The sequence below is a fragment of the Burkholderia sp. KL41 genome (assembly GCF_057005415.2).
In genome coordinates this window covers 964347-1022017 of the sequence record NZ_CM174446.1, presented here as the reverse complement: position 1 = coordinate 1022017, position 57671 = coordinate 964347, and the positions used below count along the sequence as shown (strand labels likewise).

Genomic DNA, 57671 nt, shown 5'->3' with positions numbered 1-57671 from the left:
GAGGAAACGCAAGCGCCGTTCCAGCCGGAAGCCGGCGCGTACGGCGGCGGACACAAGCACGGGCACGATGCGACGTTCGCCGAGGATTACGCGCTTGCGCAACAGGTGTTCGGCGAGCATCACGGCCATTCACACTCGCACTCGCACTCGCACTCGCACGATCACGATCACGATCACGATCACGATCATCAGCATGGTCCCGGATGCACGCACGGCCACGGCCATGACCACCACTGAACTCGTCGCGCTGCTGCATCTCGCGTCGCCGGCGCTGCCGATCGGCGCGTACAGCTATTCGCAGGGCCTCGAAGCCGCGCTCGACGCGAACCTGATCCACGACGCCGATTCCGCGCGCGACTGGATCGCCAGCGGCCTGACCGACGTGCTCGCGCACGGCGAGTTGCCGTTCCTCGCGCACCAGCTCGCGCGCTGGCACGCGCACGACACGCACGCGCTCGTCGCCGAAAATGCATGGTTCGTCGCGAGCCGCGAATCGGCGGAACTGCGCCGCGAGACCGAACAGATGGGCTGGTCGCTCGCGCAACTGTGCGCGTCGCTCGAATGGGGCGATGCCGCGCGCCGCGCGACGCTCGCGGCGATGTCGCCGATCGCGCTGCCGACCGCATTCGCCTACGCGGCCGCCGCGCACGACGCGAGCGCCGACGCCGTGCTCGCCGCGTACGCATTCGGCTGGGTCGAGAACCAGACGTCCGCCGCGCTGAAGGCCGTGCCGCTCGGCCAGCTCGCCGGGCAACGCATCATCGTCGCGCTGCGCGGCGCGATCGACGCGGCCGTACGCCGCGCGCTCGCGACGCCGCCCGACGCCGTCAACACGTTCGCGCCGCAGCTCGGCATCCTGTCCGCACGGCACGAAACCCAGTATTCGCGGTTGTTCCGCTCCTGAACACGACACACGCCATGAACGCACCCGCACCCTCCCCCGCCCGTCGCACGAAGAAACTGCCGCCGCTGCGCGTCGGCATCGGCGGCCCCGTCGGCTCCGGCAAGACCACGCTGCTCGAAATGCTGTGCAAGGCGATGCGCGAGCGCTACGACCTCGTCGCGATCACCAACGACATCTATACGAAGGAAGACCAGCGGCTGCTGACGGTTGCCGGCGCGCTGCCCGAGGAGCGCATCATGGGCGTCGAGACGGGCGGCTGCCCGCACACGGCGATCCGCGAGGATGCGTCGATCAACCTCGAGGCCGTCGACCGGATGCTGTCGCGCTTTCCCGACGCCGACATCGTGTTCATCGAATCGGGCGGCGACAATCTCGCGGCGACCTTCAGCCCCGAGCTGTCGGACCTGACGATCTACGTGATCGACGTCGCGGGCGGCGAGAAGATTCCGCGCAAGGGCGGCCCCGGCATCACGAAGTCCGACCTGCTTGTGATCAACAAGACGGACCTCGCGCCGCTGGTCGGCGCGAACCTCGACGTGATGGCGTCCGACACGAAGAAGATGCGCGGCGAGCGGCCCTACGTGATGACGAACCTGAAGGCGCTCGAAGGCGTCGCGGACGTGATCGCGTTCATCGAGAAGAAGGGTTTGCTGACGGTGTGAGGTGAGCGGCGTAGCGGCGCGCTGCGACGCCGCCACGCGTGCCGGGGCGGCATCGCGCCGCCCGCCGTCTATGCGTCGCCGGCGGCGTCCTGCACGCCCGGCTGCACATGCGCGCCGGCTTCGGCGGGCGGCAGCAGTGCTGCGAGCACGTCGACCGTGCGCGCGGTCGCGCCGCGGTGACGCGCAGCGAACGCCGCGCCGGCCGCGCCCATCGCGATGCGCCGCGCGTTGTCGGCAAACAGCGCGTCGAGCACGTGCGCGAGATCGAGCGGATCCTCGACCTGCAGTGCCGCGCCGGCCGCGACCGCGTCGGCGGTCGCCTGCGTGAAGTTGAACACGTGCTTCCCGATCAGTACCGGCACGCCGACCGCGCACGCTTCGATCAGGTTCTGTCCGCCGAGCGGCAGCAGGCTGCCGCCGATGAACGCGATGTCGGCGGCCGCGTAATACGCGCCGAGCTCGCCCATCGAATCGCCGAGCAGCACCGTCACGTCGTCCGGCAGCGGCTCGGCGGCCGGCCGGCCGGCCGCGAGTGCCGCCGCGTCGGCCGCCCATGCGGAGCGTCGCACGCACTTGAGCCCGTTGCGCCCGACGAGCGCCTCGACCTCGGCGAAACGCTGCGGATGACGCGGCACGAGCACCAGCAGCGCGCCGGGCGTACGCATCGCGGCGAACGCCTGCAGCACCAGCGCCTCCTCGTTCTCGCGCGTGCTCGCGGCGACCCACACGGGCCGCGCGCCGATCGCGTCGCGCCACGCATGGCCGCGCGCCGCCAGTTCCGGCGGCGTCGTCATGTCGAACTTCAGGTTGCCGAGCACGGTGACGTTGCGCGCGCCGAGCGACGTCAGCCGCTCCGCATCGGCCGGGCTCTGCGCGAGCACGCGCGAGAAGCCGCCGAACACGTCGCGCGTCGCCGCGCCGAACTTCGCCGCGCGCCGGAACGAACGCGCGGACATCCGCGCATTGGTCAGCACCAGCGGCACGTCCGCGCGGCGGCACTCGTCGATCAGCGTGGGCCACACCTCGGTTTCCATCACGAGGCCGAGCGTCGGCCGCCACGCGCGCAGGAAGCGCCGCACCGCGCCGGGCATGTCGTACGGCAGGTAACAGCGCAGCACGCGATCGCCGAAGATCTGTTCGCCGGTCGCGCGGCCGCTCGGCGTCATGTGCGTGAGCAGGATGCGCGCATCGGGACGCGCGCGCATCAGCGCGTCGATCAGCGGCTGCGCGGCGCGCGTCTCGCCGACCGACACCGCATGCACCCAGATCAGCGGCGCGCGGTCGTCGCGCGAGCGGCCCGCCACGTGGCCGAAACGTTCGGCGACGTGCTCGCGATAGCCGCGCTCCTTGCGCGAGCGCACGTAGAGCCGGATGACCGCGGCCGGCGCGACGAGCCACCACAGCGCGCGATAGATCACCCGCAGCATGCGGCGGCCCTCGTGTTGCGTCGAAGCAGGTGCGCGCTCAAACCAGCGCCCTGCCCTTCAGGCGTTCGAGAATGCCGAGCGGCGCGCATTCGCGGCGAACCATCGCGTCGACCGGCAGGAAGAACGTCTGTTCGAGCATGAACTGGCCGGACATCACAGCGTGCGAAGTCTGATCCGAGAAACATATCCACACGCAGCCCGGCGGAAACGGCATCGTCTCCTGCGGGCTGGTCTTCTGGTAGTCGAGATCGGCCTTCATGCTGTCGTGCAGGTTCAGCATCAGGTGGTCGTACGCGCTGCGCGGCGACTTCGTCACGTGCAGCAGGTTCAGCAGCCACGCGGCACCCGGCAGCTGCGGCTTGATGCGCGGCAGGAAGCGCTTCGCGACATCCTCGAACGGCTCGCCGACGCGCCACACGCGCGGCACGCCGGCCGGGTTCACGTTCGTGAACACGCGCAGGATGCGCTCGCCGTAGTTGGGCCGCGACGGGAACGCGTCGACGTGCAGCCGGCTGTCGTCCTTGCGCCAGGATGTCTGGCGCGTCTCGACCTGCATCAGCCGCAGGCTCGTCGGCGCGACGCGCAGCTTGCCGCGGTATTCGGGAAACAGGCCGTCGACGAGCGTGCCGGCCTGCTGCTGGAAACGCGCGACGAGCGCGCGCACCGCCGACTGCGTGACGCTGTCGCCGAGCACGCCGACGAGCGCGCCGCCGTTCGGCGCGAGGCTGATGTTCTTGCGTTTCGGGTCGGCGAGCGCCGGATCGAGCAGCGCTTCCTCGCCGCCTTCGATCGCGAAGCGCAGGTGCGGGAAATACAGCACCTTGCCTTCCTCGACGGCGGCCAGCAGCTGCTCGCGCGGCGCCGACAGGTTGTGTCCGCTCCAGTCGGCGGACGGGACTTCGATGATCTGGGATTCGCTCATGATCGGTTCGCTTGGGTTCGCGCGGATTCGTGCGGGTGCGTGCGGGTGCGTGCCGGTTCGTGCCTATGGCGGGCGTTACAGGAGACCGAAGCCCGCGAGCGCCGACTTCACCTGCGCGATCGACGGGGGTTGCCCCGCCGTGCCGAGATTGACGACGTTCGGCGACCAGTAGCCGCCGGTCCGCCAGGCCGTCGCGAAATTGTACAGTTCGACCGTCGGACGCTTCAGCGCCGCCGCGATGTGAACCAGACCTGTGTCAACCCCGACGGTGGCGGCCGCGCCGTCGATCAGGCCGACCACCGCCGGCAGCGACAGCTTCGGCGGCACGATCGCCGCCGCGCCGAATTCCTTCGCGAGCCGTTCGCTGGTCGCGCGCTCCGCGTCGTTGCCCCACGGCAGCACGAGCGACGCGCCGCGCCGCACGAGCGCCTGGCCGAGCTCGATCCATGCGGCGTCCGGCCACTGCTTGTCGGCACGCGACGTCGCGTGGACGAACACCACGTACGGCACCGGCAGGTTCAGGCCGAGCGCGGCCACCGCGAGCGCCGCCGCGCGCGTATCGAGGCCGAAGTCGACCGGATCGGCCGGCGTCGGCGCCGGATCGCCCAGCGCGGCCGCGACAAGTTGCCGCGAGCGCTCGACGACGTGCGTGCGCGGCGCGATCGGCACCCGCTTGCGATAGAAGAAACGCACGGGCCACTCGTAGCCGGCGCCGTCGGTGCGGTTGCCGAGCCCGACGAGCGGGCCGCGCGCCCAGCTCGCGACCCAGGCCGTCTTGATGAGGCCCTGGCAATCGATCACGAGGTCGTACTGCTCGGCCGCGAGGCGCTGGCGGAACGCGCGGATCTCGCGCCACGTGGCGCCCGAGAACGGCTTCTTGCGCCAGCGCCGCAACGAAAACGGCAGCACGTTGCGCACGCCGTCGACGAGCTTCACGAGGTCGACGAAGCTTTCCTCGACGAGCCAGTCGATCTGCGCATCGGGGTGGCGGCGCCGGATATCGGCGATCACCGGCATGTTGTGCACGACGTCGCCCAGCGACGACACGCGCACGATCAGGATCTTTTGCACGCTGAAAAAACGCCGGCTGGCCGCCGGCGACAGGCATAAAGACGCGATTTTATCGCGCCCGGGGGGGCGGACAGACAAAAAGCGGCCGCACGCCTTGGGCATGCGCCGCTTTTCGGAGCCGGCGCGACGATTGGACCCACCCTCGCGCCGTGGGCGGCCTGCCGGCCGCCGATGCTCAGAACGGCAGCTTGACGTCCGGCTTCGCGGCCGTCAGCACGCGGCGGAAGTCTTCCTGGATACGCTCGAGCCCTTCCTGCGTCTCGGCCTCGAAACGCATCACGACGACCGGCGTCGTATTCGACGAACGCGCGAGGCCGAAGCCGTCCGGGTACTCGACACGCAGGCCGTCGATCGTCACGACTTCCTCGGCGCCGTCGAACTTCGCCTCTTTCTGCAGCTTGTCGATCAGGCGGAAGTTCTCGCCTTCGTCGAGCCAGAGCTGCAGTTCAGGCGTGCTCATCGCGTCCGGCAGGCTGTTGAGCAGCGCGCTCGGGTCGGCCGTCTTCGCGAGGATCTCGAGCAGGCGCGCGCCCGTGTAGAGGCCGTCGTCGAAGCCGTACCAGCGATCCTTGAAGAACACGTGGCCGCTCATTTCACCGGCGAGCGGCGCACCCGTCTCGCGCAGCTTCGCCTTCACGAGCGAGTGGCCCGTCTTCCACATCAGCGGCTCGCCGCCCTTCGCTTTCACCCATTGCGCGAGATGGCGCGTGCACTTCACGTCATAGATGATCTGCGCGCCCGGATTGCGCGACAGCACTTCTTCCGCGAACAGCATCAGCTGGCGGTCCGGATAGATGATCTGGCCGTCCTTCGTGACGACGCCCAGGCGATCGCCGTCGCCGTCGAACGCGAAACCGATCTCGGCGTCGGTGTCCTTGAGCGCCTGGATCACGTCCTGCAGGTTTTCCGGGTGGGCGGGATCGGGGTGGTGGTTCGGGAACGTGCCGTCGATGTCGGTGAAGCGCTCGACGAGCTCGCAGCCGAGCGCCTTGAACAGGCGCGTCGCGAGCGGGCCAGCCACGCCGTTGCCGGCGTCGACGACGAGCTTCATCGGGCGGGCCGGCTTGATGTCGCCGACGATGCGCGCGATGTACTGGTCGGCCACGTCGAACTGTTCGTACGAGCCGCTGCCCGTTTCAAAGCGCTCGTCGACGATGCGGCGGTACAGCGCCTGGATCTGCTCGCCGTAGATCGCGGCGCCGCGCAGCACCATCTTGAAGCCGTTGTAGTCGGGCGGGTTGTGGCTGCCCGTGACGACGATGCACGAATCGACGCGGCGCTCGCCGTCCTTCAGCGCGAGCGGCACGTTCGCCGCGAAATAGCCGACCGGCGTGGGCACCATGCCGACGTCGACGACGTCGACGCCCGCCGCACGCAGGCCGTCGGCAAGCGCGCCGACGAGCTCCGGCCCGGACAGACGGCCGTCGCGCGCGACGACGACCGCATCGCCGCCCTGCGCGCGCACTTCGCTGCCGAATGCCCGGCCGATCCCGCGCGCCGTGTCGGTGTCGAGCGTCTTGCCGACCACGCCACGAATGTCATATGCCTTGAAGATGGATTGGGAGATCATCGATTCACTTCTCTCAGTTGCATGCATGGAAAATTGTCTGGCTTGCCTGGCCGCCGCTCGCCGGTGCCGCGCATGATACATGCCCGCCCGGCAAGGAGCGCACCCGCTGGCGCAGAACGGCGGAAGCCACCCCGATCCCACTTATAATCGCGGGTTTTGATGACGCGCATGCCGCCCATTTTAATGCCTAGCCGTCCCGTCGCCGCCGACCTGCAGCCCCCGGGCGCCCTGCCGGCCCCCTTGCGCGCACGCCGCCACAGCGCATGCTGAAGCGCTTCGGCAACCCGGACGTCGCGAAGGCCGTCGCGAATCTCGTCTGGCTGGGGCTCGAACGGCTCACGCAGATCGGCGTCGCGATCGCGATCAGCGGCCTGCTGGCCCGTTATTTCGGGCCGGATGTGTTCGGCAAATGGCAGTATGCGAATACGCTCCTCCTGGTACTGGCGCCGCTCACCTGGGTGTGCGGCGCGGAAATCCTTGTCCCGACCATCGTCCAGCGCCCGCCCGCCCAGCTCGGCGCGGTACTCGGCAGCGCATTCGCGCTGCGCATCGCCGTCTCCGCCGCCGCGCTCGTCGCGACCTGGATCGCGATCGCAGCGGGTGCCTTCGATCCGCTGGTCGGCGCGATGCTCGCCGGCCTGGCGGTCACGATGGTGTTCCGCGAACCGTTCGTCGGCGTCATCAACGCGTGGCTGCAGAGCATGACCTACAGCAAGCCGCAGCTCGTCACCAGCATGGTCACCGCGCTGGCGAAGGCGCTGCTCGTCTGGCTGCTCGTCCGTGCGGCCGCGGGCCCCGCCCGCTTCGCGTGGCTGTGGGCGCTCGAGGCCGCCGCCATCGGTATCGCGCTGATGCTGTACTACCGGCATCGTAACGGCGGATCGCTCGGCTGGACGTTCGACAAGCCGCTGTTCAGGCACTTTGCGACCGCCGGCACCGTGTTCTGGCTCGGCCTCATCTGCATGTACCTGTTCCTGAAGCTCGACCGCCTGATGCTCGAGCGTCACGTGTCGTTCGCCGATCTCGGCCGCTACTCGGCCGCGCAGCAGCTCAACGAGAACTGGATCACGCTCGCGCTGATGCTCGCGCAGACGATCGCGCCCGCCTTCGTCTATCGCGTGCAGGACGTCGCGCGGCTGCGCCGCAACATCGTCCGGCTGATCGCGATGACGGCCTGCCTGATGACGGCCGGCGCGCTCGTGCTCGACGCCGCCGCCCCGCTGATCGTCGGCAAGGTGTTCGGCCACGGCTACGAGGCGTCGGTCGACATCTTCCGCTGGGCGGTCTGGCTGTCGGTGCCGGCCGGCATCGAGGCGATAGGCAATCTTATCGTTCTCAAATATCAAGCAAAATTCGTGTTGCTGTCGAAATGGCTGCTCGCGCTCGCGATCGCCGCGCTCGTCAACCTGTTTGCGATCCCGCGGCTCGGCCTGTACGGCGCGCTCGTCGGGCTGGCGGCCGGCTATCTGGCCGCCGCCGCCGTCAACTTTTATTACATCCGTTTCAAGCTGCGACCATGACGTCCCCTGATTGCCCGACCCCGCTCGACGACGTGGCCGTGCTGATGCCGGCCTACAACGGGCACGACGACGTCGTTCGGACCCTCGCATCGTTTCGCGAGGACACACCCGTGCACGTGCTGATCGTCGATGACGGCAGCACGCCGCCGATCGTCGCGCCCGACCTGCCCGGCCTCACGATCGACGTGCTGCGCATGCCGGAGAATGGCGGCATCGAGCGCGCGCTCGCGGCCGGCATCGACGCGCTCGCCGCGCGCGGCTTTCGCTTCGCGGCCCGCATCGACGCGGGCGATCTCGCCGCGCCACAGCGCCTCGCAAAGGAGCGCGCATATCTCGGCGCCCATCCGCGCGTGGCCTGCGTCGGCATGTGGACGCAGGTCGTGTCGCGCGCCGGCGAACCGCGCTTCATGCTGACGCCGCCCGCCGATCCGCGCACGCTGCGCCGCACGCGCTTTCTGCGCTCGCCGCTCGTGCATCCGTCGGTCATGCTGCGCATCGACGCCGTGCGCGAAGTGGGGAACTATCGTGCGAAATACCGTGCGGCCGAGGATCTCGATCTTTTCTTGCGGTTAATGCAACGCTACGATTGCGCGAACCTGCCGGAACTCGGCCTCTATTACGAACTGAACGAGGGCGGGATCAGTGCGACCAAGCGCCGGCGCCAGCTGGTGTCGACGCTCACGCTGCTGTTGAGCCACTTCAACGCGCTGAACCCGTACGACTGGGCCGGCCTCGCCAAGAACCTGCTGCATTTCGTGACGCCGTACCGTACGTTGCAGCGGATCAAGCAGACGCTGTTCGCCGCCCGGCCGTCCGCCTGACGCGTAGCCGGCGTTTTCGGCCATTTCGACGCTTTATTTTTTCTTTTTTTCATGTCCGCCACCTCCCCGCTGCGCATCGCGCTCGTCTGCAACACGGCCTGGGCGATCTACACGTATCGCCACGGGCTGATCCGCGCGCTCGTCGCGCGCGGCGCCGACGTCCTCGTGATCGCACCGCACGACCGCACGGTGCCCTTGCTCGAGCAGATGGGCTGCCGCCACGTGGCGCTCGCGGTCGCGTCGAAAGGCACGAGCCCGCGCGAGGATCTCGGCACGCTTGCCGCACTGTTCCGTCATTACCGCGCGCTGCAGCCCGATCTCGTGTTTCACTACACGATCAAGCCGAACATCTACGGCTCGGTCGCCGCGTGGCTCGCGCGCGTGCCGTCGATCGCGGTGACGACCGGGCTCGGTTACGTCTTCATCCAGAAGAGCCGCGCGGCGAGCGTCGCGAAGCGCCTGTACCGGTTCGCGTTCCGCTTCCCGCGCGAAGTGTGGTTCCTGAACCGCGACGATCTCGCCACCTTCACCGACGAGCAGTTGCTCGCGCATCCCGATCGCGCGCGGCTGCTGCACGGCGAAGGCGTCGATCTCGAACAGTTCGCGCCGGTGCCGCTGCCGGCCGGCAGCGCCCCCGTCTTCATCCTGATCGGCCGCCTGCTGTGGGACAAGGGCGTGCGCGAATACGTGGAGGCTGCGCGCGTCGTGCGCGAATGCTTCCCGAACGCGCGCTTCCAGCTGCTCGGGCCGCTCGGCGTCGACAATCCGAGCGCGATCGGCCGCGCGGATGTCGATGCGTGGGTCGGCGAAGGCGTCGTCGAGTATCTCGGCGAAGCGCACGACGTGCGCCCCCATATCGCGGCGGCCGACTGCGTCGTGCTGCCGTCGTACCGCGAAGGCGTGCCGCGCACGCTGATGGAGGCATCGGCGATGGGGCGCCCGATCGTCGCGACCGACGTGCCGGGCTGCCGCGACGTCGTCGCCGACGGCGAAACGGGCTTCCTGTGCCGCGCACGCGACAGCGCGAGCCTCGCGGAGCAGCTGCTCCGCATGATCGAACTCGGAACGGCCGGACGCGACGCGATGGGCGCGCGCGGCCGGCAGAAGGTCGCGGCGGAATTCGACGAACAGCAGGTCGTCGAACGCTACCGGCGCACCATCCATTCGTTAACCGGCATCACCCTCTGAAGGAGCGCATCTGCAATGACCGCTAAAGGCACCATCCTCGTTACCGGCGGTGCGGGCTACATCGGCTCGCACACGGCCGTCGAGTTGCTCGACAACGGCTACGATGTCGTGATCGTCGACAACCTCGTCAACAGCAAGGCCGAATCCGTGCGCCGCATCGAGCGGATCACCGGCAAGACGCCCGCGTTCCATCAGGTCGACGTGTGCGACGAAGCCGCGCTCGCCAAGGTGTTCGACGCGCATCCGATCACCGGCACGATCCATTTCGCGGCGCTCAAGGCCGTCGGCGAATCGGTCGAGAAGCCGCTCGAGTACTACCAGAACAACCTCGGCGGCCTGCTCGCCGTGCTCAAGGTAATGCGCGAGCGCAACGTGAAGCAGTTCGTGTTCAGCTCGTCCGCGACCGTGTACGGCGTGCCCGAGCGCTCACCGATCGACGAGTCGTTCCCGCTGTCCGCGACGAATCCTTACGGCCAGTCGAAGCTGATCGCCGAGCAGATCCTGCGCGATCTCGAGGTGTCGGACCCGACGTGGCGCATCGCGACGCTGCGCTACTTCAACCCGGTCGGCGCGCATGCGAGCGGGCTGATCGGCGAGGATCCGGCCGGCATCCCGAACAACCTGATGCCGTATGTCGCGCAGGTTGCCGTCGGCAAGCTGGAAAAACTGCGCGTGTTCGGCTCCGACTACCCGACGCCGGACGGCACGGGCGTGCGCGACTACATCCACGTCGTCGATCTCGCGAAGGGGCACATCGCCGCGCTCGACGCGCTGGCGAAACGCGACGCGAGCTTCGTCGTGAACCTCGGCACGGGCCAGGGCTACAGCGTGCTGGAAGTCGTGCGCGCGTTCGAGAAGGCATCGGGCCGCCCGGTGCCGTACGAACTCGTCGCGCGCCGCCCGGGCGACATCGCCGAGTGCTACGCGAACCCGCAGGCCGCGGCCGACATCATCGGCTGGCGCGCGACGCTCGGCATCGAGGAAATGTGTGTCGACCACTGGCGATGGCAGGAGGGGAACCCGCGCGGTTTTGTATAATCCGCTGTCCATTTTTCGAGCGATCCCATGCTCAGCTTCGCGTCCGGCTTCATCGTCTCCCTGCTCGTCACGCTGTTCATCGTGCGCTACGCGCACCTTCACGAGAAATTCTCGGTCGACAGCGACCTGGCCGGCGTGCAGAAATTCCACGTGCGGCCCGTGCCGCGCGTGGGGGGCATCGGGATCCTCGCCGGGGTCGTCGTTGCCGCGCTGATTCTGTCCCGGCACTATCCGACGATCGCGGGCAGTATTCTCGGCATCGCGGCCTGCGGGCTGCCGGCGTTTCTGTCCGGCCTCGTCGAGGACCTGACCAAACGCGTGTCGCCGCGCGCGCGGCTGCTCTGCACGATGGGCGCAGCCGCGCTCGCGTTCTGGCTGATGGGTATCGCGGTCACGCGCATCAGCGTGCCGCCGCTCGATTTCCTGCTCCACTACGCGGCCATTTCGGCGTTCATCACCGTGCTCGCGGTCGCGGCGCTCGCGAACGCGGTCAACATCATCGACGGCTTCAACGGGCTCGCGTCGATGGTCAGCTTCATGATGTTCGCATCGCTCGCTTACGTGGCGTTCCAGGTCCGCGACCCGGTCGTCATGTCCGCGTCGATCATCATGATGGGTGCCGTGCTCGGCTTCTTCCTGTGGAATTTCCCCGCCGGGCTGATCTTCCTCGGCGACGGCGGCGCCTATTTCATCGGCTTCATGCTCGCGGAGCTCGCGATCCTGCTCGTGATGCGCAACCGCGAGGTATCCGCGTGGTACCCGGTGCTGCTGTTCATGTACCCGATCTTCGAGACCTGCTTCTCGATCTACCGGAAGAAATTCATCCGCGGCATGTCACCCGGCATCCCGGACGGCGTGCACCTGCACATGCTCGTGTACAAGCGGCTGATGCGCTGGGCCGTCGGCACGAAACACGCGCACGACCTCACGCGCCGCAATTCGCTGACGTCGCCGTACCTGTGGCTGCTGTGCCTCGTCGCGGTGATACCCGCGACGCTGTTCTGGCGGCACACGGTGCACCTGTTCGTGTTCGTCGTGCTGTTCGCGCTGACCTACGTGTGGCTGTATCTCAGCATCGTGCGGTTCCGCGTGCCGCGGTGGATGGTGGTGAGGAAGGAGCGGCGCAGCCACTGAACCGCTCATAACCCGGCATGAAAAAAGCGCCCCGCGGGGCGCTTTTCTTTTGCTCGGAGCGACTGCCGCGCCGCCGCGGCAAAGGCCGTCAACGGTTCGACGCGACCCGCACGCTCTTCAGGGCCGGCACGGCGGCCGTCTGATACTCGGGCACCCAGCGGCGCAGATCCCGCCGCACTTCGTCGTCGGGCAGCACGCGATGCTGCATCAGCCACGGCAGGAGTTCGTCGAGGAAATTGTCCGGCACCTCGCGGGCACGTGCGATCCGCAGTTTCGGATGCGGTGTGCGCGTCGTCGCTTCGTCGTCCGCGAGCAGTTCCTCGTAGAGCTTCTCGCCCGGCCGCAACCCGGTGAACTCGATCCGGATCTGCTCTTCCGAGAAACCGTACAGGCGGATCAGGTCGCACGCGAGATCGACGATCTTCACCGGCTCGCCCATGTCGAGAATGAAGATTTCGCCGCCATGCCCCATGCTCGATGCCTGCAGCACGAGCTGCGACGCTTCTGGGATCGTCATGAAGAAGCGCGTGATCTCCGGGTGTGTGACCGTGACCGGGCCACCCTTCGCGATCTGCTGCTGGAATTTCGGGATCACGCTGCCGGCGCTGCCGAGCACGTTGCCGAAGCGCACGGTCTCGAACTGCGTGCGCCCGCTCGTCTGCTGCAGTGCCTGGCAGGCCATTTCGGCGAGGCGCTTGCTCGCGCCCATCACGTTGGTCGGATTGACGGCCTTGTCGGTCGAGATCAGCACGAAGTGGCGCACGTCGTGGCGGATCGCCGCACGGGCCACGCGGTACGTGCCGAGCACGTTGTTGCGCAGCGCCTGCCATGCGTTGTGCTCTTCCATCAGCGGCACGTGCTTGTACGCGGCTGCGTGGAACACGATGTGCGGCGCGTGGCGCGACATCACCTGGTCGAGCAGCAGCGAATCCTTCGCATCGCCGATGATCGGCAGGACAGGCAGGTCGGGGAAGCGCTCGCGCAACTCCTCGATCAGCCGGTACATCGCATATTCGGACAGATCGAACGCGACGAGCTGCGCAGGCGCGAAGCGCAGGATCTGCCGGCACAGCTCCGAGCCGATCGAGCCGCCTGCGCCCGTCACCATCACGACGCGGCCGCGCAGCAGCGCCTCGACGTGCGGCGTGTCGATCGTCACGGCATCGCGCCCGAGCAGATCCTCGAGATCGATGTTCCGCACCTGCGACAGGAAGCCCTGCCCCGGCATCAGCGCGGTCAGCGACGGCAGCACCATCGCCTTCACGCCGGCACGCACGCACAGCGTCGCGACGCGACGCTGCGTTTCGACGGAGGCCGACGGAATCGCGATGATTGCGTATTCGACCTTCATCGCGTCGGTCCAGTGCTTGAGGTCGTTGAACGAGCCGAGCACCTTGTAGCCGTAGATTTCGCGGCCCTGCTTCGTGACGTCGTCGTCGAGCAGGCCCACGAGGCGCCATTCGCCGGAGCGCGACAGTTCGCGCGCGAGACTCGCGCCGGCCGTGCCGGCGCCGAGCACCAGCACCGGCTTGCCCTTGCCGACGAGGCCGCCGTACAGGTAGTACTCTTTCGTCGCACGATACAGCGCGCGCGCGCCGCCCATTGCCAGGAACAGCATCAGCGGCGACACGAGCAGTACCGAGCGCGGAATGATCGGCACGGGCTGGAACATCACGGCGCCGATCATCACGATCACGCCGCCGCCGACCACCGCCTTCGCGATACGCATCAGGTCGGGCAGGCTCGCGAATACCCACAGCCCGCGATACAGGCCGAATATGTGGAACATCAGCGCGTATACGGGCAAAACCCACGTCAGCGCCATGAGCGCCCCGCCGAGGAAATCGGGTGGAACGCTACCGTTGAAGCGGACGAGATAAGCAAACAACCACGCGGCAAGAACCGCCAGCAGGTCGAACAGGAAAGCACTCAGTGACAGCCAAGATGCTTTGGATCGCAACATCGGCGGGAGACCTCAAGATTTGTTTTGGGCGGCCGTACCGACCCGTCGCCAGCGCGCGTCGATCGCGCAACCGATACACGCCAGCACGCCATACCAGGCGACAAACAGCCCCCACTGCTGCAATGTCGGCCGGCCCAATGCCCACAGTCCCGTGATTATGCCCGCGAGCATCACGAGGTACCAGTAAATGGCGGTGCGCCGATGACCAGTGCCGGAACGCACCATGCGCTGATAGTAATGCTCCCGGTGCGCCTGCCAGAACTTTTCCCCGCGTAACAAACGTCTCGCAAGTGTTACAGATGCATCAGCAATAAAGGGCGAGAACACCATCGCCGGGAACCAGATCGGCCATACCCCGCCTCGCCAGCCCCAGTAGCCGAGTGCGCCCGCCATGAAGCCGAGCGGAATCGAGCCCGCGTCGCCGAGAAACAGCTTCGCCGGATGGAAATTGAGCAGCAGGAAGCCGAACGCGGCTCCCGCGATCGCTGCGCCGCCCACGACAAGATCCGGCGCCGGCTGCACGCCGGCCTGGGCGGCAACAGCGTAGGCACCGAATCCGAACAGCGCCATGCCGCCGGCGAGACCGTCCGCGCCATCCATGAAGTTGTACAGATTGGTCAGCCAGACCATCCCGAAACCGACGCCGGCAAGGAGCCACCACGGCGCGGCGGCCGGATAGACGACGATCAGCGCAGCGACCGCGACAAGGTGCGCGGCGAACCGGACCCGCGCCGGCAATCCACGCCGATCGTCGAGCTGCGACAGCGCGGCCAGCCCCGTGGCGGCCACGGCAATCAGCCACATCGACGGCGCAAGCCACAGCATCGTGATCACGCACACCGGCACGATGCCCCAGCCGCCAACGCGCGGCGTCGGCAGCGTGTGCAGCGAACGATCGTTTGGAATATCGGTCGCGAGTCGCCAGGCCAGTCCGGTGGCGAGCAGCGTCCGCAGGATGAGCGTCGTGGCGACGGCGGCGGTCAGAGCCACTCCGGTCGCCATGAGCCACGTGGTAATCGCGGGATGCATATTGTCTATTTCTGTTTGTCGCGCGAACGATACCACGCGGCGGTCGCTTCGAGGCCCTGCCGCGTCGTATGAGGCGGTTGCCAGTCAAGCACGCGCTTCATGCGGCCGGCATCGAGCTGCAGGCTGCCTGTCAGGCGATCAACGGCGGCGCTGCGGCCGGTCAGCCTGCCGAGCACGGCCAGCAGCGTGACGGGTACCGGGAACAGCCGCGCCGGCCGGCCGAGCGCGTCGCCGACCATCCGCAACAACCCGGCAACCGACGGCGCATCGTCGTCGGCAACATGAAAGCACTCGCCCGCGGCCCGCGGGTCGATTGCGCAGCGCAGCAACGCGTCCGCGAGATTGTCGACGTAGACGAGGCTGCGACGTGCGGCGATCGCGCCCAGCGGAAGCGGCAGTCCTCGCGACACGACGTCCATCATTCTCAGGAAGTTCGCGCGCACGCCCGGGCCATAGACGAGCGGTGGACGGACGACGACCACATCGACACCCGCGCGCAACCCGAATTGCGCGAGCGCCTGTTCCGCGCGCAATTTCGAACGTCCGTATGGATCCTGGGGCGCAGGCGTGACGTCTTCCGCGAGCGGTACACCGCGATCGCCCTCGGCGACCGCCTTGATGCTGCTGGCGAACACGAAACGTCGGGCGCCGTGCGCGTGCGCCGCCTCGGCCACGCGCAGCGTCCCCGCAACATTGGTCGCCTCGAACGCGGCATCCGGATCGGGCGACTCGTCGCGCATCACGTGGACGCGCGCAGCCAGGTGAATCACGCAATCTGCTTCGAGATCGGCCGGCCACGCGTCCACGAGCCCGGCGAAATCCGGTGCGTCATGTACCCATTCGCGCACCCCGGCGACACACCCGCCGGGACGGCGCACCAGCGCCGTGACCGTATGTCCTGCCGCGAGCGCCAGCCGGCAGACCGCGCGGCCGACGAAGCCGTTGGCGCCCGTCACGACGATGCGGGTCACCAGAGCCTCCAGCCGAAGCGATTGTAGAACTTGAACGCCGACGCCGCGAACATGCGGATGTGTGCGAAGCCCTTGCGGGACGCGCCGCCGCCGTGGTGGATCACGCGCGCCAGCGGTACATAGACAGTGCGCGCGCACTGGCCGGTCCGCAAGCTGAGATCGTAATCCTCAAAGTACAGGAAATAGCGCGGATCGAAGCCCTGCAGACGTGCGAGCACGTCGGTACGAAACAGCATGAAGCAGCCGCTGACGATCGGCGGATCCCACACGACGTCCGTTTCGTTGATGCGATCGCGCATCTCGTAGCTGGCCAGCCGACGCTCGAACGGCTGGCGCAGGGGCGACGGCAGGAAGCCCCTGACCAGGAGATCCACCAACGCCGGATAGCGGCGGCACAGATACTGGATCCGGTCCGAATCGTCGCCGATGCGCGGCGTCAGCAAGCCCGCTTCGGGATGCGTATCGAGAAAGTCGAGCGCCTGCACGAGTGCATCCGGCTCGAGGTCGATATCGGGGTTAAGGATCAGGTGATAGCGACTGCGCGCCGCTTCGATCGCGAGGTTGTGCCCGCGTCCGTAGCCGACGTTGCCGTGACCGGACAGCACGCCGTACCTGATGCCAGCCTGTTCGAACGCGGCACGATCTGCCGCGAGGTCCGGCAAGCCGCCGTTATCGACCACGCACACGCCGATCGCGCTGACACCGCGCACCGCCTGGAGACGCGCACATGCCGCGCGGAGACTGGAGAACGTACGTGCGAGAAGCGCGTCGTCCGGGTGGTACGTCACGATGGAAATCGACAGGATTTCGTCGACGGGATGCGGAGCGTGATTGACTGCTTGCGGATGAGATGTCACGTGCTGACTATCGTTAACATTTGGCGCGAGGGGGAATCTGCCAGTGTGCACAGCGGCCTGCGCACACAAACTGGATTGCCATTTGTAGCAATTATGCCGTGGCGGCGGGCGCCACGGGCGTCCTGGCCGGAAAAAGGGCCGCAATACAGGGGTGTGCGGCCCCGCCTCGGCCAGCTCCGAAACGCCAAATGCTTCTGTATATAATGCGTCACCTCGATACGCATCCGCCAGTTGCACCCTATGTTTGATATTTCGGTGATTCTCAACGCTCACAATGAGGGCGGCATCATCAACCGGACGCTCCGGTCCCTGGCTGAAGCGGCAGACTTCGCAAGAGCCCGCGGTATCACCCTGGAAATTGTCGTCGTCCTCGACAACCCGAACGAAGCGACCCGCTCCGTCATCGCGTCGGCCGACCTCTCCAGTTTCGACGGAGTCCAGACGATCGAGGTGTCGAACCGCTCGCTGGGTCTCAGCAGAAACTCTGGTTGCGAGATCGCGCAAGGCGAATATTTCGCCACGGCCGATGCCGACGATCTCGTATCGTTCAACTTCTTCGTCGAAGCGCTGGCCGCGGCGAAACAGTACGGCAACGATGCGCTGCTGTTCCCGCAGTACCTGATCGCATTCGGTTCGATGTACTTCATTACCGAATACGGCGAAGCGGACCTGATGCCGTTCCTGCTCGCGGACATCCATCCGTACGTGTCGCGCGTGTTCTTCCATCGCTCGACGTTCGATCGCCTCAAGTATGTGCACTGCGATACGCAGCGCGGCCACGCATTCGAGGACTGGCACTTCAATTCGTGCGCGATCGCGCTCGGGATGAAGGCACACTACATCCCCGACACTGTTCTTTACTATCGCCAGCGCCAGCAGAGCATCATGGCTGCCGCGCGCAGCCAGAACGTCGAGCTCGAAACGCCGGATACCGACCTGTTCGACCCGGCCGTTTACCTGCGCGTGTTCGCGGACGACTATCGTGCGTACCGCGCCGGCGAACGCATGCTGCCACCGTGGTACGACGTCAAGCAGAAGTTCCTCGGCAGCCGGCTGCTGTCGGACATGACGGAGGCTGCCAACCGTATCGACCCGGCCGTCGACACGCTGTCGCTGCGGCACGGCAGCCAGACGAGCGCGATGTGGTCGACACCCGAACCGTCGGCGGTCTACTACGAGATGTGCGAGGCCATTCGCGACGCCGGCCCGATCACGGACGTATTCCTGATCCCGTTCCTGCCCGCGGGCGGCGCGGAGCGCTACATCCTCGACGTGATGAACGGCCTGCTGGCATGCGGCGCGTCGAAGCGCATCCTCGTGGTGTCCGGCGAGCCGATGGAAAAGCACGCGTGGTTGCCGCGGTTGCCCGACGCGGCGATCTTCGTCGACGTCGCAGTGCTCGGCAAGAAGCTCGACGACCGCCAGCGCGATCGCATCACCGCACGCCTGATTCGCGCCGCGGCGCCCGACGCCCGTCTGCACATTCGCGCATGCGTGTTTTCCCATCGCATGCTGAGCCGCCATTTCGCGCAGTTCAGCGGGCGCGACGTCACGTACTACCGGTTCTGCGACACGCGTGTCTACGAAGACAACGTATCAATCATCTCCGGCGGCGCGGTGGAGTTCCTGACGAACAACATCCAGCACATCACGCGGATCGTCACCGACAACGGACAAACGGTCGTCGACGACGAATTCATCTTTGGCGCCAGCGCGTCCCGCTGGAACAACCTCCCCGCGCTGCTGCACGGCGTCAAGGAACCGACGCTCCACGCGACGCCGCGTCGTCGCCTGCTGTGGGCGTCGCGGCTGGATGGCCAGAAGCGGCCGCAACTGGCCGTCGCGCTGTCGAAGTACTTCGCGCGGAGCGGTTCCGGCATCACACTCGACCTGTACGGCGGCATCACGCCGGGGTTCGACGTCGACCTGACCGACGCAAACTATAAGGGGCCGTTTTCGGCGTTTGCGGATCTTCCGCTGCACGAATACGATGCGCTCGTCTATACATCATGGTTCGATGGACTGCCGAACGTCATTCTCGAAGCGATGGGGTCGGGGCTCCCGGTCATCGCACCGAACATCGGCGGTATCGGCGAAGCCGTGCTCGACGGCGAGACCGGCATCCTCATCGAGGCATCGAACGACCTCGACGAAGCTGTCGACGCGTATCGCGAGGCCATCGAGCGCCTGTACGCCCAACCCGATTTGCTCGGAGCGCTGTCGAAGCGCGCGTCCGACTACGTTCACGACAAGCATGGCGACGCGCAGTACGTCGCGAACATTCAGCGAATATTCGGTATGAATGCCTCCCATCACGAATCCCACGAGCCCGCACAGGCGCCCGCCGGCCAGACCGCCGCATCCGCGGAAAACCAGGAAGAACTGCGTCGCTTGAGGCGGGAACTCGCGGACGCACGCGCGAAACTGCTCGTCCACGCACGTGAAGCCGATGTCCTCAGGAGCGAGTCGGTCGAACTGCGGCAATACGCGAACCAGTGGGTCGCGTTTCAGCGCGCCCGCATCTTCATCATCTATCGCGCGTATCTTCGCCTGCACCGGATTCCGGTGCTGGGCCCGCTGCTGCGGACGATCATGCGTCCGTTTACCGGGAGGAAGTAACTGCGGCACGGCACCGGCCGACAGTCAAACCGTCAGGCCGGGCGCGCGCGTAACGCGCGCCCCACACTCCGGTCAGTCGTGCTGCGCCCGCCCGTACGCCACCATCACGCCGGGCTCTACATACCCGAGCAGACCCGCATAGGTTTCGGCGCTAGTCCACACGATGCGATCGAAGTACGAATTGAATTCCCGCAGAAAATTGAGCACCGGTGGCGGCGCGTCCGCCGCGACGACCATCTCGCATCGCCGCCCCTGCCGCCACACTTCCTTCAGTTGTTCGATCGACGGTATCGACTTCGCGTCGCTCGAAAAACGCGTGACCGGCCCGGTTCGGTCGCGTCCGTCGCAAAGCCACCTGCCGGCAAACTGACGCCGGACGATATTGGTCCGCCTGAACTGGCCGACGCTGTCCGACGAGGTAACGGAGCGCGTATGAATCCGGTGCCGATAGAGTGGTTCATGCAGATACCGGAAATTGCCGAACTCCGCGATCTTCAGCGCCAGCTCCCAGTCCTGGATGCCTGAATAGGCATCGACCGATCCGCCCGACTGCAGATACGCGCTGCGCCGAATCACCTTCAGGTGCGACGCTACCATGCCGTCGAGCAGGTCGCCCTTGATGCTCGCGTCGTTCCGGAACGCGATGCCGGGATAACCGCCATAGTCCGCACGCCGGATTTCGTCACCACTTTCGTCGATGTCGAACCGGTCGGTGAACAGGTAATCGCACGGCTGCCCCTGCGCCAGTACCTGCGCGACGCGGGACAGCGCGCCGGGCGCCAGCGCGTCGTCGCAATCGACGAATGCGACATATTCTCCAGCCGCCTGTTCGACTGCTTCGTTCTGCGTGCGCGAAATACCCCTGTTTTCGCTGTTGAGGACGATCCGCACGTTCGGATGACTGCCCTGCAACGCATGCAGCAGTGCGGTCGTGCGTGCATCGGGAGAACAGTCGTCGACACAGATGATCTCGAATGCGACGTCCTGCTGCTCGATCACGGACAGTAGGCAGCCGTCGATGTAGTCGAAGTGGTTGTATGCCGGGATCACGACGCTGATCAGCGGTGTCGCCGACACTGGCATTTTCGCGATGGCGACCTGCAGGCGCGCCAGCTTCCGCGCAAGCAGATCGGCGGGAGCGGCCGGCGACGTGACAGCCCCCGATCCGGTTTCATGCGCATGGCCGCGCAACTGTGCGATTTCCTCGACGTACGCCGGGTGCTTTCGATAGAAATTCTCGAACCAGTCGACCGCGGATTCGAAAAACACCGGTTCGCGGGCGGACACCATCGCGTCGATCTTGGCCGCAGCATGCAGCCAGCTCTTGCCCATCTTCACGTACGACCGGCGCATGCTTTGCGCATGCTGCCGGTAAATCGCATTGTGCGCGTTGAGGTACGCCATGCGCGCGCCGCGCGCGCTCAGGCCGCACCAGAACAGCCAATCTTCCTTCGCGCGCGCGGACGTGTCGAACGGCGCATCCCTCAGCACCGTTCGGCGAAACAGCGCACAGTGGATCGGAATCGCGAAGCCGCGCTCCCATTTGTACAGAAAATCGGACAGGCTGAGCGACGAGTGCGCGATCGCTTCGTCGTTTTTCGAGAAGACCGAGCGCGTATCGTCGCACAACAGGAAGTTGGACACCGATACGTCAAGTGCATTCGCGATCTGGAAATGCGCAACCTGCAGGTCGAGCTTCGGCGGAACAACGATGTCGTCCGCATCCAGCAACTGCACGAATTCGCCGGTCGCGGCCGCGATACCCGTGTTGCGCGCGCCCGAAAGGCCCGCGTTCTGCTGCGAAATCACCCGCACCATGGGCGACAGCGCTTCTGCTGCACGCAGATGAATTTCGGTCCTGGGTGCCGTGCTACCGTCGTCGACAACAATGATCTCCAGCGGCCCGCGATACGCATCGAGCACCGACGAGATCGATTCATTCAGATACTGCGCCTGATTGAAACAGGGGATTACCACCGATACGAGCGGCAACGACGAATCTCGCGAGTCGTCAGCGCCCGATTCTTTCCGGTCAGCTCCCATAACCTTCCAACTCCTTGACATGCTCGACGAACCGCTGCCACGTATGGCGCCCGTCGATCAGCTCGACGAGCGCGCGGGCGCGCGCTTCGGCTTCCTGCGAATTCGAAATGACTGACTCCATCGCCACGCGATAATCCGCGACCTCCGGCTTCTCCGACAGCGGATATCCGGTCGAATCGGATATCAGTTCGCCAACACCACCGACCGACGGCGCGATGATCGGCATGCCCAGCGCCCCGATCTCGAGCAGGATGTTCGGCATGCCTTCCCACTTCGACGTGAAGATGAAGCCCGTGTACGCTCGTTCGCGCACGAGTTCTTCCGGGGACGTGAACGGCCCCATCAGATGCAGATTCGCGAGATCGGGGAGTTGCTCGCTGACGTTCACAACCGCCTGGCCATAGACGTAGAAATCAATGTGCGGGCATGCCTGCACGAGCGCCAACAGCAGGTCGACACGTTTCTCCTTGTCGAGCCGCCCGGCCCACAGAAACGCCGGGCGCTGCCCCGCCAGATCCTGCCCGCGGCTCGCGATGCGCGCTAACGCGCGCGTCTTCCAGCCGTCGGTCGCCATGCGGCTGGGGTTGTACACGGCACGCAGCTTGTCGCCCTGCTGCCCAAGGTTGTATTCGGCGCGCGCATCGGTCACGAAGCGCTGGTTGTCGGACAGCAGCGCGGTCAGCGCCGGCAGCCCCGGCTGAAGGAAATAAGCGGCGTAGCCGATCTTGCTCTTGCCGTCCTCGGCGAACTGGAACGCAAAAATACTGGCGAACAGACGCGTGATTTCCTTGAGCAGGCTTCCCTGCGAGATGACCGCGTTCCACGCGACTTCGCTATTGATGTTGTGGAACACGGCGGGCCGGATTGCCAGCAGCATGTCGTACAGGAGCGCCTGCTTCAGCGCGTACGAATCGTCGTCGGTGAAATCGCGCAGAACGACTACATGCACGCCATCGATCCGCGCGACGCGCTCGTCGACCAGGTCGCGATCGGCGACGACGATCAGGACCTGACGATCGGGATGGATCTCGCGCAGCGCTCTCGAGAAATTGAGCGCGACATTCTCTGCGCCCCCCGTTCCGAGGAACGGCACCGCAATGACGTGGCTGACGTTTCGCACGCCCCGCTGCGCGAGGTCGAGCAGCAGGTGCTGCAGGCGCGATTCGCGAGCGTGATCGAGCAACTTTTCGCGCCGGACCGCCGAGCGCAACGCCTGACGAATCGACTTGCCTTGACGCAAGGACGTGATAACCGGCGAAATGGCCTTGCGAACGCGCCACTTCGCCTCCTGGCTCACCGGCAGGCGATGGTAGACGCGTTGGGCAAAGTACAGAAGATGCTGGTATCGCGGCATGGTTAGATATCTTGAATCATTCGCTGATAGGCTATCGGCTCAGGCGCCGGTACAGATTATCCGCCTTGCCCCAGATGGTTCCCCTGACACGATCGAGTTCCGTCTGCGCGTCGGCCAGGCTGGCGGTGAGCCGCTCTTCCCGCTCGGCCGCGGCGCGCAGCGCCGCTTTCGCGTGTTCGAGTTCCGTGGCAATGTGCTCGCGCTCGATACGCGCCTGATCCAGTTCGGCAAGCGCGCGGTCACGTTCGCCGCGAATCATCAGTTGAAACGTCGCGGCGTCTTCGGGCGCATGCGCGCCCGCCGCCTGCGCTGAACCAGCGTACTCGCCCTCTAGCCGCGACAGGCGCTCTCGAACGGCGGCAAAAGCTTGCGGCGACCAGCCAGATGCGAGTCTCGTCACGAACGCGGTCAGTTCGCTGTTGAAGAACAGATGCGGCGGAATCCTGAACGTATCCTCGTGACGGTCGTACACGCGCAGCATCTCGATCAGTTCCAGAAACCGCCGCCAGTCGCCGTCGATTTCGAAGAAGCGCCCGACGAACGACTCCATGCTCTTGCGCAGCAAGTCGAAGCGCTCGATCCGCGCGAGGTAAGGATGCACGACACCGCCGGAGATGTCTGCATACTCCCACATCAGCGCATCGCGATTGCGGTGCGTGATGTTGCCGCCGTGCGCACGGTAAAGCAGGAGTGCGTCCTTCATCACATGAAATCGTGCACCGCCGGCGAGCGAACGCAACCAGAAATCCCAGTCCGGCGAGTAAGTCAGATCCTCCCGAAAAAAACCGATTCGATCGTGCATGGACTTCCTGACCAGCACAGTCGAATGGCACAGGTGGTTTTCCCACACCCAGCTGTCGGGCGCATTGAGGTCGAGATCCTGATTGAACCACGGCGCATAAAAGCATTTGTCGACGTCGACCGGCTGGCTCGACGCATCGATTTCCGCCATGAAGCTGCCGCAGATGTCGACATCCGGATGGGTGTCCATGAACGCGACCTGCGCCGCCAGCTTCTCGGGCACGAACACGTCGTCGGAATCCAGGCTCGCGATGAATTCACCGGATGCGAGACGCAGCGCCGTGTTGTACGCCGCGCACGCGCCCTGATTCCGCTCCTGACGCACCGCGCGAATCCGCGGGTCGTCGAACTGCTGGATGACCTCCCAGGAATCGTCGGTCGAGCAGTCGTCGACTATGATCAGCTCCCATGACGCGTACGTCTGGGACAGTACCGACCGAATCGTCTCCCCGATGAATCTGCCGTAGTTGTAAGACGTCGTGAGAACGCTGACACGCGGCCGCGATTCCCCGGTCGCATAATTATTGTTTGCCATTGCAGATGTATTGAATGATGTCGACGATGCGATTCGCGCCGTCCTCTCCGAGTTCGCCGTACAGCGGCAGCGCCAGCACTTCGCGGGACACGCGCGTCGCAACCGGCAGGCGGCCGGGATCAGCGCTCGGCAGGGCGCGATAGCAATTGTGCTCGCTGCAAAGCGGGTAGAAATAGCGCCGCGAAATCACGTTGAACTGCTTCAGCGTGTCGTACAGTTGGTCACGCGACACGCCGCATGCCTGCGGATTCACGCGCACGATGAAGTACTGCATGCTGTGGCCGACGTTCGGCGGCAGCCGGAAGCACGTGATGCCGGGAATCTCGTCCAGGCGGCTCAGATAGACCTGTGCCACGCGCTGCCGCGCGGCGTGCTCTGCATCGTAATGGGCGAGATTGACGAGCCCCAGTGCCGCCTGCACTTCGTTCATCTTGCCGTTGGTACCCGGCATGATGACTTCGGTTTCGTTCAAGATTCCGAAATTCTTCAGCAAATCGACGCGCCGCTTCGTCGCTTCGTCCGCCATCGCCAGCCCACCGCCCTCGGCCGAGTGAAACAGCTTCGTCGCATGGAAGCTGTACATCGTCGCGTCGCCGAACTCGGCGACCGGCTTGCCGTCGATTTCCGTACCGAACGCGTGCGCGCCGTCGTAGAGCACCTTGACGCCGTACTGCTCGCGGATGCGCTCGAACGCCTTCACGTCGCACGGCATCCCGTACACGTGCACGCCGAGCACACCCGTCGTGCGCGGCGTGATCAGCGCTTCGGCCACGGCCGGATCGATGGTCAGCGTATCCTCGTCGATATCGCAGAACACCGGCGTCACGTTGTTCCAGTGCAGCACATGCGGCGTTGCGGGAAACGTGAACGGGGTCGTGATGACCTCACCGGCGAGCCGCAGCGCCTGGCAGGCGACGAGCAGCGCACTCGTCCCATTGTTGAACAGCGAGAAGTGGCGGGCGCCGAGCCGCTTCGCGAGCGCTGCCTCCAGCGCGACGTGCTTCGCACCGCCGTTGGTCAGCCACGCGCTGTCCCAGATGTCTTCCAGTTGCGATGTAAATTCGCCGAGCGGCGGCAACATCGGTCTCGTCACATAGATCGGATTGGCGAAACCATCCGGCTTCTGTCTCATAGGGCGCTCCTGATTGATTCCTCGTGCGAATCCGCACGCCGGCCCCGGCGCCGGATCCACTGCCGACTAACGCTGCGTCAGGCCACCGTCTTCGACAACAGACGCGTCTGAACCTTGTTGTCGAAATGCACGGCACCATACAGCGGCAGGTAGGTGCCGCGCGAGACATTGAACTGCACGGCGATCGGCACATGATCGCACGTGTCGACCTGGCCGATGCTCAGGTCAGTCGGCACCGAGGTCGCCGCACTGATACTGTAGTCGCCTCCGCGCAGCGATACCTTGAACGTCCAGTCGACCACGTGGACTTCGCCCGCGTGCAGGTCGTACAAATGCGCATGTTCGAGACCAGTGTCCGAGTACGCGATATCGAACCCGTTCTTGTCGCGCAGGTGATAGCCGAAAGCGAGCAGCGGCAGATCTTCCTCGATGCTCACGACCATTCTCAGCGTCACGGTGTCGCCGTACGTAACCTGGCGTGTCGCGCGGCCCTGTTCGTTCAGCAACTGCACGTTGACGAAGCTCGCGCGTCCATTACGGATCCGCTGGAACGCCGCCTGTTTCTGGAACTCGTCCGCACCATCGTTGAGGTCGGCATCGAGCTCGGCGATCTGCGCCGCGGGCGCATCGGCGTCCTCGATCACGTGCTGCTTCTTGCGGACGTAGGACGAGTAATACGACTCGATCACGTGGTCCGTCGAACCGACGGCCAGCATGTTGCCGTGATCGAGCAGGATCGCCCGGTCGCACAGCGCCTTCACCGAGCCCGGATCGTGGCTGACGAACAGCAACGTCGTGCCGCGATCCATCAGCTTCTTCATCACTGCCATGCACTTCGCCTGAAACAGCGCGTCGCCGACCGACAGCGCTTCATCGACGATCAGGATGTCCGGGTTGACGTGGATCGCGACCGAGAACGCCAGACGCACGTACATACCCGACGAATAGGTTTTCAACGGCTGGTTGACGAAATCACCGATCTCGGAGAAATCGACGATCGCCGGATATTTCTCTTCCAGTTCCTCCTCGCTCATCCCGAGAATCTGGCCGTACAGCATCACGTTCTCGCGGCCGGTGAATTCGGGGTTGAAGCCCGACCCGAGTTCGAGCAGCGCGGCGACCTTGCCGTTCGTTTCGACGTTGCCGGCGCTCGGCGCGAGCGTCCCCGAGATCACCTGGAGCAGCGTGGACTTTCCGGAGCCATTGTGACCGACGATCCCGACCGTTTCGCCCCGTGCGATGTCGAACGAAATGTCACGTAGCGCCCAGAACTCGCGGTAATACTGCTTGCGGGAGCCGAACAGCATCTGCAACAGGCGGGCGCGCGGGCTATCGTAAATATGAAAGACCTTGCTCAGATCCTTCACGCTGACTGCGAGATCAGAGGACATCTGCGAATCCTTTCCTCGTGCGATTAAACCATTGGTAGCCCAGCGCCGCGACACCGATACTGACGACCATCATCAACAACACACCGGTCCAGCTTGGCACGGTTCCAAAGATCACGACGTTTCGGCTTTGCTCGATGACGAACGCGAGCGGATTCATGCCGACGATACGCTGGTAATGGGCCGGCAGCGAGCTCACCGGATAGAACACCGGCGTGAGGAACATCAGCACCGTCGTCACGAGCCCGATCGACTGGCCGATGTCCTGGATGAATACGCCCAGCGAAGCGAGGAACCAGCAGACGCCGAGGGTAAACAGGATGAACGGCAGCACGATCAGCGGGAAATACAGGATCGTCGCATGCACGGGAAAACCCAGCACGACCATCGCGAGCACCAGCACGCAAAAGCTGATCCCGGCATGGAACAACGCGACGAGCAGCGCGACGACAGGCAGCACCTCGAGCGGGAACACGACCTTCTTCACGTAGTTCGCGTTACTGATGATGAGCGACGGCGCACGGTTCACCGCTTCCGAAAACACCTGAAACATGATCATCCCGACGAACAACACGACGGCGAATTCGGTCTTCGAATCGGAGCCGGTGTTCCAGCGCGCCTTGAAGATCACGCTGAACACGAACGTGTAGACGGTCAGCAGCAGCAGCGGGTTGAAGAACGACCAGAGCAGGCCGAGCACCGAGCCGCGATACCGGCCGACCACCTCGCGGCGCGCCATTTGGAGGATCAGGCGGCGATGCCGCCAGATAGGAAGTGATGGTTGGATGAGTTCCCGCATGACAATCTCTAGCTAAGCCATACCGCATACACGACGCGGCATGAATTGTGATGTGCGCCGCCCGAACCGGGCGGCATCAGGCATCGAACAGTTCCGCGAGGACGAGCGCAAGCCCGTCCGACCACTGCGGTCGATGCAATCCGAAACGCTCGTCGAACCGCGTGTTGTCGAGCACCGAAAAGGTCGGACGCGCGGTCTTCGCCGGATACTCGGTCGCGGGAATCGGCTTCACCTCCCGGATCGCCAGATCGATCTGTGGGGACAGTCTTCTGGCGCCGGCAAAAATGGCTTCGGCGAACGCGTGCCAGGTCGTCTCGCCCTGCGCCGTCATGTGGTACACGCCGCTCGTGAACGATCCCGCCCGACGCTCGGCAAGCGCTTTTGCCGCAGCGTGCGCGGTCAGATCGGCGATCATGCGCGCGCTCGTCGGCGCGCCGAACTGATCGCTGACGACGGACAGCGCCTCGCGATTCGCGCCCAGCCGGAGCATCGTGCGCAGGAAATTCTGCCCGCGCGAGGCGTACACCCATGACGTACGGAACACGAGCCAGTCTCCGCCGGCATCGGCGATGGCCTGTTCGCCTGCCAACTTGCTCGCGCCGTAGACGTTCAGCGGGCACACCGCGTCGCTTTCGACATACGGTGTCCGCTTGCTTCCGTCGAACACATAGTCAGTCGAGAAATGGATCAGCAATGCACCGCGCTCGCGTGCCGCCTGCGCGAGCGCGCCCACCGCATCGCGATTGACCGCGAACGCGGCTTCGGGCTCGTCCTCGGCACGATCCACAGCCGTATAGGCGGCCGCATTGACCACGAGATCGGGCGCGAGCGTGTCGACGTATGCGTCGACGGCAGCCGCGTCGCCAAGATCGACGACGTGGCGAGTCGCTGCGACCACCTCACCCAGCGGCTGCAGCGCGCGGACGAGCTCCCACCCGACCTGCCCGTTCGCCCCGGTCACGAGAATCCTCATGCGTAGGTCTCCAGATCCGCCAACACGGTACCGGCGAGATCTTTCGGCGCGACCACAGGATCCCGGTCGAGCGGCCAGTCGATGGCGACCTGCGCATCATTCCACAGCAGCACGCGTTCGAATTCGGGGTACCAGAAATCGGTCGTCTTGTACTGAAACGTCGCTGTCTCGGACATCACCAGGAAGCCGTGCGCGAATCCGGCTGGCACCCACATCTGAAGGTGGTTTTCCGCGGACAGTACGCTGCCGACCCATTTTCCGAACGTCGGCGACGAACGGCGCAGGTCGACGGCAACGTCGAACACTTCGCCTTCGACGACGCGGACCAGCTTGCCCTGCGCATGGCTGATCTGATAGTGCATCCCGCGAAGCACCGATTTACCGGAGCGCGACTCGTTGTCCTGAACGAACTCGACATCCGCAACCTGCTCTCGGAATTCCCGCTGATTGAAGCTCTCGAAGAAGTACCCGCGAGCATCGCCGAAGACCTTGGGCTCGATCAGCTTGACGTCTGGAATTGCCGTGGAAGTTACCGTGATTGCCATAGGATCTTGTCCGTCAGTAGGTTCTTCAGATATTGCCCGTATCCGTTCTTGGCGAGCGGCGCGGCGAGTTCCAGGAGGCGCTCGGCGTCGATCCAGCCCAGTCGGTATGCAATTTCCTCCGGACACGCGACCACGAGGCCCTGGCGCTTCTGCAAGGTCGCAATGAATGCCGCAGCCTCCATCAGCGAATCATGCGTGCCCGTATCGAGCCACGCATAGCCGCGCCCCATGATCTCCACCTGCAGCTTGCCCGCCGCGAGATAACGGGAATTGACGTCGGTGATTTCGAGTTCGCCGCGCGCCGACGGCTTGATGTCGGCCGCAATGTCGCACACATCGTTGTCGTAGAAATACAGGCCGGTCACGGCGTAGCGCGAGCGCGGCTGGAGCGGCTTTTCCTCGATCGACAGCGCGCGCATCTGGTCGTCGAATTCGACGATGCCGTAACGCTCCGGGTCCTGCACGTGATAGGCAAACACGGTCGCGCTTTCGGTGCGCGCGTTGGCCGCGAGCAACTGCTTGGCGAGATCGTTGCCGTGGAAGATGTTGTCGCCGAGCACGAGCGCGCTCGGATCGTTGCCGATGAAGTCCCGCCCAATGATGAACGCCTGCGCGAGCCCGTCCGGCGACGGCTGGACCGCGTATTGCAGGTTCATCCCCCACTTCGAGCCATCGCCCAGCAACGCCTGGAAGCGCGGCGTATCCGCTGGCGTCGAAATGACCAGCACGTCGCGAATGCCCGCGAGCATCAGCGTCGAAAGCGGGTAGTAAATCATCGGCTTGTCGTACACCGGGAGCAACTGCTTCGACACCGAGTAGGTAATCGGATACAGTCGCGTGCCCGAGCCGCCGGCGAGGATTATGCCTTTGCGTGCCATCGATCAAGCCCTCACGTGCGTTGCGCGTAATTGGTTTCGACCCACCTGCGGTAATCGCCCGACGCGACTTCGTCCACCCATGGCTGGTTCTCGAGGTACCAGCGTACGGTCTTCGCGAGCCCCGTCTCGAACGTCTCGGCGGGCTTCCAGCCGAGCTCGCGCTCGAGCTTGCGCGCATCGATCGCGTAACGGCGGTCGTGGCCCGGGCGGTCCTTCACATAGGTGATCTGCTCGCGATACGAACCCGCCGCCTTCGGCCGCGCCGCGTCGAGCAGATCGCACAGCGTATGCACGACATCGAGATTCTTCTTCTCGTTCCAGCCGCCGATGTTGTACGTCTCGCCCGGCACACCGCGCGCAAGCACTTCGCGGATCGCGCTGCAGTGGTCGCCGACGTACAGCCAGTCGCGCACGTTCTGGCCATCGCCGTAGACCGGCAACGGCTTGCCCGCGAGTGCATTCGCGATCATCAGCGGAATCAGCTTCTCCGGGAACTGATACGGGCCGTAATTGTTCGAGCAATTCGTCGTGAGTGTCGGCAGGCCATACGTATGGTGATACGCACGCACCAGATGATCGGAGCCAGCCTTCGTCGCCGAATAGGGGCTGTTCGGCGCGTACGGAGTCGTCTCCGAGAATTGCGGATCGGTCGCGGACAGCGATCCGAACACCTCGTCGGTCGACACGTGCAAGAAGCGGAATTCCACCTTCTCCACGTCGCTCAGCCCGTTCCAGTGCATGCGTGCCGCCTCGAGCAACGTGAACGTGCCGACGACGTTGGTCTGCACGAAATCGGCCGGCCCGTGGATCGAGCGGTCGACGTGGCTTTCAGCGGCAAAGTGGATCACGGCCCGCGGCTTGTACTCGGCGAACAGCGCATCAAGTGCTGCGCGATCACAAATGTCGACCCGGGCGAACACATGATCCGGATTTCCGTCCAGTGGTGCCAGCGTCCGCAGGTTGCCTGCATAGGTCAGCTTGTCGACATTGAGCACGGCCTCACCAGAAGCAGCCATCCAGTCGAGTACGAAATTGGCACCGATAAAACCCGCGCCGCCGGTAACCAGGATCATGAAGCTTCCTCTAGTAATAGTGTGCGGCGCGCCTGGCAGACGCTCATCGCACTTCTTGTCATGTCACAGTGGCCAAGTCTCGGCCGATCAGGCCCGGCATTTTAACCGGTCGCCATGACCGGCAAAGTCACGAGATGTTAATTTCGGAGCGAAAATGTCAATTATAGGAATCCACTCGGCGTCAATTCCATGCTGCTAACAACTTGATACAGCGCCCCGGCCCTTTGCGTCACGAAAAATCGCATGCCTCGTGGACGGCCCGATGTGGAACGACCTTTGCATTACGCATGCGTCTACGCGATTTTTTTCCCAGTTCACCCGATTCGTCACGATCCGACCCTCATGCTTCCGACCCCCATCGCCATCGGCGACATCCAGGGCTGTCATTCCGCTTTCCAGTCGCTGATCGACAAGCTGTCCCCACCCGCCGACACCCCGCTCTGGATCGCCGGCGACGTCGTCAACCGCGGCCCCGGCTCCCTCGCCGCGCTGCGTGCGCTCGTCGACCTCGGCCCGCGCGCGACCGTCGTGCTCGGCAATCACGACCTCCACCTGCTTGCGGTCTCCGCCGGCCTGCGCACCGAGCGCCCGGGCGACACCATCGGCGAAATCCTCGACGCCCCCGACGCCGACGCGCTGCTCGACTGGGTCCGCCATCGCCCGTTCGTGCATGCGGAAAACGGGATGCTGCTCGTGCATGCGGGCGTGCTGCCGCAGTGGGACACCACGCTGGTGCTCGAACTCGCCGACGAACTCCAGCGCGCGCTGCGCGCGCCCGACTGGCGCGACACGCTGCAGCAGCTGTACGGCAACGAGCCGAATCAATGGAGTCCCAACCTGAAGAAACGCGACCGGATGCGCGTCGCGTTCAACGCATTCACGCGCGTGCGCTTCTGCACGCCCGACGGCGCGATGGAATTCAAGGCGAACGGCGGCCCCGACAGCGCGCCGCCCGGCTACCTGCCATGGTTCGACGTCCCGGGGCGCCGCACGGAGGACGTGACGGTCGTGTTCGGGCACTGGGCCGCGCTCGGCCTGATGCTGCGCGAGAACATCGTCGCGCTCGATTCGGGATGTGTGTGGGGTAACCAGCTGTCGGCCGTGCGGCTGACGGCCGATCCTGCGCAGCGCACGGTCACGCAGGTGCAGTGCGAAGCGTGCCGCTCACCGGGCGGAGAATGACGAGAGACTGATTCGCGGGGCCGGGAGGTGAGTCGGCCCCGACGCATCAGCCCTCGCGCCCCGGCACGGGCGCATCGGCCGCTTCGTTGCCCGCTTCGCCGGCACCGACCTCGGTCGCCGGATACGCATGCTTCGCCAGTTCCGCGAGCGACTCGGCCGACGGCTTGCCGACCTTCTCCTGCAGCGTCGCGAGCGCGGCCGCGATCGCATCGCGCGCCGCGGCGGACGTCGCCCGCCGGTCGCCGCCCGGCGCGATCGGCTCGCACACGTACAGATGCGCGACGATCGGGCCGCCGCGCAACACCATGTCGAGCGACTTGCCGAGCGCCAGCTCGCCCGTGTAGGCCGGCGCGACCGACTGCCGCCGCTGCGCGTCCTCGTACATCAGGCAGATCGGCTGCACCGCACAGCCTGCCGATACCGCGGCCTGGAACAGGTTCGCATGGAACGGCAGCAGTTCCTGCCCGTCCGTCGTCGTGCCTTCCGGAAACACGCACATCAGCCCACCGTTGCGCAGGCGCTCGGCCATTTCGTGCATGACCCGCATCGCCTCGGTGCGCTTCTCGCGCTGCAGGAACACGGTGTCGAGCTTCTCGGCGAGCCAGCCGACGACCGGCCATTGCCGCACCTCGGCCTTCGACACGAACGGCGTCGGCCGCCACGCGTTGATCGTGTAGATGTCGAGCCAGGACACGTGGTTGCCGACCACGAGCGCGCTCGCATCGAGCCGCGCGCCGTCGTTGTGGACGACGAGGCGCATCCCGCAGATCCGCAGCAGCTTGAGCGACCAGCGGCGCGTCATCTCGGCACGCCGCGCGGGCGTGACGTGCGAAAAACGCAGCGCGACGATCACCATGCCGCGCAACAGGTGAAAGACGAGACGCAGCTTGCGAAGGGCAATCATGGCGAAGGTCCGGCGTGGTTCAGGGGCGCTCGAACGCGATCTGTCCGGCGACGAGCGTCGTGCGCACGCAGGCGGGCAGTTCATAGCCGAGGAACGGCGAGTTGTGGCCCTGGCTCTTCAGCGCACGCGGCTCGACGCGCCAGTGTGCGCGCGGATCGAACACGCACAGGTCGGCCGCGCCGCCTTCGGCGAGGCGGCCGGCCGGCAGCTGCAGCACGTCGGCCGGCGCGGACGTGATGCGGCGCAGCGCCTGCGCGAGCGGCGTACGCGTCTCGTCCGCCCACTTCAGCGTCAGCGACAGCAGCAGCTCGAGCCCCGTCGCGCCCGGCGTCGCTTCGCCGAACGGCAGCAGCTTCTCGTCGTCGTCGACCGGCGTGTGGTCGGAGCAGATCGCGTCGATCGTCCCGTCGGCGAGCGCCACGCGAATCGCTTCGCGATCGCGCTCGCTGCGCAGCGGCGGATCGAGCCGGAACTGCGAATCGAAGTAGCCGATGTCGACATCGATCAGGTGCACGTGATTCACGCCGACGTCGCACGTCACGGGCAGCCCCTCGGCCTTCGCCGCGCGCACGAGCGCAAGGCCGGCCGCCGACGACAGCCGCGCGAGGTGCACGCGTGCGCCCGTCACGCGCATCAGTTCGAAGATGGTGTGCAGCGCGATCGTCTCGGCCGCGACCGGCACGCCGGACAGCCCGAGCCGCGACGCAAGCGCGCCGCTCGCGGCAACGCCGCCACGGCCGATGAATGCGTCCTGCGGGCGCAGCCACGTCGTGTAGCCGTAGGTGCTCGCGTACTGCAGCGCACGCAGCAGCACCTGCGTGTCGCGCACCGGCACGTTGGCATGCGTGAAGCCGACGCAGCCGGACTCGGTCAGCGCGACCATCTCGGTGATCACTTCACCCTTGAGGCCGACCGTCAGCGCGCCGAGCGGATGCACGTTCGCCTGGTGGAGGTTGCGTGCGCGGAACTTGAGCATCTCGACGAGGCCCGGCTCGTCGAGCACGGGGTCGGTATCCGGCGGGCAAACGAGGGTCGTGACGCCGCCCGCGACGGCCGCGGCCATCTCGGACGCGAGCGTCGCCTTGTGCTCGTAGCCCGGCTCGCGCAGCCGCGCGCACAGGTCGACGAGGCCGGGCGCGACGATCAGGCCCGATGCGTCGATGGTCTTCTCGGCGTTGAAACCGGCCGGCGCGGCGGTGCCGGTGTCGGCAATCGCGGCGACCTTGCCGTCCGCGACGAAAACGTCGGCCTGCCGTTCGGTGCCGGCGACCGGGTCGATCAGCGTGCCGCCTTTGATATGAATCTTCATGCGCTGTCTGTGAATGCGTTGAATGCGTTGAGTGCCTGGATCAGGGATGCGCGAAAGCGGGCTCAGTCGCTGTTGCCGGCGACGATGCCCATCACCGCCATCCGCACGGCGATGCCGAACGTGACCTGGTTGAGGATCACCGACTGCGGGCCGTCGGCGACCTGCGAGTCGATCTCGACGCCGCGGTTCATCGGGCCGGGGTGCATCACGATCGCGTCGGGCGCGGCGAGCGCGAGGCGCTCGGGCGTCAGGCCCCAGGTCTTGAAGTACTCCTGCGCCGACGGCAGCAGCGCGCCGCTCATCCGCTCGTTCTGCAGGCGCAGCATGATGATCACGTCGACGCCCTTCAGCCCTTCGTCGAGGTTGTGGAACACCTTCACGCCCATCTGCTCGAGGCCGCCCGGCAGCAGCGTGCGCGGGCCGATCGCGCGCACTTCCGGCACGCCGAGCGTGGTGAGTGCGTGGATGTCGGAGCGCGCGACGCGCGAATGCAGGATGTCGCCGACGATCGCCACGCGCAGCTTCGTGAAGTCGCGCTTGTAGTGACGGATCGTGTACATGTCGAGCAGGCCCTGCGTCGGGTGCGCATGACGGCCGTCGCCTGCGTTGATCACGTGCACGTGCGGTGCGCAATGCTCGGCGATCAGGTACGGCGCGCCGCTCGACGCGTGACGCACGACGAACAGGTCGGCATGCATCGCCGACAGGTTGTTGATCGTGTCGAGCAGCGATTCGCCCTTGCTCGTCGACGACGCATTGATGTTCAGGTTCAGCACGTCGGCCGACAGGCGCGTCGCGGCGATCTCGAAGGTCGTGCGGGTACGCGTCGAGTTCTCGAAGAACAGGTTGAACACGGACTTGCCGCGCAGCAGCGGCACCTTCTTCACTTCACGGTCCGTCACGCTGACGAACTGCTCGGCCGTATCGAGGATGTGATTGACGATCGAGCGCGGCAGGCCCTCGATCGACAGCAGGTGCTTCAGCTCGCCGTTTTTCGTGAGCTGCGGATTGCCCTTCAGGAAGCCGTAGCGGAACCGGTCGGGGCTCGCGGCCGCAGCGGGATTGCCGGTGCGGCCAGTGGTGTCGGTGGTCATGGTGTGCGTGATTCCAACTATGCAAACGGGCCGCGGTGCAAACCAGCGGCCCGGGATACGGTTCGCGTGCCGCTCAGGCGCCGTGCGCCTCGACGCGCAGCGTGAACTGCGCGTCGTCGCGCGCGAGCACGAGCGTCGCGCCGGCCGGCACGTCCAGCGTGCCGCCCGCGAAGCGCGCGGCGACCGGCAGCTCGCGGCCGCCGCGATCGGCGAGCACCGCGAGCTCGACCGCGGCCGGACGGCCGTAGTCGAACAGCTCGTTGAGCGCCGCGCGCACGGTGCGCCCGGTATACAACACGTCGTCGACGAGCACGATGCGCGCGCCGTCGACTTCGAACGGCAGCGACGTCGGGCTGGCCTGGCTGTGCAGCCCCTTTTTCGCGTAATCGTCGCGGTGCAGCGCGACGTTCACGACGCCGAACGCCGGCGCGCCGAGATCGCGCGCGAGGCGCTCGGCGAGCCATGCGCCGCCGCTGTAAATGCCGGCGAGCCGCGGGCCGCCCGGTTCGGCGAAAGCCGCGCCGTACGCGGCGCGGATCTGGTCGAGCAGGACGCGGTAAAGCGCCTCGGCGTCAATGGTGCTCATGGTCGGACAATTGATCGAGATACTGTTGAAGGATGACGCGCGCGGCCTCGGCATCGAGCATCTCGGCCCGGGCACGGCCGCGCACGTTGCGCTCGCGCAGCCCGGCCTCGGCCTCGACCGACGAATAACGCTCGTCGACCCAGGTGACGGGCAGCCCGAAACGGCCGTTCAGCTGGTTGCCGAAGCGCTTCGCCTGCTGCGTCATGTCGTGCGGCGTGCCGTCCGGATGCATCGGCAGGCCGACGACGAGCGCGTCCGGCCGCCATTCGGCCAGCAGGTCGCCGACCGCCTTGAAGCGGTGTTCGCGGTTCAGGTTCTGGATCACGACGAGCGCACGGGCCGAGCGCGTCAGCGCATTGCCGATCGCGACCCCGATACGTTTTTCGCCGTAGTCGAACGCGAGCAGCGTCGCATCGCGCGCGCTCGCGCCACTCATGCGTGCCCTGCTTCGCCGGACAGCATCGACGAACTGACGCCGAGCAGGCCGAGCGCGGCTTCGAAGCGCTCTTCGGCCGGCGTGTCGAACACGATGCGCGGATCGGCGGCGACCGTCAGCCAGCCGTTGCGGGAAATTTCTTCCTCGAGCTGCCCGGCCCCCCAGCCCGCATGGCCGAGCGTCAGCAGGAAGCGTTTCGGGCCGTTGCCCGTCGCGACCGCCTCGAGCACGTCCTTCGACGTGGTCATCTCCAGCCCGCCCTCGACGGACATCGACGAGTTGTAGCTCGCGCCCTCCACCGGCTCGTGCAGCACGAAACCGCGCTCGGTCTGGACCGGGCCGCCGAAATACACCGGGATGTGCAGCAGCGGCTCGATGTCGAGCTTCAGGTCGATGCGGTTGAACAGCGATTCGAGGTCGATGTCGGTAGGACGATTGATGACGAGGCCGAGCGCACCGCGCTCGCTGTGATCGCAAAGATAGACCACCGTTCCTGAAAACGTCGGATCCGCCATGTTCGGCATGGCGATCAGGAACTGGTTGGTGAGATTGATGCGATCGGAAGGCTTTGACATGGTTTGAATTTTAGCAAAGACGCCGCGGCCTGACCGGGCCGCGATCAACAAGCAACGCCGCGCCGCGCTGGCAACGGCGCGCGCGGATCACACGGCACTCTAACACGCGCGCGGGCGCTGTCGGCAGCGTGTTGCAGGCCCGCGCGGCAAGGGCCGCCGCCGCGTGTTCGTCCCCCTTGCTCGTCCCCTTGTTCGTCAGGCCCGGCCGAGCGCCGCGCCGAGCGCGCCGGACGCCGCGGTGAGGTCCGGCGGCGCCACGCCGGCGGCGATCTTCAGCAGCGCCGCGCGCAGCATGTCGGACGCGTGGCCGTGCGCATCGAGGCCGCCGTCGGCGAGCGGCACGCCGTGCGCCGCACGCCGCCACGCCAGGCCCAGCGTGTCGGCCAGGAGCGCCGCATGGCCGAGCCCGAGCGCGCATGCGGCCGTACCGACCCGGTAGGCCGCGCCGGACGCATGCCATGCGGCCCCCGCGTCGGCCGCGGCCGGATCGGCTGCGAGGTCGGCCATCGACGCATCGGCCGTCTGCAGGAAATCCTCATAGGCATGCGCATTGACCGTCACGACACCGAGCGCGCGGGTCGGCGCTGCGGCAACCGCATCGTGCTCGGCCCGGGCGGCATCGGCCTCCCACAGCGCCTCCGATGCGGGCGTGCCGGCGACGTGCCAGTCGACCGTCAGCCCGTAGTCGTGCAGTACGTCGACGAGTGCGACATCCTCGGCTGCGGCGCCGAACAGCGCGAAATCGCGCCACAGCAGCGCCACCGTCTCGCGCACGAGTTCCGGCGGCGCACTGCGCCGGCCCTGCGCGTGCTCGCCGAGCAGCAGGTTCGTCCGCGCGAGAAAGCGCTTCAGCTCCGGCGCGCCGCTGGCGCGCAGCGCGCGCACGCACGCGGCCGCGAGCCGCCAGAAATCGTAGGGATCGTCGCCCGCGAGCGCGGCCAGCATCGCGTCGAGTTCGGCGAGTGCCGCATCGGGCGCGCCGTGTCCCGCGCGCAGCACGCCGAGCAGCGCCTGTTCGTAGCGGGCACGAATCCGGATCGCAAACGCATCGGGCAACGCGCGCAGCGTGGCCGGCGGCACCGCGCGACCGACGAGCGCGAGCGCGTCGAGCGGCGCGCTCGCGCGCAGGTCGGCGGCGCTTTGCGCGCGCAAGGCACGGAAATGCTCGAAGAGAACAGGCGAGCACGCGAGCTCGCGCAGGTTGTGGCGGCCGACGGCCGCGCGGAAATCGCGCAGCGCGGCCCGCCAGCCGGCCGAAGTCGGCTCGACGGCGACGAGCGGCACGGCGGCCGACAACTGCCCCGCGAATCGCGCGGCCGGCAGCCAGCCGGCTTCCGCCAGCACGGCCGCCGCGGCGGACAGCGGCGCGGCCGCGTCGTCGCGACGCTCGAACGCGTCGGCAGCCGCCGCAAGCCACGCGTCGGCCGCGCGCACGGCCCCGCCGCGCGGGTTGGGCAATGCGTCAGGGTGGGGAACGTTCGCCGGTTCGGGCCTCATGCACACGCGCGCCTGTCATCGTCAAGTCGCTCGCGCAGGCCTCGGCGCGCGAGCGCCGGACCGATGCGAGGCCTGAGCGGTGTGCCGTGGGCCGAGGGTCCGGTCAGATCTGGACCATCTCGAAGTCTTCCTTGCGGGCGCCGCATTCAGGACACGTCCAGTTGATCGGGACGTCTTCCCAGCGCGTGCCCGGGGCAATGCCCTCTTCGGGCAGCCCGGCTTCTTCGTCATAAATCCAGCCACAAATCAGGCACATCCAGCTCTTGTATTCCATCTTAAGCCGCGTCGGGAAAGTCGGTAAATTCGGGAGCCATGATGGTACCGTGTCGGGGCCGGACTGCCTAGCAATCGCGCTGGAGTAAGGCGACTACGTTGCGCTGCGCTAAAAAATCCGTCGTGCGGGCCGGATTCCGCCGCATAATGGCTGAAAAGTGCGGCCTGCCGGGCAACACAGGGCCGAAAACGCCCATTTCGCCTCGCCGTCCGCACGTCCGTCGCTTTCCCGTTTTTCTCTTGCCCCATTTTTACATGTCCAGCAACGCCCCTCCGATCGTCCTCACCTTCGGCCTGTCCGATCCCACCGGCGGCTCCGGCCTCCAAGCCGATCTGATGACCCTGGCGAGCATGGGCTGTCACGGCGTGTCCGTCCTGACGGGCTACACGGTGCGCGACTCGGCCGCCTGCGACGAAGTCACCGGTCTCGATCCCGACGTGGTTGCCGCCCAGGCGCGCATGCTGCTCGAAGACATGCCGGTTGCCGCGTTCAAGATCGGCGCGGCGACGCGTGCGGAAGTCGTGAGCGCGATCGCCGAGGTCGTCGCCGACTACGACGGCGTGCCGCTCGTGCTCGCGCCGGACTTCACGCTCGACGACGAACACGTGCTCGCCGCCGACGACCTGCGCGAATCGATCGCCGACCTGCTCGCGCCGCAAACCACGCTGCTGGTTGCCGACTACGCGACGCTGATCGCGCTCGCGCAGCCGGACGGCGACGCCGAGGCGCCGAATCTCGACGCAGCCGTGTCGCACCTGCTGTCGCAGGGCTGCGAGTACATCCTGTCGTCCGAGACCGGCTCGCATCGGCTCGTCAACACGTTGTACGGCGAAGAAGGCCAGCTGCGCGAGGACATGTGGGATCGTTCGCCGCACCGGCTGATGGGCATCACCGACACGCTGGGCGCGGCCATCGCGGCACTGCTCGCGAACGGCCAGGAGCCGCCCGAAGCGGTTCGTGAGGCGCAGGAATACCTGTACCAGGCCGTGCGTGATGCGTTCCGGCCCGGCATGGGCGCGTATTTGCCCGACCGGTTCTTCTGGGCGCGCAGCAATGAAGACGCGGATACCCCGCCGGCGGTGAAGGTCGACCCGGTGCCGAGGACGTCGCACCGGCATTGAGCCGGACACGGCGGGCATGTCCCGCCGTCGCGGCGAACTCGCGGCGCCATCCTTGCCGCACCCGGCCGTCCCGCGCCCGCCGCCAATTCAACGGCACCAATAAAAAAAGACCCGCATCGCTGCGGGTCTTTTCTTTTGGCTGGAACGCGCATCGCTGCGCGCTCCGGACACCATCGACCGAAGTCGATTACATGTCCATGCCCATGCCGCCCATGCCGCCCGGCATGCCGCCCGGCATCGGTGCGTCTTCCTTCGGCAGTTCGGCGACAGCTGCGTCCGTCGTCAGCAGCAGGCCTGCAACCGAAGCTGCGTTCTGCAGTGCGGTACGCGTGACCTTGGTCGGGTCGACGACGCCGGCTTCAACCATGTCGACGTACTCGCCCGTCGCTGCGTTGTAGCCGTAGTTGCCCGTACCTGCAGCAACTGCCGCCACCACGACGCTGGCTTCTTCGCCGCCGTTCGTGACGATCTGGCGCAGCGGCTCTTCCATTGCGCGCAGCACGATCTTGATGCCGGCGTTCTGGTCGGCGTTCGCGCCGGTCAGGCCTGCGATCGCGGTGCGAGCGCGGATCAGCGCAACGCCGCCACCTGCCACGATGCCTTCTTCCACAGCTGCGCGCGTTGCGTGCAGTGCGTCTTCGACACGTGCCTTCTTTTCCTTCATTTCGACTTCGGTCGCTGCGCCGACCTTGATCACTGCAACACCGCCGGCCAGCTTGGCCACGCGCTCTTGCAGCTTTTCACGGTCGTAGTCCGACGTCGCTTCTTCGATTTGCGCGCGCACTTGCTTCACGCGTGCTTCGATGTTCACGGCTTCGCCTGCGCCGTCGATGATCGTCGTGTTTTCCTTGCCCACTTCGATGCGCTTCGCCTGGCCCAGTTCTGCCAGCGTTGCCTTCTCGAGCGTCAGGCCGGTTTCTTCGGCGATCACTTGGCCGCCCGTCAGGATCGCGATGTCTTCCAGCATCGCCTTGCGACGATCGCCGAAGCCAGGCGCCTTGACCGCAACGGTCTTCAGGATGCCGCGGATGTTGTTCACGACCAGCGTTGCGAGCGCTTCGCCTTCGATGTCTTCAGCAATGATCAGCAGCGGACGGCCAGCCTTCGCGACTTGCTCGAGCACCGGCAGCAGATCACGGATGTTCGACACCTTCTTGTCGTGCAGCAGCACGAACGGGTTGTCGAGGACGGCGACTTGCTTTTCCGGGTTGTTGATGAAGTACGGCGACAGGTAGCCGCGGTCGAACTGCATGCCTTCGACGACGTCGAGTTCGTCGGCCAGCGACTTGCCGTCTTCGACGGTGATGACGCCTTCCTTGCCGACCTTGTCCATCGCTTCAGCGATGCGATCGCCGATCGACGTGTCGCTGTTCGCCGAGATCGAGCCGACCTGTGCGATTTCCTTGTTCGTCGTGCACGGCTTGCTGATCTTCTTCAGCTCGTCGACAGCCGCTGCGACTGCCTTGTCGATGCCGCGCTTCAGGTCCATCGGGTTCATGCCCGATGCGACGTACTTCATGCCTTCGCGAACGATCGATTGCGCGAGGACGGTTGCCGTCGTCGTGCCGTCGCCTGCGTTGTCGCTGGTCTTGGAAGCAACTTCCTTGACCATTTGCGCGCCCATGTTCTGGAGCTTGTCCTTCAGCTCGATTTCCTTCGCGACCGACACACCGTCCTTGGTGACCGTCGGGCCGCCGAAGCTGCGCTCGAGCACCACGTTGCGGCCCTTCGGACCCAGCGTGACCTTGACTGCGTTGGCGAGAATGTTCACGCCTTCGACCATCTTCGAACGGGCGGAATCGCCGAATACGACGTCTTTAGCTGCCATCTTCTAACTCCTTGAATTCTTGGGAATATGTACCGTCGGTGGACGCTTACTTGGCGTTGACCACGGCCATGATGTCTTCTTCGCGCATGACCAGCAGTTCGTTGCCGTCGACCTTCACGGTCTGGCCTGCGTACTTGCCGAACAGGACGCGATCGCCGACCTTCACGTCGAGCGCGATCGGGGCGCCCTTGTCGTCACGCTTGCCCGGGCCGACGGCCAGGACTTCGCCCTGGTCCGGCTTTTCAGCAGCGGCGTCGGGGATCACGATGCCCGAGGCGGTCTTGGTTTCCTGATCCAGGCGCTTGACGATCACGCGATCGTGCAAAGGACGAAGGTTCATATTCACTCCTCTCTTGACTGAGATTGAAGAACGCTTAGGGAATCTGCCCGGCTTATCGCCCGGCAGAGAATTGTTAGCACTCTCGTGCAGCGAGTGCTAATTATATGGACGGGTTTTGACAAATTCAAGAAGGGGGATTGACGGTTTTTTCGGGCCGGCGAAGCCCGCTCGACCACGAACGTTACTCACCCGAACGTGAACCCGGGACATCCTCGACGAACCAGGGGCGCCCCCGATATGTCCTGTAAAAACAATAGCTTGGACATAAACCCGGGCCACAACCCGAGAAACCGGGAAGACGCCGCGCGCCACTTGCCCGATCCGTCCCCACCGGAAAACCACACGGCCACGATCCCTCAGGGATATCCCGCGTATCCGGGCAAACCCAGGCAAATTATATGGGGTACGGATACCCCACTGCGCCCACGGGGAGGAGGCATCGCCCCGCATTCGTCCCCTTTAGGCAAGAGAAGTTCATCATCTTGCTGCGCCATGGCGCCATGGCTGGCGCACGGAATCGCACAGGACCAGGACGACCTGCCGGTCGACACGTCACGCATCGGATTCACGAAATCGCTGGCGCGAAGCGGGCTGCCCGCGCGATAACCGCCGGGAGCAGCCCGGATCACCTTCACTTCATTAGACGGACGAATCTCCCGAAATTGCCTAAACCAGCGCGGAAGCTGGGCTCTCGGCAATCGCACGCTGCGGGACCGGGCCGGGGGCCGCAAAATTCTCCGCCATCGAAAAGTCGTCGACCATATCGAGCCGGTAGCCATGCGTATACACGGCACTCAATTGAAGCCCGTTTTCCGGACGAAGCGCCAATTTTTGTCGGAGCCGATAGATATGCGTGTCGAGGCTCCGCGATGTTCCATCGAGCGCTCGCCCCCACGCCAGCGTCGACAGGGAATCCCGGGAAAGCACGCTCCCGATGTTGGTGAACAGGAAATTTGCCAGCGCAAATTCCTTTGCCGTCAAGTCGATGATCTTTCCGTGCACGGCGATTGTGCGCGCCAGCGGGTTCAACACATACGCACCGACCTCGACCCTGCTGTCGGGTTTCTTGTTGCGGCCATTTCGACGCAACAGCGCGTTGACGCGAGCGGCCAACTCGATCTCGCGGAACGGCTTGCCGATGTACTCGTCGGCTCCTGCGTCCAGCGCGGCGGCAACATCTGCTTCAAGCGTTCTCGCGGCAAGGAACAAAACGACCGGTTCATCTCCGACGTTGGCCCGAATCCAGTGCAGCAAATTCAGGCCGTTGGCATCTGGAATTCGCCAATCGAGCACGATGAGTTCGACCCTCTCCCTTTTCAGAAACTGAACAGCCCGCGTGCTATCGCACACCCGGAAAATTTCCTGACCCGACCCGCGCAGCGCCCTTTCAAGGGCCGACGCCTGATCGTGATCCCCTTCCACTAACAAGATACTCATAACACCCCCAGCCTTCGTCGACCCGAATAATTTTCATCGCACTCCAAATCGATCGCCTGATTACACAGGTCTGAACGTATGTCTTGTTTTTGATAATGCCGACCGATTGAAACCAACCTCACCTCACCCCAACATCAACCTCAAAATCCGGCGATACACGACCTCGCAACCTTGCCCGTCATCAACTTCTCCAAGTACCCGCTGTTCCGTGCCCAACACCAAAGAGCGGCGTCGACGATGCGGATTGGCAGACCGTCGCGAACCTGCCAGGCAAGGCGGCACCTGGATTGCCATTTCATGCCGGCCTCGATAGCGATCGACGCGTCGAGCAAACTCATCGCCCCCCTGGCTTGAAATGGCGCATCCACATACCATGCCACTCAAATGTTACTAACATATCAGTAGGATATCGAGACACCTGCCAGAGATCAAAGGGGGGTAAACCCGTTCCTTGACCTTGCCCTTTTTAAGTCTCGAGTTGAAAACAAGGGGGGACCTGACTAATATGTTAGTAATATTCTTCAGGCAAACACTTAAGCAAATGAACGGACTGACTGGCAGTACCCTGGCCGAACAAGCTCACGAGAAACTTGAGGAACTCATCGTCACGCTGGAGCTTGCGCCCGGCAGCGTCTGGTCCGAGGCCTCTCTAGCAGAAAAGCTGAATACCGGGAGAACGCCGGTTCGCGAGGCCGCGCAAAGACTGGCTGCGTCGCATCTCCTTCAGATCGTTCCACGACACGGCATCATGATCACCGTCCCGAACATTCATGATCAGTTGCTCGTACTCGAAACGCGCCGTGAACTCCAACGCCTCATCGCGCAACGCGCTGCACGGCGGTCATTGCCGGAGGAGCGCGAACAGATCCGCGAAATCGCCCAAAAACTCGACGCGGCAGGCGAATCGCGAGACGTCGTCGCCTACTTGAGATGCGTCTATGCGATCAATCAACTCATCGCGCAGTTTTCACGGAATCGGTTCGCCGCCGAGGCCATCGCGCCGTTACACGCCCTGTCGCGACGCTTTTACTTCATGTATCACAAGCAGCTGGATGATTTGCCGTCGGCGAGCCTGCAGCACACGAGAGTCGCGCGAGCAGTCGCCGCCGGTGACGAGCAGGAAGCCGGACGCTCATCCGATCTGATGATGGACTATATCGACGCATTCACGCGAGACTGCTTTACTCGCGACTTTGAACCGCATCACTCGCGCGTATCGGCCTGATCGTACTTTTCGGTTTCGACTCGCGATATCGACTCAAGGTTGCGGCCCGTCTTTTCATGCGTCACATGGCACGTTCGATCCCGCGCCTTCGATGAATCGAGCCTGCGCCTATGCCCGGCAAATAATGCGCACGCTCGCTCGTAAGCATGCCGGTTTTGACGCAACGGCATCATCCCCTGAAGGCATCGCATGGACAGCCCGCCCGTATCCACCCGCCACGGAGTGCCACACTCGTCACGCCCCTGCCAGGCCTCGGTCAAGTGGATCTTGGCGGCCCACATGCGCCAGCTCCGCTGACGCTCTGTCGCGACTTGAGAAGCACGCCATGGAAACAACGAGTCGCCCCCCTCCCGACATATCACGAGAAGGAATCGCCGCCTTCCGGCCATCCCCATTCCCGGGAACAACAACGCCCTCGCTTCACCCCGGAATTCCGCATCGTTCGATCAATCGATCCACGTGCTCCTCTCGAACGGGTTCGGAGATGTAGTATCCCTGGCAATCAATCTGCATGATTTCTCTCAGCCACTCGAACTGAGCCCTGGTTTCGACACCCTCCACGACGACGTTCTTCTTCAAGCGGCTTCCAAGCTCGACGAGCACTTCGACCATCGCTCTCGATTCGGCACTTTCATGAACGTCGCGCATGAAGGATCGATCCAGCTTGAGTGTATCGACAGCCAGGCCATGCAATTTGGTCAACGACCAGCACCCCGAACCAAAATCATCGATTGCAACGCTCGCCCCAAGATCTCGAATCGATGCCACGGCCGCGGCAAGTGCCTCTATCGGGCCAGGATCGATGGACTCCGTCAGTTCAATCTGAAAATTCGCGGCACGGACGGCGTAGGAATCCAGAACGAGTGCCAGTCTTCTTGCCATTCCCGGCCGCGTGACTTCATGAGCGGGCAAATTGACGGACAGAGACAAATCGTCATGGCCAAGCGCAGCCCAACCGGCGAGCACACGCGCGGACTCCTCGACCACATAGTCAGTGAATCGGCATGTCAGATGCGAATTTTCGACGAGGTCAATGAACGCCGCCGGCATCAACACGCCGCGCTCCGGATGCTGCCAGCGTATCAACGACTCGAATCCGGACAGCAATCCGGTCTGAAGGCGGAGCTTTGGCTGATAAACGAAAAAGAACTCCTTCCGCGCCAATCCACGCTCCGCGTCTTCGACAAGATCATCGGTATTGCAACGCACGGCCGCACCATCCACAGCGATCTCCAATGCACGCACTCGAAATTCCGGTGCCCGCCGATACGCCTTGTTCCCGCTCCGGGCTTCCAGTCGGCCGTGCGCGAACATGCAATTATTTCCACTGATACAGCATGCCGGCGCCGATCACCTTCTGACCGCCGCTGAAGCCGCCGTTGATCGACGCCTTCAGGTTGTCCGTGATGCGCGCCTGCATGTTGACCGCCATCGCCTTCTGGCCGAGGAAGGTCGACGTGCCCACACCCATCCCGAAGTTGGCGTCGCGATCGAGCTGCGGGATCGACGCCATCGCGCCGACGGCCGCGATACCCTGCTTCGCCATCTGATCGGTCTGCTGCAGTTGCGAACCCAACGAGTTGATCTGCGCCTGCTGGCCCGACAATGCCGTCGACAACGTCGTCTGCACCTGCGCCAGCTGGTTCACGTTCACCGCGTCGGTGCCCTGCGTACCCGGCGCCACGTTGATGATCTGGCGCTGCTGCGTGTCGCTGCCGACCGACACGACGTTCTGGCGGCCGCCGTCCGTCGAATTCGCACCGATCGCCACCGAGTTCGAGCCGGCGGTGACGGTCGGCTTGTCGGTGCCGGTGCCGTTCATGTCGGCGGCGATGCCGCCGGTGTTCGTCGTGTTCGTCGTCATCAACGTGGAAAGCTGACTCAGTTGGTTGTTGATGTTCGTCACGCCAGTCGACAGCGAGGCCACGTTGTTGTTCGTCGTGCTCAGGCCGGTGGACAGGGAACTGAGACCGGCCGCCGTCGATGTCGACAGCGCGTTGATCGCGGTCGAGGTCGAGGTGGACAGCGACGATACGTTGCTGTTGGTCGAACTCAACCCGGTCGACAGCGAGTTGATACCCGTCGACAGCGATGCGACGTTCGTCGCGGTCGACGTCGACAGGTTGTTGACCGCCTGATTCGTCGCGTTCAACTGGCTGCCGTTGATCGCGTCCGTGCTGGTGGCCGACACCTGACCGGCAGCGACGTTCGTGATCTGGCGTTCCGCGCCCGGCGAACCGATGCTCAGGACGCCGACCGGATTGGTGCCCATGACCGAATAAGTCGCCCCGCCGACCGTGACGCTCGACACCCCGACCGCGTTACCGGTGACCGAGTTCGCGCCGAGCGCGATCGAGTTGGCAACGTTCGCGGTGGCATTCGAACCGAGCGCGAGCGCGTTGGTCGCGCTGGCCGTGGCGCTCGCCCCGTAGGCTTGCGCGCCGATCGCGCTGGCCGTGGCCAGGTTGCCGAGTGCGATCGTGTTGTCTGCGGTGGCCTGGCTCGAGTTGCCGAGTGCGAGCGCGCTGTTGCCGGTTGCCGTGCTCGCGTTGCCGAGCGCCACTGCGCCGGTGCCGGTCGCCGTGTCGTTCGCACCCATCGCGACTGCGCCGGTGCCCGTCGCGACGCTCGGGTCGCCGATCGCGACCGCGCCGTCGCCGGTTGCCGTGTTGCCGGAGCCGATCGACACGGCCTTGCCACCTGTTGCCGACGCGCTTTGACCGATCGCGACCGAGCCGTCCGATTGTGCGTTCGAGCCGTTGCCGACCGCGACGCTGCTCGCGCCCGCCGCGCTGGCGCCGACGCCGGCGGCCAACGAGTAGAGGCCCGTCGCGGCGCTGTTCGCGTAGTTCGCCCCTGGCGCACCGCCATCGTTGACGCTGAAGTAGTGCGTTTTCGCGGCTTCGATCGCGGTCGAGGTCGACGTGGACAGCGACGTCATCGAACTGTTGGTCGAACTGAGACCCGTAGACAAGGAGCCGATACCCGTCGACGTCGAAGTGGACAGCGACAGGATCGTGCTGTTCGTGCTGCTCAGGCCGGTGGACAGCGAGCCAATGCTGGTCGAAGTCGACGTGGACAGTGAGGAAATTGAGCTGGTGGCCGACGACAAGCCGGTCGATGTCGAGGTCGACAGGGACGACACCGAGCTGTTGGTCGAGCTCAGGCCGGTCGACAACGAGCTGATGCCCGTCGAAGTCGAGGTGGACAGCGAGGAGATCGAGCTGTTCGCCGACGACAGGCCCGTCGACGTCGAAGTCGACAGCGACGTGATCGAGCTGTTCGCGGACGAAAGACCCGTCGAGGTCGACGTGGACAACGAGGAGATCGAACTGTTCGCCGACGACAGGCCCGTCGACGTCGAGGTCGACAGCGACGTGATCGAACTGTTCGCCGATGACAGGCCCGTCGAGGTCGAGGTCGACAGCGAAGAGATCGAGCTGTTGGCCGACGACAAGCCGGTCGACGTCGAAGTCGACAGCGACGACACCGTGCTGTCGGTCGAACTCAGGCCCGTCGACAACGAGTTGATGCCCGTCGAAGTCGAGGTGGACAGCGAAGAAATCGAACTATTGGCCGACGACAAGCCAGTCGACGTCGAGGTCGACAGCGACGACACCGAGCTATTGGTCGAGCTCAAGCCCGTCGACAGCGAGTTGATGCTCGTCGAGGTCGAGGTGGACAACGAAGAGATCGAGCTGTTCGCCGACGACAAACCCGTCGACGTGGAAGTCGACAGCGACGACACCGAGCTATCCGTCGAACTCAGGCCGGTCGACAGCGAGTTGATGCCTGTCGAAGTCGAGGTGGACAGCGAAGAAATCGAGCTGTTGGCCGACGACAGCCCCGTCGACGTCGAAGTCGACAGCGACGACACCGTGCTGTCGGTCGAGCTCAGGCCGGTCGACAGCGAGCTGATACCCGTCGAGGTCGACGTGGACAGCGAGGAGATCGAGCTGGTGGCCGACGACAAACCCGTCGACGTCGAGGTCGACAGCGACGACACCGTGCTATCCGTCGAGCTCAGGCCCGTCGACAGCGAGTTGATGCCCGTCGAGGTCGACGTGGACAACGAGGAGATCGAGCTGTTCGCCGACGACAAGCCGGTCGACGTCGAAGTCGACAGCGACGTGATCGAGCTGTTCGCGGACGAAAGACCCGTCGAGGTCGACGTGGACAACGAGGAGATCGAACTGTTCGCCGACGACAGGCCCGTCGACGTCGAGGTCGACAGCGACGTGATCGAACTGTTCGCCGATGACAGGCCCGTCGAGGTCGAGGTCGACAGCGAAGAGATCGAGCTGTTGGCCGACGACAAGCCGGTCGACGTCGAAGTCGACAGCGACGACACCGTGCTGTCGGTCGAACTCAGGCCCGTCGACAACGAGTTGATGCCCGTCGAAGTCGAGGTGGACAGCGAAGAAATCGAGCTGTTGGCCGACGACAAGCCGGTCGACGTCGAAGTCGACAGCGACGACACCGAGCTATTGGTCGAGCTCAAGCCCGTCGACAGCGAGTTGATGCTCGTCGAGGTCGACGTGGACAACGAAGAGATCGAGCTGTTCGCCGACGACAGCCCCGTCGACGTGGAAGTCGACAGCGACGACACCGAGCTATCCGTCGAACTCAGGCCGGTCGACAGCGAGTTGATGCCTGTCGAAGTCGAGGTGGACAGCGAAGAAATCGAGCTGTTGGCCGACGACAGCCCCGTCGACGTCGAAGTCGACAGCGACGACACCGAGCTATTGGTCGAGCTCAGGCCGGTCGACAGCGAGCTGATACCCGTCGAGGTCGACGTGGACAGCGAGGAGATCGAGCTGGTGGCCGACGACAAACCCGTCGACGTCGAGGTCGACAGCGACGACACCGTGCTATCCGTCGAGCTCAGGCCCGTCGACAGCGAGTTGATGCCCGTCGAGGTCGAGGTCGACAGCGAAGAGATCGAGCTGGTGGCCGATGACAAGCCGGTCGACGTCGAGGTCGACAGCGACGACACCGTGCTGTCGGTCGAGCTCAGGCCCGTCGACAACGAGTTGATCCCCGTCGAGGTCGACGTGGACAGCGAAGAAATCGAACTGTTGGCCGACGACAGACCGGTCGACAGCGAGTTGATGCCCGTCGAGGTCGACGTGGACAGCGAAGAAATCGAGCTGTTGGCCGACGACAGACCAGTCGACGTGGAAGCCGACAGCGATGACACCGAGCTATTGGTCGAGCTCAGACCGGTCGACAGCGAGCTGATGCCCGTCGAGGTCGACGTGGACAGCGAGCCGATCGAACTGTTCGCCGACGACAAGCCAGTCGACGTCGAGGTCGACAGCGACGTAATAGAGCTGTTCGCGGACGACAGACCCGTCGAGGTCGAGGTGGACAACGAGGAGATTGAGCTATTCGCCGACGACAAGCCGGTCGACGTCGAAGTCGACAGCGACGTAATAGAGCTATCCGTCGAGCTCAAGCCCGTGGACAGCGAACTGATGCCCGTCGAGGTCGAGGTGGACAGCGAAGAGATCGAGCTGTTGGCCGACGACAGACCGGTCGACGTCGAGGTCGACAGCGACGTAATCGAGCTGTTCGCGGACAACAGACCCGTCGACGTCGAAGTCGACAGCGACGACACCGAGCTATTGGTCGAGCTCAGACCGGTCGACAGCGAGCTGATCCCCGTCGAGGTCGACGTGGACAACGAAGAAATCGAGCTGTTCGCCGACGACAGACCAGTCGACGTCGAGGTCGACAGCGACGTGATCGAGCTGTTCGCCGACGACAGACCCGTCGAGGTCGACGTGGACAGCGAGGAAATCGAGCTATTCGCCGACGACAAGCCAGTCGACGTGGAAGTCGACAGCGACGACACCGAGCTATTGGTCGAGCTCAGACCGGTCGACAGCGAGCTGATCCCCGTCGAGGTCGACGTGGACAACGAAGAAATCAAGCTATTCGCCGACGACAAGCCGGTCGACGTCGAAGTCGACAGCGACGACACCGTGCTGTCGGTCGAACTCAGGCCCGTCGACAACGAGTTGATGCCCGTCGAAGTCGAGGTGGACAGCGAAGAAATCGAGCTGTTGGCCGACGACAAGCCGGTCGACGTCGAAGTCGACAGCGACGACACCGAGCTATTGGTCGAGCTCAGCCCGGTCGACAACGAGCTGATACCCGTCGAGGTCGAGGTGGACAGCGAAGAAATCGAGCTGTTCGCCGACGACAAACCGGTCGAGGTCGACGTCGACAGCGAGCCGATCGAGCTGCTGGCCGACGAGAGACCGGTCGACGTAGACGTCGACAACGACGTAATCGAGCTAACAGCCGACGACAGGCCCGTCGACGTCGACGTCGACAACGACGTCAATTGGGAAAAGTTCACCGCATCGGTCGGATTCGTACCCGGCGCCAAATTCGTGATCTTGTTGTTGTTCAGCGACGTCGTGTTTTTCAGGTTAATAGTGCCGCTCGTACCAGCGTTCAGCGTTATGCCGCTTGGGCCGTACAGTGTAATCGCGCCCGCGGCATTACTTCCGGTCGCCCCGACCAACATGTAGGCATTAGTGCCAGTTACACCGCCGTTAGCACTCGGATTCTCAGAGATGACTACCCCCGTGCCTCCGCTTGCGCAGGCCCCCTCACCGTTGGCAGCGTTAACGCTCGTTACACTAATGTTCGAACCGCTAATAGACGCCGTGGACGAAGGAGTGCCATTACAGTTCTCAATCGCACCCGCCCATGCCTCGTTGGGCAACACGCCCACGGTCAAGATTCCTGCCACAGCCAGAAATCCCAACACGCCATGCGCAAGCCGCATCGTCGGCACACGGCATACGCTCTGGCCAGGCGAATTCACACTTCCCTGCTCGCAAACGCTCTTGGAAGCCTTACCGCGCGCGTTCGTCAGCTCGGACGCTGCCACCCACACGCCCAGCGCCTCATTCCATATGCTTCGATAAATTTTATTCATGGCAATTAGGTACCCGATATTACTTTTTAGAATTTGACGCTCTCGCCGATCATCGGATTGGCATGCTTCGCGTCAACGGCTCTCGTGGTTCGTGGGGTGGAGCGTCACCATCCATATTTCAAGTGTCGCCACACGATCTCGAACTTTTTGGCCTGGTGCTTTTTCCACACTTATAGTCAGGAAAACTTATTAATTGACATCGACTGGCTTCCCGCCGCTTCGTCATTGCCGTGATCGATCGCGATCACGGTTGGACTCTCATCATCCTCCGCGAGCAGATCGCCAATGAAGCGGACGACGTTGAGGCCGATGATGTTGTGCGTCCATGAGTGACACGGATCAATGCGTTCGCGCCGTGGTCTGGAGCGCCAGGAACAATGCGTCGGTAGTTCCTACGTTCGATTTCTTGACGCAACCTCCCGAGAACCAGCTACGACGATCCGCAAAGGCCGGTCTCGTGGAGATGGAGCCGGCGAATCGGGACGTCATGCAAAGCCCGCTATAGCTTGTCGAGACTTATCTGCTCCGCGACAAATACCCGCCGGTCACGTTCTGTGTGCAACATCCTGTTGTGTTTGACCATAAAGCCCTCCCTGTTGAGCGCTACGCTCGGCTTATCGAAATGCCTGGACCGCAACAGATCGAAGTCAACTGAGAAGGGCCAAGCGACCTGCTCACTCGTCGACGTTTCGATCGAGGCCGTACGCACGGCCACGGCGATCATCTCGCTCCTCAAAGCATGCGGCCCAATAGCAACCCGACTGACCGCTCATGCCGAATTTCACGACAACAGATACCGGATGCAGCTTGTCGACCGTCAGCATCAACAGATGCCGCTGCCCGTATCCCCTGATACAGGCTATCGACAGCGTTACAGAGTCCGACTGCCAATTTCGCAAGCCACGGAAACGCCTCGGCACACCAAACACCGGACCTTCACTTCAATGCAAAGATCAAATGCCTCAGTCCTCACGCTCGAAATTGGATATCTCAAACTGCTTGCGATCTTTATCGCGAATCCATTCGGGCGCGCGACCCACCCCTGACCACGTTGCTCCGCTAACGGGATCGAAATAGCGGGGGCGCCGTTTGGTCGCACGACGCAGGACATCGACCGCGAAAATATCCTCAGGAGAAAAACCAAACTCGCGGACGCAATATCTGATCTCCAGCAAAATTTCCTCCGCAGCCGCTCGCCGCTCCTCGGCAATCCGCGACTCCAGCTTCGCCCGCCTCTCCAAATACCGCCGATACGACTCCAGGTTACGCATTTAGATAATCACGTCTCGCCATTCTTGGAAATAGACCCTGATCGAGACGGCAATCTGGTAACCGCTCGCCACTCGCCTGTCCATCGCTATCAGCCGCAAAATATTTCCGGATGCTTCAACGCCATCAATGGCGAATGACCCACATCTATTTCGTCATACAAACCATTCAGATGGCAAATTCGCCTGAAAGGCAATCGCACCCGCTTCATCAATCCACATGAAGCATGCTATATGGAGGTCAAATCGAAATTGACAACATTTGTCACGAATCAATCACGCCCCAGAATTTATTCCGTTCATAAAAGTTGACAAAAAAACAGCCAAAAAATGCCACTCTATTTCGCAAATCAGTCATGCCATCCAGGCGCACGAGGCCCAGGCATATTGTTTCAATTTACTTTCAGTTAAATCCGGTCACCAAACCACCCCATGCACGAGGGTATTCCCGGATTTAAACGACACGATAAAAATGGTGCCAATGAAGATTCTTGCCGTTGACGACGAGCCAGCACAGGCGGCGTTCATCCGCGATTCCCTGATCGCCGAAGGGTTCGATGTCCGAGGCGCCACACGGGGTGCGGAAGCCATACGCCTCCTCGAAACCGACAACTTCAATCTGGTTGTGCTCGACTGGAACCTGCCGGATATTTCCGGACTGGAAGTCCTCGCCTGGATTCGTGCGCGAGTGGGCAGAGATCTCCCCGTGTTGTTCCTGACGAATCGAGTGCGCGAGGAGCAGCTTGTCATTGCGCTCGATGCAGGTGCCGACGACTATATGGTCAAGCCCGTTCGTCGCCATGAACTGATCGCAAGAGTACGCGCGCTCCTGCGGCGGGCCTATCCAGTGAACGCAACGCCAACATCGATCAACATTGGGCGTTATCGTCTGGACCTCGTGACCGAAACCGCATTCCTGAGCGATGAGCCGATCAAACTGACATCGAGAGAATTCAACGTCGCCGTCGCCCTGTTTCAAAACTGTGGCCGCGCGATGCCAAGAGAAGCATTGATCAAGTCGATATGGGGCCGCCATAGCGACCATATTTCTCGAACGCTCGATACGCATATCTATCGTGTGCGATCGAAGTTGCGAATCGGCCCCGAAAACGGTGTTCGACTTCGCGCTGTCTACAATCACGGTTATCGGCTGGAGTTGCTCGATCCCAACCTCACGCACGATGCAGAATAGCGGCTGCCGTTACCCGCGCCAAAGACAACCTACGTGACCGAGGGGCTGTCAAGCTGCGTTCCTGCCGGGTGAACACCGAGGGCTTGCAGTCAGGAAATGGTGTCACCCTGACCGCTGCGCAAACCATGTGCTGGTTGCACGATACGGCAGCCGGCATCGTTGATCGAAGCGCCGTTGCCGATGGTTACCCTCTCAGCGGGTACCGCCAATTTCCAGGCGAACGCCGTGACGCTCAGAATTCGATACAGGGAGTGTTGCATTTTTCAACCTCACATCGGAACGTCGCTTCTGGCATCGGTACGATCGTGACCGGCACGGGGGACTGCACGAACCGCCGTTACCGAGCCTGCTCGCGCGGCGGCCTGGTCACCGGCTTCGTCGAACCTTGAATCAGTCGAGCCGCAAGGGGCATGAGCTCACCATGTTTGGGGCGATCGGCTAGCCAGGCCACGCAGACGGCCAGCGCAATCGCGCTCCCCCACAATGTCAACAGGACACGCATCCTCACCTCACCTTCACCGGCTTGGCCGCGACCTGCGTGATTTTCGCCCGCGGTTTCGGTGCCGTTTCGAGGACAACCACCAGCGTCACGACAAGCCCGCAGATCAGAAGTCCGCACATTCCGAGCATTGCCTTATTCATTTCTGCGCCTCCCCCTGCATCGTTTGACCGAATGCGCCAATCGAGCCGCACGGGCGAACGTGCATGGACGCTCGAATCACACCCGAAAGGCTCGACGCGATTCGATCGCCCGATGGCCGGCCACGGAATGCGTCCTGGTGACGGTCGCAACGCCCTTGATGCCGTGGATCGCGATGAAGTTGCCGTTGGCATGACGAGGCGCATTGGTCGTTGGCTATCTCGAGTCGCGACGGCAAACCGAGCCTTTCGACGATCCCCGAACGCATCTTGTTGCCTATAAAGAGGTTCTTCGTTGATCTTCGGGGAATAGGTCAGCTTCAATTTCTTGACACTCAAACTATCAGGAATGCAGATTAATATTCCAAGAACTCGACTTCACCCAAGATACCGAAGCATCATCAGATTGGAGCGGACTCTCGACGATTCACGCGTTCGCGTCGCCCGGCACGGTCGCCTGCCCCCCCCCGAAAACCGCCCGCCGGAATGGCACAAGAGACGGTTCCGCTTGCTCCACTTGGTCGACTAGTCGCGCCGATGCGCCCTCTCGGCCGACAAAGCCGTAGCGTTGAGCTCCAGTTCGGACAAGACGCGCTCGATTACCTCGGACCAATTTCCGCGCGTGGTTTGGGTAAAGATTCGCATGCCGGGATACCACGGACTATCTTCACGATTGCGCAACCAGCGCCAGCACCCCGAGTATCGGTTCAGTAACCAAACGCGCTTACCCATGGCTGCCGCAAGATGAGCGACCGCAGTGTCGACTGAAATGACAAGATCCAGTGTGTCGATGAGGGCCGCGGTATCGGCAAAATCCCTCACCTCGTGCATCCAGTCGACTACATGCGGGTACTTCTCGTGGGGCAACGCTTTCGAAATGTCTTCTGCCTTCTGCAGACTGATCCAGTGCGCACCAGGCCACGCGAGCAATGGCGCCATCGTCTCCAGGTTGATACTGCGCCGTCGATCTTCGGGCATGGCCAAATGCCCTCCCGCCCAGACCACCCCGATGCGAGGCAAAGTCCCTGGTAACAAGGTTGCCACTTTCGATGACCATTTTCGCGATCGTCGCCGATCAGCGTGCAAATATGGCAAGTTGGCGGGAATGTTGTCTACTCGCGTTCCGAAGGCCATGGGCATCGACAGGAGCGGGCAATACCAGTCCCATCGAAGCGCGTTGAATGGCTTGTCTTCGAGCAGCGTCAGATTCGGCCACCGGGAGCAGAATGAATCGGTCATCAACCGGCGCAGCGGTTTCGGGCATAGGAATCCAACTGCCGTGAAATGTCCGAGGGCCATTTCGAGATATCTGCAAAATTGCAGCGTATCGCCAAAGCCCTGCTCGGCAAAAACGAGCAGGCGGTTTTCGCCTGGCGGTAGCGCTTGCCCCAGCCACCGACGGATCGAAATAGCAGGAGGCTTGATCCCTGAAGGCGAATCGCCCTCTCGAATGGTTGCCCATCGGTGTTCGAAATGTGGCCACGCTTCCCCATAGTCGCCGGTGCAAAGCAATGCATATCCGAGATTGGCGTGAGCTACGAGATGGTTTGGATTCAACTTGATTGCTTGACGATACGCATTGATCGCCAGATCGATTTTTCCTAACTGGTAGAAACTCACGCCCAGATTGCTATGAGCATCCGGACGCGCTGGATAACGTTCGATCATGCGTCGGCAAATATCACGGGCGTCTTCCGGCTTGTCATCCAGATCCAAGGCCATAAACAAGTTATACAGCAGCTTCGAAGTGTCCAGATCCGGCTGATGATCTTCGGCAAACGCCAGACCGCTTCGCGCGCTTGCTGCCGCCTGAGGAAACGCGTTCAATCGGACTTGCGTCACGCTCAGGCTGTTGTAGAAAGTGGCATCAGGAGACACATCAATAGCCCGTTTGAACCAGTCCTCGGCCTCCTCAACGTCATTCAACGACAGAGCGATCAGCCCTCTCAGATGCAGGACATCACCGCTTGACGGGTACTCCTTCAGAACGTCTTCGACCAACCGAAGAGCGCGTTCAGGCTGGCCAGCGTGATAAGCCTCGATGGCCTTGTCATAGCACAACTGGATATCTTCAAGATTCGATTCCACGGCAACCCCGATCAGCAGTCCACAGCAGTGAACGTTCCGCAGCGCAGTTCGGACCCGGAAGATGGACGCTGGATATCCATTACCGCCTCAATGCCGATTTGCCGGCGTTGCATGGGGCACGCGTCGAAGACCGGCGATTTCCGGGGGCCCTTCCAACGTCGACGTGTCAGTTTGAAAATTCAACCAGACCTCGAGCCGTCGTTGAACAAACGTTATCCAGAGATCGGTCGTGACCGGATGCCGTCCGAAAACATCCTGCCCCGCAAAAAACCTCGATCAGAAAAAAGCCAAGCGTGAGCTTGGCGTCAAATCCGAGGGGAAGTGCTCCGGTAACAGAGCATTGACGATGGTACGCGTCCGCACACGGCAAGATTTGAACGATTGTCACATCCAGAAAGAGGGAGGCATTTGCGGCCTTCGGCGATCACCGTCACCGGCCTGCGAGAACCGGCCATTCAAAATCGTGCGAACCATCGACTCAACGACGGAAGCGTGCCTCGTCCG

At 64.1% G+C, this 57671-nt stretch carries 48 protein-coding genes and 2 pseudogenes (1 of these 50 only partly in view); 13 read left to right on the top strand and 37 right to left on the bottom strand.

Annotation, left to right across the window (positions count from 1 at the left end; translation table 11 throughout):
- The 3 genes in view from ureE to ureG are tightly spaced (at most 14 nt apart) and all read left to right on the top strand, a layout consistent with a single transcriptional unit that may run on beyond the window.
- Positions 1-237 carry the 3' end of an urease accessory protein UreE gene (gene ureE, locus PQB87_RS04800; RefSeq protein WP_153487935.1) on the top strand. It extends 393 nt beyond the left edge of the window, so 237 of the gene's 630 nt are visible here — the last part of the coding sequence; its start codon lies off the left edge, out of view; it ends in the stop codon at positions 235-237.
- On the top strand, positions 224-904 hold the full coding sequence (locus PQB87_RS04795) for an urease accessory protein UreF (protein ID WP_042976674.1): 681 nt from the start codon (positions 224-226) through the stop codon (positions 902-904). The genes ureE and PQB87_RS04795 overlap by 14 nt, the downstream gene beginning before the upstream one ends.
- Before the next feature lie 14 nt (positions 905-918).
- Entirely contained in the window at positions 919-1566 is a 648-nt protein-coding gene (gene ureG, locus PQB87_RS04790) for an urease accessory protein UreG (protein WP_027788168.1), read from the top strand.
- Positions 1567-1634: 68 nt separating this feature from the next.
- On the opposite strand, the gene waaA is transcribed toward ureG, so the two are convergent.
- From waaA to PQB87_RS04770, 4 genes are all read right to left on the bottom strand, one after another.
- The gene (waaA, locus tag PQB87_RS04785) at positions 1635-2993 is read right to left on the bottom strand and encodes a lipid IV(A) 3-deoxy-D-manno-octulosonic acid transferase (protein WP_153487933.1); all 1359 of its coding nucleotides are present in this window, start codon (positions 2991-2993) and stop codon (positions 1635-1637) included.
- A 37-nt stretch (positions 2994-3030) separates the two neighbouring features.
- Positions 3031-3915: a Kdo hydroxylase KdoO gene (kdoO, locus tag PQB87_RS04780; protein ID WP_059498375.1), complete on the bottom strand. Its 885-nt coding sequence runs from the start codon at positions 3913-3915 to the stop codon at positions 3031-3033.
- A 75-nt stretch (positions 3916-3990) separates the two neighbouring features.
- Positions 3991-4986 (bottom strand): lipopolysaccharide heptosyltransferase I, encoded by a 996-nt coding sequence (gene waaC, locus PQB87_RS04775; protein WP_021161705.1) that lies wholly within the window; start codon positions 4984-4986, stop codon positions 3991-3993.
- A 175-nt stretch (positions 4987-5161) separates the two neighbouring features.
- The gene (locus PQB87_RS04770; RefSeq protein ID WP_021161706.1) at positions 5162-6556 is read right to left on the bottom strand and encodes a phosphomannomutase/phosphoglucomutase; all 1395 of its coding nucleotides are present in this window, start codon (positions 6554-6556) and stop codon (positions 5162-5164) included.
- Between the two features lie 263 nt (positions 6557-6819).
- Between PQB87_RS04770 and PQB87_RS04765 the strand changes: the two genes are divergently transcribed.
- From PQB87_RS04765 to PQB87_RS04745, 5 genes are read left to right on the top strand one after another with little or no spacing between them, the layout of a single operon-like run.
- A complete protein-coding gene (locus tag PQB87_RS04765) occupies positions 6820-8076 on the top strand; it encodes a lipopolysaccharide biosynthesis protein (protein ID WP_060342830.1) in 1257 nt (418 codons plus the stop codon).
- Entirely contained in the window at positions 8073-8897 is an 825-nt protein-coding gene (locus PQB87_RS04760; protein ID WP_021161709.1) for a glycosyltransferase, read from the top strand. Before PQB87_RS04765 ends, PQB87_RS04760 begins: the two co-directional genes overlap by 4 nt.
- A gap of 51 nt (positions 8898-8948) precedes the next feature.
- Complete coding sequence (locus tag PQB87_RS04755; RefSeq protein ID WP_489242638.1) at positions 8949-10085, top strand: glycosyltransferase family 4 protein; 1137 nt, start codon at positions 8949-8951, stop codon at positions 10083-10085.
- 15 nt (positions 10086-10100) lie between these two features.
- The gene (gene galE / locus PQB87_RS04750; RefSeq protein WP_027788178.1) at positions 10101-11123 is read left to right on the top strand and encodes a UDP-glucose 4-epimerase GalE; all 1023 of its coding nucleotides are present in this window, start codon (positions 10101-10103) and stop codon (positions 11121-11123) included.
- A gap of 27 nt (positions 11124-11150) precedes the next feature.
- The gene (locus PQB87_RS04745) at positions 11151-12257 is read left to right on the top strand and encodes an MraY family glycosyltransferase (protein ID WP_059685663.1); all 1107 of its coding nucleotides are present in this window, start codon (positions 11151-11153) and stop codon (positions 12255-12257) included.
- A gap of 88 nt (positions 12258-12345) precedes the next feature.
- Here the strand turns inward: PQB87_RS04745 and PQB87_RS04740 are convergent, their stop codons facing one another.
- From PQB87_RS04740 to PQB87_RS04725, 4 genes are read right to left on the bottom strand one after another with little or no spacing between them, the layout of a single operon-like run.
- The gene (locus PQB87_RS04740) at positions 12346-14220 is read right to left on the bottom strand and encodes a polysaccharide biosynthesis protein (RefSeq protein WP_048024247.1); all 1875 of its coding nucleotides are present in this window, start codon (positions 14218-14220) and stop codon (positions 12346-12348) included.
- 12 nt (positions 14221-14232) lie between these two features.
- Entirely contained in the window at positions 14233-15249 is a 1017-nt protein-coding gene (locus tag PQB87_RS04735) for an MraY family glycosyltransferase (protein WP_174414578.1), read from the bottom strand.
- A 5-nt stretch (positions 15250-15254) separates the two neighbouring features.
- Positions 15255-16220: a UDP-glucose 4-epimerase family protein gene (locus tag PQB87_RS04730; RefSeq protein WP_059685667.1), complete on the bottom strand. Its 966-nt coding sequence runs from the start codon at positions 16218-16220 to the stop codon at positions 15255-15257.
- Positions 16217-17077 carry a glycosyltransferase family 2 protein gene (locus tag PQB87_RS04725; RefSeq protein ID WP_059685669.1) on the bottom strand — a complete coding sequence of 287 codons (861 nt, stop codon included), beginning with the start codon at positions 17075-17077 and terminating at the stop codon, positions 16217-16219. The genes PQB87_RS04730 and PQB87_RS04725 overlap by 4 nt, the downstream gene beginning before the upstream one ends.
- A gap of 255 nt (positions 17078-17332) precedes the next feature.
- Here PQB87_RS04725 and PQB87_RS04720 point away from each other — a divergent pair, with 255 nt between their 5' ends.
- A complete protein-coding gene (locus PQB87_RS04720) occupies positions 17333-19696 on the top strand; it encodes a glycosyltransferase (protein WP_489242637.1) in 2364 nt (787 codons plus the stop codon).
- Positions 19697-19768: 72 nt separating this feature from the next.
- Here PQB87_RS04720 and PQB87_RS04715 read toward each other — a convergent pair whose 3' ends face one another.
- The 10 genes from PQB87_RS04715 to rfbB all read right to left on the bottom strand — a co-directional run bounded on the left by PQB87_RS04715 (position 19769) and on the right by rfbB (position 31217).
- Complete coding sequence (locus tag PQB87_RS04715; RefSeq protein WP_153487925.1) at positions 19769-21739, bottom strand: glycosyltransferase family 2 protein; 1971 nt, start codon at positions 21737-21739, stop codon at positions 19769-19771.
- Complete coding sequence (locus tag PQB87_RS04710; RefSeq protein ID WP_153487924.1) at positions 21729-23093, bottom strand: glycosyltransferase family 4 protein; 1365 nt, start codon at positions 23091-23093, stop codon at positions 21729-21731. Before PQB87_RS04710 ends, PQB87_RS04715 begins: the two co-directional genes overlap by 11 nt.
- 31 nt (positions 23094-23124) lie before the next feature.
- Positions 23125-24531 (bottom strand): glycosyltransferase family 2 protein, encoded by a 1407-nt coding sequence (locus tag PQB87_RS04705; RefSeq protein ID WP_489242636.1) that lies wholly within the window; start codon positions 24529-24531, stop codon positions 23125-23127.
- Positions 24416-25561 (bottom strand): DegT/DnrJ/EryC1/StrS family aminotransferase, encoded by a 1146-nt coding sequence (locus PQB87_RS04700; protein ID WP_021161721.1) that lies wholly within the window; start codon positions 25559-25561, stop codon positions 24416-24418. Before PQB87_RS04700 ends, PQB87_RS04705 begins: the two co-directional genes overlap by 116 nt.
- 77 nt (positions 25562-25638) lie before the next feature.
- Complete coding sequence (locus tag PQB87_RS04695; RefSeq protein WP_021161722.1) at positions 25639-26952, bottom strand: ABC transporter ATP-binding protein; 1314 nt, start codon at positions 26950-26952, stop codon at positions 25639-25641.
- A complete protein-coding gene (locus PQB87_RS04690; protein ID WP_042976531.1) occupies positions 26942-27748 on the bottom strand; it encodes an ABC transporter permease in 807 nt (268 codons plus the stop codon). Before PQB87_RS04690 ends, PQB87_RS04695 begins: the two co-directional genes overlap by 11 nt.
- A gap of 76 nt (positions 27749-27824) precedes the next feature.
- Entirely contained in the window at positions 27825-28721 is an 897-nt protein-coding gene (rfbD, locus tag PQB87_RS04685; RefSeq protein ID WP_059685681.1) for a dTDP-4-dehydrorhamnose reductase, read from the bottom strand.
- Positions 28718-29266 (bottom strand): dTDP-4-dehydrorhamnose 3,5-epimerase, encoded by a 549-nt coding sequence (rfbC, locus tag PQB87_RS04680; protein WP_021161725.1) that lies wholly within the window; start codon positions 29264-29266, stop codon positions 28718-28720. The genes rfbD and rfbC overlap by 4 nt, the downstream gene beginning before the upstream one ends.
- Positions 29251-30144 carry a glucose-1-phosphate thymidylyltransferase RfbA gene (gene rfbA / locus PQB87_RS04675; RefSeq protein WP_048024263.1) on the bottom strand — a complete coding sequence of 298 codons (894 nt, stop codon included), beginning with the start codon at positions 30142-30144 and terminating at the stop codon, positions 29251-29253. The genes rfbC and rfbA overlap by 16 nt, the downstream gene beginning before the upstream one ends.
- A gap of 11 nt (positions 30145-30155) precedes the next feature.
- On the bottom strand, positions 30156-31217 hold the full coding sequence (gene rfbB / locus PQB87_RS04670; RefSeq protein ID WP_059685683.1) for a dTDP-glucose 4,6-dehydratase: 1062 nt from the start codon (positions 31215-31217) through the stop codon (positions 30156-30158).
- Positions 31218-31559: 342 nt separating this feature from the next.
- On the opposite strand from rfbB, the gene PQB87_RS04665 reads away from it, so the two are divergent.
- Positions 31560-32399 carry a symmetrical bis(5'-nucleosyl)-tetraphosphatase gene (locus PQB87_RS04665; protein WP_111940330.1) on the top strand — a complete coding sequence of 280 codons (840 nt, stop codon included), beginning with the start codon at positions 31560-31562 and terminating at the stop codon, positions 32397-32399.
- A gap of 46 nt (positions 32400-32445) precedes the next feature.
- Here the strand turns inward: PQB87_RS04665 and PQB87_RS04660 are convergent, their stop codons facing one another.
- From PQB87_RS04660 to PQB87_RS04625, 8 genes are all read right to left on the bottom strand, one after another.
- Positions 32446-33303, bottom strand: coding sequence for a lysophospholipid acyltransferase family protein (locus tag PQB87_RS04660; protein ID WP_059685687.1), 858 nt, complete (start codon positions 33301-33303; stop codon positions 32446-32448).
- Positions 33304-33322: 19 nt separating this feature from the next.
- Positions 33323-34612 (bottom strand): dihydroorotase, encoded by a 1290-nt coding sequence (locus PQB87_RS04655; RefSeq protein ID WP_059685689.1) that lies wholly within the window; start codon positions 34610-34612, stop codon positions 33323-33325.
- 62 nt (positions 34613-34674) lie between these two features.
- Entirely contained in the window at positions 34675-35706 is a 1032-nt protein-coding gene (locus PQB87_RS04650; protein ID WP_006476735.1) for an aspartate carbamoyltransferase catalytic subunit, read from the bottom strand.
- A gap of 73 nt (positions 35707-35779) precedes the next feature.
- The gene (gene pyrR, locus PQB87_RS04645; RefSeq protein ID WP_059685691.1) at positions 35780-36292 is read right to left on the bottom strand and encodes a bifunctional pyr operon transcriptional regulator/uracil phosphoribosyltransferase PyrR; all 513 of its coding nucleotides are present in this window, start codon (positions 36290-36292) and stop codon (positions 35780-35782) included.
- Entirely contained in the window at positions 36279-36728 is a 450-nt protein-coding gene (gene ruvX / locus PQB87_RS04640) for a Holliday junction resolvase RuvX (protein WP_027788201.1), read from the bottom strand. Before ruvX ends, pyrR begins: the two co-directional genes overlap by 14 nt.
- Positions 36725-37303: a YqgE/AlgH family protein gene (locus PQB87_RS04635; protein WP_027788202.1), complete on the bottom strand. Its 579-nt coding sequence runs from the start codon at positions 37301-37303 to the stop codon at positions 36725-36727. The genes ruvX and PQB87_RS04635 overlap by 4 nt, the downstream gene beginning before the upstream one ends.
- A 195-nt stretch (positions 37304-37498) precedes the next feature.
- Complete coding sequence (locus tag PQB87_RS04630; RefSeq protein ID WP_111940328.1) at positions 37499-38800, bottom strand: hypothetical protein; 1302 nt, start codon at positions 38798-38800, stop codon at positions 37499-37501.
- Positions 38801-38903: 103 nt separating this feature from the next.
- Entirely contained in the window at positions 38904-39074 is a 171-nt protein-coding gene (locus PQB87_RS04625; protein ID WP_004186709.1) for a rubredoxin, read from the bottom strand.
- A gap of 254 nt (positions 39075-39328) precedes the next feature.
- Here PQB87_RS04625 and PQB87_RS04620 point away from each other — a divergent pair, with 254 nt between their 5' ends.
- The gene (locus PQB87_RS04620) at positions 39329-40195 is read left to right on the top strand and encodes a hydroxymethylpyrimidine/phosphomethylpyrimidine kinase (RefSeq protein WP_027788204.1); all 867 of its coding nucleotides are present in this window, start codon (positions 39329-39331) and stop codon (positions 40193-40195) included.
- A 187-nt stretch (positions 40196-40382) separates the two neighbouring features.
- Here the strand turns inward: PQB87_RS04620 and groL are convergent, their stop codons facing one another.
- The 3 genes from groL to PQB87_RS04605 form a co-directional block, all read right to left on the bottom strand.
- Entirely contained in the window at positions 40383-42023 is a 1641-nt protein-coding gene (groL, locus tag PQB87_RS04615) for a chaperonin GroEL (protein WP_021163332.1), read from the bottom strand.
- A 46-nt stretch (positions 42024-42069) separates the two neighbouring features.
- The gene (gene groES, locus PQB87_RS04610) at positions 42070-42363 is read right to left on the bottom strand and encodes a co-chaperone GroES (RefSeq protein ID WP_011351136.1); all 294 of its coding nucleotides are present in this window, start codon (positions 42361-42363) and stop codon (positions 42070-42072) included.
- 666 nt (positions 42364-43029) lie between these two features.
- Positions 43030-43800 (bottom strand): response regulator transcription factor, encoded by a 771-nt coding sequence (locus PQB87_RS04605; protein ID WP_059685695.1) that lies wholly within the window; start codon positions 43798-43800, stop codon positions 43030-43032.
- 541 nt (positions 43801-44341) lie between these two features.
- Between PQB87_RS04605 and PQB87_RS04600 the strand changes: the two genes are divergently transcribed.
- Entirely contained in the window at positions 44342-45025 is a 684-nt protein-coding gene (locus PQB87_RS04600) for a GntR family transcriptional regulator (protein ID WP_113047298.1), read from the top strand.
- 420 nt (positions 45026-45445) lie between these two features.
- Here the strand turns inward: PQB87_RS04600 and PQB87_RS04595 are convergent, their stop codons facing one another.
- The 5 genes and pseudogenes from PQB87_RS04595 to PQB87_RS04575 form a co-directional block, all read right to left on the bottom strand.
- Entirely contained in the window at positions 45446-46339 is an 894-nt protein-coding gene (locus PQB87_RS04595; RefSeq protein WP_489242635.1) for an EAL domain-containing protein, read from the bottom strand.
- Positions 46340-46343: 4 nt separating this feature from the next.
- Positions 46344-51380, bottom strand: a pseudogene (locus PQB87_RS04590) (YadA-like family protein); the annotation flags it as partial.
- Between the two features lie 546 nt (positions 51381-51926).
- A pseudogene (locus tag PQB87_RS04585) lies at positions 51927-51980 on the bottom strand (ESPR-type extended signal peptide-containing protein); the annotation flags it as partial.
- A 674-nt stretch (positions 51981-52654) separates the two neighbouring features.
- Positions 52655-52804 carry a hypothetical protein gene (locus PQB87_RS04580; RefSeq protein WP_175853333.1) on the bottom strand — a complete coding sequence of 50 codons (150 nt, stop codon included), beginning with the start codon at positions 52802-52804 and terminating at the stop codon, positions 52655-52657.
- A gap of 138 nt (positions 52805-52942) precedes the next feature.
- Positions 52943-53251, bottom strand: coding sequence for an H-NS histone family protein (locus PQB87_RS04575; RefSeq protein WP_167562607.1), 309 nt, complete (start codon positions 53249-53251; stop codon positions 52943-52945).
- A gap of 259 nt (positions 53252-53510) precedes the next feature.
- On the opposite strand from PQB87_RS04575, the gene PQB87_RS04570 reads away from it, so the two are divergent.
- The gene (locus tag PQB87_RS04570) at positions 53511-54440 is read left to right on the top strand and encodes a response regulator transcription factor (RefSeq protein WP_226160915.1); all 930 of its coding nucleotides are present in this window, start codon (positions 53511-53513) and stop codon (positions 54438-54440) included.
- A gap of 89 nt (positions 54441-54529) precedes the next feature.
- On the opposite strand, the gene PQB87_RS04565 is transcribed toward PQB87_RS04570, so the two are convergent.
- The 3 genes from PQB87_RS04565 to PQB87_RS04555 form a co-directional block, all read right to left on the bottom strand.
- Positions 54530-54700 carry a hypothetical protein gene (locus PQB87_RS04565; RefSeq protein ID WP_155627521.1) on the bottom strand — a complete coding sequence of 57 codons (171 nt, stop codon included), beginning with the start codon at positions 54698-54700 and terminating at the stop codon, positions 54530-54532.
- 244 nt (positions 54701-54944) lie between these two features.
- Entirely contained in the window at positions 54945-55082 is a 138-nt protein-coding gene (locus PQB87_RS04560; protein WP_155627520.1) for a hypothetical protein, read from the bottom strand.
- 522 nt (positions 55083-55604) lie between these two features.
- Positions 55605-57167: a tetratricopeptide repeat protein gene (locus PQB87_RS04555; RefSeq protein ID WP_222156254.1), complete on the bottom strand. Its 1563-nt coding sequence runs from the start codon at positions 57165-57167 to the stop codon at positions 55605-55607.
- Positions 57168-57671: the final 504 nt, after the last annotated feature.

What these genes read in the sequence shown, in the direction of transcription:
- PQB87_RS04795 (WP_042976674.1), top strand. Translation starts at nt 224, where the DNA reads ATGACCACCACTGAACTCGTCGCGCTGCTGCATCTCGCGTCGCCGGCG.
- ureG (WP_027788168.1), top strand. Translation starts at nt 919, where the DNA reads ATGAACGCACCCGCACCCTCCCCCGCCCGTCGCACGAAGAAACTGCCG.
- waaA (WP_153487933.1), bottom strand. Translation starts at nt 2,993, where the DNA reads ATGCTGCGGGTGATCTATCGCGCGCTGTGGTGGCTCGTCGCGCCGGCC.
- kdoO (WP_059498375.1), bottom strand. Translation starts at nt 3,915, where the DNA reads ATGAGCGAATCCCAGATCATCGAAGTCCCGTCCGCCGACTGGAGCGGA.
- PQB87_RS04770 (WP_021161706.1), bottom strand. Translation starts at nt 6,556, where the DNA reads ATGATCTCCCAATCCATCTTCAAGGCATATGACATTCGTGGCGTGGTC.
- PQB87_RS04765 (WP_060342830.1), top strand. Translation starts at nt 6,820, where the DNA reads ATGCTGAAGCGCTTCGGCAACCCGGACGTCGCGAAGGCCGTCGCGAAT.
- PQB87_RS04760 (WP_021161709.1), top strand. Translation starts at nt 8,073, where the DNA reads ATGACGTCCCCTGATTGCCCGACCCCGCTCGACGACGTGGCCGTGCTG.
- PQB87_RS04755 (WP_489242638.1), top strand. Translation starts at nt 8,949, where the DNA reads ATGTCCGCCACCTCCCCGCTGCGCATCGCGCTCGTCTGCAACACGGCC.
- galE (WP_027788178.1), top strand. Translation starts at nt 10,101, where the DNA reads ATGACCGCTAAAGGCACCATCCTCGTTACCGGCGGTGCGGGCTACATC.
- PQB87_RS04745 (WP_059685663.1), top strand. Translation starts at nt 11,151, where the DNA reads ATGCTCAGCTTCGCGTCCGGCTTCATCGTCTCCCTGCTCGTCACGCTG.
- PQB87_RS04740 (WP_048024247.1), bottom strand. Translation starts at nt 14,220, where the DNA reads ATGTTGCGATCCAAAGCATCTTGGCTGTCACTGAGTGCTTTCCTGTTC.
- PQB87_RS04735 (WP_174414578.1), bottom strand. Translation starts at nt 15,249, where the DNA reads ATGCATCCCGCGATTACCACGTGGCTCATGGCGACCGGAGTGGCTCTG.
- PQB87_RS04715 (WP_153487925.1), bottom strand. Translation starts at nt 21,739, where the DNA reads ATGGGAGCTGACCGGAAAGAATCGGGCGCTGACGACTCGCGAGATTCG.
- PQB87_RS04710 (WP_153487924.1), bottom strand. Translation starts at nt 23,093, where the DNA reads ATGCCGCGATACCAGCATCTTCTGTACTTTGCCCAACGCGTCTACCAT.
- PQB87_RS04700 (WP_021161721.1), bottom strand. Translation starts at nt 25,561, where the DNA reads ATGAGACAGAAGCCGGATGGTTTCGCCAATCCGATCTATGTGACGAGA.
- PQB87_RS04695 (WP_021161722.1), bottom strand. Translation starts at nt 26,952, where the DNA reads ATGTCCTCTGATCTCGCAGTCAGCGTGAAGGATCTGAGCAAGGTCTTT.
- PQB87_RS04690 (WP_042976531.1), bottom strand. Translation starts at nt 27,748, where the DNA reads ATGCGGGAACTCATCCAACCATCACTTCCTATCTGGCGGCATCGCCGC.
- rfbD (WP_059685681.1), bottom strand. Translation starts at nt 28,721, where the DNA reads ATGAGGATTCTCGTGACCGGGGCGAACGGGCAGGTCGGGTGGGAGCTC.
- rfbC (WP_021161725.1), bottom strand. Translation starts at nt 29,266, where the DNA reads ATGGCAATCACGGTAACTTCCACGGCAATTCCAGACGTCAAGCTGATC.
- rfbA (WP_048024263.1), bottom strand. Translation starts at nt 30,144, where the DNA reads ATGGCACGCAAAGGCATAATCCTCGCCGGCGGCTCGGGCACGCGACTG.
- rfbB (WP_059685683.1), bottom strand. Translation starts at nt 31,217, where the DNA reads ATGATCCTGGTTACCGGCGGCGCGGGTTTTATCGGTGCCAATTTCGTA.
- PQB87_RS04665 (WP_111940330.1), top strand. Translation starts at nt 31,560, where the DNA reads ATGCTTCCGACCCCCATCGCCATCGGCGACATCCAGGGCTGTCATTCC.
- PQB87_RS04660 (WP_059685687.1), bottom strand. Translation starts at nt 33,303, where the DNA reads ATGATTGCCCTTCGCAAGCTGCGTCTCGTCTTTCACCTGTTGCGCGGC.
- PQB87_RS04655 (WP_059685689.1), bottom strand. Translation starts at nt 34,612, where the DNA reads ATGAAGATTCATATCAAAGGCGGCACGCTGATCGACCCGGTCGCCGGC.
- PQB87_RS04650 (WP_006476735.1), bottom strand. Translation starts at nt 35,706, where the DNA reads ATGACCACCGACACCACTGGCCGCACCGGCAATCCCGCTGCGGCCGCG.
- pyrR (WP_059685691.1), bottom strand. Translation starts at nt 36,292, where the DNA reads ATGAGCACCATTGACGCCGAGGCGCTTTACCGCGTCCTGCTCGACCAG.
- ruvX (WP_027788201.1), bottom strand. Translation starts at nt 36,728, where the DNA reads ATGAGTGGCGCGAGCGCGCGCGATGCGACGCTGCTCGCGTTCGACTAC.
- PQB87_RS04635 (WP_027788202.1), bottom strand. Translation starts at nt 37,303, where the DNA reads ATGTCAAAGCCTTCCGATCGCATCAATCTCACCAACCAGTTCCTGATC.
- PQB87_RS04630 (WP_111940328.1), bottom strand. Translation starts at nt 38,800, where the DNA reads ATGAGGCCCGAACCGGCGAACGTTCCCCACCCTGACGCATTGCCCAAC.
- PQB87_RS04625 (WP_004186709.1), bottom strand. Translation starts at nt 39,074, where the DNA reads ATGGAATACAAGAGCTGGATGTGCCTGATTTGTGGCTGGATTTATGAC.
- PQB87_RS04620 (WP_027788204.1), top strand. Translation starts at nt 39,329, where the DNA reads ATGTCCAGCAACGCCCCTCCGATCGTCCTCACCTTCGGCCTGTCCGAT.
- groL (WP_021163332.1), bottom strand. Translation starts at nt 42,023, where the DNA reads ATGGCAGCTAAAGACGTCGTATTCGGCGATTCCGCCCGTTCGAAGATG.
- groES (WP_011351136.1), bottom strand. Translation starts at nt 42,363, where the DNA reads ATGAACCTTCGTCCTTTGCACGATCGCGTGATCGTCAAGCGCCTGGAT.
- PQB87_RS04605 (WP_059685695.1), bottom strand. Translation starts at nt 43,800, where the DNA reads ATGAGTATCTTGTTAGTGGAAGGGGATCACGATCAGGCGTCGGCCCTT.
- PQB87_RS04600 (WP_113047298.1), top strand. Translation starts at nt 44,342, where the DNA reads ATGAACGGACTGACTGGCAGTACCCTGGCCGAACAAGCTCACGAGAAA.
- PQB87_RS04595 (WP_489242635.1), bottom strand. Translation starts at nt 46,339, where the DNA reads ATGTTCGCGCACGGCCGACTGGAAGCCCGGAGCGGGAACAAGGCGTAT.
- PQB87_RS04580 (WP_175853333.1), bottom strand. Translation starts at nt 52,804, where the DNA reads ATGCTGACGGTCGACAAGCTGCATCCGGTATCTGTTGTCGTGAAATTC.
- PQB87_RS04575 (WP_167562607.1), bottom strand. Translation starts at nt 53,251, where the DNA reads ATGCGTAACCTGGAGTCGTATCGGCGGTATTTGGAGAGGCGGGCGAAG.
- PQB87_RS04565 (WP_155627521.1), bottom strand. Translation starts at nt 54,700, where the DNA reads ATGCAACACTCCCTGTATCGAATTCTGAGCGTCACGGCGTTCGCCTGG.
- PQB87_RS04560 (WP_155627520.1), bottom strand. Translation starts at nt 55,082, where the DNA reads ATGAATAAGGCAATGCTCGGAATGTGCGGACTTCTGATCTGCGGGCTT.